Origin of the sequence: Oscillatoria sp. CS-180, from assembly GCF_028330965.1 — a bacterium.
Classification (GTDB): domain Bacteria; phylum Cyanobacteriota; class Cyanobacteriia; order Phormidesmidales; family Phormidesmidaceae; genus Halomicronema.
The window spans coordinates 57,672-115,342 of sequence record NZ_JAQMUB010000021.1; the positions used below are offsets into that span (position 1 = coordinate 57,672).

Consider the following 57,671-nt stretch of genomic DNA (forward strand, 5'->3'; position numbering starts at 1 on the left):
GGATGAATTGGCGCTTCAAGTGAAAGCCTATATAGACCAGCACATTGACGCCGCCATGAAGCTGGATTTGGTCGGCTTCAGTATGGGAGGCATTGTCAGTCGTTACTACGTGCAGAGACTAGCGGGTTGGCAGCGAGTGCGGCGTTTTGTAACCCTTTCTTCACCTCACAATGGGACTTGGTCAGGATTCTTAAGAAACAATATCGGTGCTGCTCAAATGCGTCCCAATAGTTCGTTTTTGCACGATTTGAACCAATCGCTCGATGAACTGACTCAAGTAGAATTTACGTCCCTTTGGACTCCCTACGATCTGATGATTGTGCCTGCCAGTAGTTCTCGGTTGCCACTGGGGACAATGAGACAGTTGCCAGTGCTGCTACACCCGTGGATGTTGGTGGATGAGCGATCGCTAGCAACCGTTGCAGATATTTTGGGGAATTAATTCTTCGACTTTTAATGCTCTCAATATTCTTCAGGACAAGGGGGTTACGTTAGCCGCAGTCCAGGCTATAATAGCCAGACTAGTCTCCTTGGAAGCGTGGCTGAGCGGTTGAAAGCGCCTCCCTGCTAAGGAGGTAGGGGGGGTAACCTCCCTCGAGGGTTCGAATCCCTCCGCTTCCGTTGTGATGTTCTAACTTAATACCTAACCGCCAGAACGCAGGCTATCGATCTTCCGCACGAAGAGGTCGCTAAGGATAGTAATTACACGGCGTTTCCGCAGCTTGATATTAGCCGTTACTGACATTCCTGACTGCAACGGCAGGGCCTCACCTAGCTCTTGGCTCTCTAATTCGATTTCTGCTGGGAAGCGGTAGAAAGGATTAATTTCATCTGGGGGCAGGGCGTCTGAACCGATGTGAATCACCGTCCCTTCCACATCACCAAATTCGCTAAAGGGAAAGGAGTCAATTCGAACATCGACCTTCAGTGGCTCGTCTTGCTCATAAAATTGCTGGGTGACAAAACCGATGTCGCGGTTCGTGATGAAAACGCGAGCAACTAGGGTTCCATCGGGCACAATTTCGAGAATAGGTTCAGTCGCGTTTGCCACATATCCAGGCTGATTAGCCTTGAGGTTGAACACCTGGCCTGTCAGTGGGGCCTTTAGCTCTTGGTTTTCAAGCGCGTACTCAAGCTGATTAATTTGGCCTTCAATCTCTTCTAGCTGCTTTTCGTTATCAACAACAATCTTCGTCAGCTGACTGTCAATGTTGGCGAGCTGGTTGTCGTTCGCAGCAATGCGGTCCAGCATCTCCTCATTAGAAACGACAGAGGTGCGGCGCAGTTCTTCACGAGCCTGATCGATCGCTAAAATCAGGCGCTGCTGCTCGTCTCGGAGACTATTGACTTCAGTTTGTCGATTGTTGACCTCTTGCTCCTGACGCAGGCCTTGAAGTTTAGAGATACCACCCTGTTCCACCAGCGGGCTAATACTGCCCAGGATTTCCTGCTCCACCCTGAGAGCCTCGATAGCATTAGCGAGCTGGGTTTGCACCTGCTCTAGCTGTTCATTGAGCTGCTCAATCTGGAGCTGGTTAATCGCAATTTGTGAGTTGACATCGCCTAAAGAAGTTTGTACCCGTTCCCGCTGCTGAGGCGACAGGTTAGTCGCCGTGATGTCGCCCCTCAAAATGGCACGATACAATTCGTTTTCTTCAATCAAAGCAACTCGGTTGCTGGTGAGGCGGGCAACTTCAGGTGAAACGGTAGTTGGTGCTCCCTCCACTTCAGGTGCCGCACTAAGCTGAGAGCGATAGAATTCACTCTCTTCCATGAGGCTATCACGAACATCTTCGAGGGATTCTAGTTGAGCCCGAGTCGAACTTGGATCCATCGTGACCAATATATCGCCTTGCTGAACTGTTTCCCCTTCCGTAATTCGAATGTCTTCAACCACACCACCCACTGGAGCTTGAACGGGTTGCACGACACCACTAGGTTCAAGCTTGCCCTGAGCTGGAATCGCTTCCTCAATCTTGGCTAGACAGGCCCAGGTGACAGAGGTGACCGTCACGCCGACAATACCCCAAACGACATATCGCGCCCACCGAGGTGACTGCCGAAGAATCACAGGACGCTCGAAATTAGGTCCCGTAGGCTGATGCTGAGGGGGTTGAGGTGGCGGCGGTGGCGACTGACCGTCTTGTAAAAGCCGACCATGCTGAGCCGGTCGACCGTTCTGTAAGCGGCCATTACCTAAGCGACCATTCTGGGCATGGCCATTTTGCGTGATTCGCGATCCGGGGGTCATACGAAATCCTCGATGTTAAGCAAGTAAAGAAATACGGTTATTTAAAGACTGCGATAACTCAGTAACAAGCCAACCTACTCGGGGGTATGTATTTGTTGCTGATAAAGCGTGTAGTAACGCCCTTTGATGTCCATGAGTTCTTCGTGACTTCCCTGCTCCACGGCAGCACCCTTGTCCATTACTAGAATAGTGTCCGAATCTTGGATTGTGCTGAGACGGTGAGTAATAAAGAATACGGTCCGTCCAGTTGACCACGCCTTGAGATTAGTGCAGACCTGCTTTTCTGTGTCGTAGTCGAGGGCGCTGGTAGCCTCATCAAGGATAAGCAGGCGGGGATTATGAAGAATGGTACGGGCGATCGCAATCCGCTGCCGCTGTCCCCCCGAGAGTGATGAACCGCGCTCACCCACACGAGTGTTGTAGCCTAAAGGCAAATCCATAATAAATTCGTGAGCACAAGCAATCCTGGCAGCCTCAATAATGGCCTCAGTATCGGCTTCAGGACGGGTTAGAGAGATGTTGTCCTGTACAGTGCCCTCAAACAGCAAGCTGTCCTGCGGCACAATACCGACCTGTTGTCTCAACGAGTAAAGTTCGACTTTGCTGATGTCGTATTTATCAATCAGAATGCGGCCTGATTCAATTTCGTACAGGCGTGGCAATAGCTTCATCAGGGTGCTCTTGCCAGAACCACTCTGTCCTACAATGCCCACAAACTCGCCCGCTGGGAATTCAAGGTTGATATTGACCAGCTGTAGCGGACCGGATGGAGCAAAGCGGAAGGCTACATTTTCATAGCGAACGATACCTTGAATATCAGGCATCTGGATCTGGTTACGACCCTGTTCTTCTGCCTCACAAGGATGGTCCAGAATGTCACTCAAGCGCTCCAGCGAAAGAGCTGTTTCCTGGAAGTTTTGCCAGAGCTGAGCCAAACGCAGAATGGGCGCCGTCACATAGCCAGAGATGATGCGGAAAGCGATGAGCTGACCCAAGCTCAGCTCTCCTTGCAAGACTAAATAAGCACCGACCCAAAGCACCAGCAGCGCCGAGAGCTTATTCAGAAAACTACTGGCGGCTCCGGCTGTTGTTGATGTGAGAACCGTATTGAAGCCAGCACTGACGTAACTGGCATAGCGCTCTTGCCACTGCCAGCGTGTCCGCAACTCAATGTTTTGCGCCTTCACTGTTTGAATACCGGATAAGGCTTCGACCAGGTAGGACTGGGTTGCTGCGTTGCGCTCTGCTTTCTGGCGAAGTTGACGCCGAACGACGGGTGCAACCAGCACTGTCAGGAAGACGAAGAGTGGAATCGTCGCTAGCGCAACTAAGGTCAACAGCCAGCTATAGATGAACATGACCACGATGTAGAGCACCGAGAAAACGGCATCCAACACCACGGTCAGGGCGGTACCGGTCAAAAATTTCCGGATATTCTCTAGCTCGTTGACCCGGCTAGACAGTTCTCCTACGGGACGACGGTCAAAATAGCGCAGCGGCAGTCGCAGCAGGTGATCAATAATTTCGGTACCCAGCGCCATGTCGATCCGATTAGTGGTATCGACAAATAGATACGTTCGTAACGCTGTGAGCACCGCTTCGAAGACGGCGATGACGAGCAGGAAGACCCCCAATACCTGTAGGGTATCGGTACTGTTCTGCACAATCACTTTGTCGATGATGACCTGCACCATCAACGGGTTTGCCAGTCCGAAAAGCTGAACAAAGAACGAGGCAATTAGAACCTCAACCAGCACCCAGCGATATTTTTGCAGGGAGGGAATGAACCAGCTCAGACCAAATCGTTCTTGGGGAGTCTCCCGAGTTTTCTCAATCAGGAGAATTTCGCCTTCGCCGCCCCAGGTTTCCTCAAATTCCAGGGCCGATCGCTGAATAATGCCGGTTTCTGGAATCGCTAGCACTCGTGTTTTGGAATTGGTTTCGTACAAGAGGGCATAGCCTTCCTGCCACGAGATTAGTGCTGGCGTGGGTACTCGTCCCACAGCACTGGCAGGGACCTTAGTCATCTGGGTGCGTAACCCCATGAACTCCGCGACTTTACCCGCTAACGGAAGGGAGAGCTGGCCGAGGCGATCGCGCTGATTGGTCAAAATGCGACGAATAATGTCTCGGCGGAAAGGCATCCCGAAATAGAGGCTGACCATCTCCATGCAGGCCAGCATCCCCTCTACTTCACCCCGACCTCGAACGAAGGGATAGTCGTCGGTACCAGAGGTTTCCGGTTCTGGTTCCGGTAGGTGTTCGGGTGCAAAGGGAATAGCTTCGCGTGGATCCGGTGCAGCAGTAGGAACCAAAGCCCCATCGTCAATTGTCGGAAGTTCCGCAACAGGTTGGCTCGATATTTCTGGCAAACCCACCAAACGAGCACCTTGGGGACTAATAACGTTGAGTTCGCTGCCGGCCCATTCCAAATTCAGCCGACTACCCATCGGTTGGTTAATGATCGTACCGCTGCTCACAAACCAATCGTGCTCTGAATCCAAATCAACTTGCTTTTGACCGAAAGGTAGGTAGCGCACTACCCCCGTTTCGTGGACGAGGTGGGCCAGTTGTGCCAAATTGCCGACATCTTGGGCCTGCTCGCCAATGTGACGGGCTAACAGATCGAAGACCTCTGCTAAGTAGAGGCGATCGCGGATCGCAGCGGCAAAATTGGGATGGTCGTCCAATGCTTTTTGGAACGCACTGATTGAAAGCTTTAAGCCAACCACCTCGGAGGAGGCGATCGCGGTTTCACAGGGTTTGCCGCGCAGCATACCGACAACGCCAAGCATGTCACCCTTTTCGAGCAGCTTCAAGGTGATCGGTTTCTCAGTACGAGGATCTTCCCCGAGTAGACGCGCCTGCCCCTCTGTAATCAAAACGAGTTGAGGTAATGCCTCAGGACGTACGATAGGTTGCCCGATCCGATACCGAAGCATTTGACTGCCCTGGGTGATGCCAGAAAGCGCCGATCCGGGGAGCAGATCGAACGGCGCGATGCGGGACAGTGTGTTTTGCAGGGACTGAGAAGTTGCCGTCATTACCCTTGCTATCTAGTAGTTTTTATGGATTTCAACAATACAGCTTGCCCATCCGGGGCATTTTCGTAACCAAGACAGGGGCAAGCCTCTTCGCAAGCTTGTCGAACAGACCTTACCTCAGACAAGGGTGTAACCTCTCTGTCAGGCCGTTCGCGAAGATCCGTGAGACTGCGGTTCTAGATTGACTGGAATTTAAGTTAAGGCCATACCAGTTTAGTTCAAGATATTTACCACTTAGATTAAGGAACTTGTTCTTTTGCACAGAATTCAGACAAATTTAAGACTCGGATAAGCACATCCAAGAAAAACTCAATTGGTCAGGTTTTATGCCCTGCTTTTCAGCTTGGGTAAAAATTGTTGGCAATATGGCTGCCCAATCGTAAATTCTAGAGGTATCCTTAGTCGCAACCCTTTGTACGGGGGGCTGTGTATCAGCTAGGAGTGTTCATCAGGGTGGATACTGTTAAACCTGCCAGTATTGTTCTGCAGATTGTCGATCCCGAGCTGGATGAAGCGGATAAAGACCACACGCTGCAACTCTTTTGGGATGATTTGACGCAGTTGGACTTAACTTCGCAAACCCGGATTGCGCCGTTAATTAACCAGCAAGAGATTCAGTACCGTCACGGTTTGCAGGCAACCATTCCTGATCCAGAAAGAGTTTCAACTTGGATCAAGAAGGTTAGCGATCGCCTGACTGAAACCTCTGCTGAAATTCGTTTGACCTGTACTATCGACCGGATGAGAGTCCAAACGCAAACGGATTCTGCTGAGGAACTTTTAGGCCTTCTGCCAGCGATTGAAACGTTTCTTCCGGCCAAACAGATTTTCCAAGCACGAGCCGAAACATATGCTTTCAGAGGGGGTGAAATTTCGCCCGTTGAACAGGCCAATTTAGAGCTGTTGAGACATCGCTTAAACCTTGATGCAGATTGGGCTGAGACTGTTGTTGCCCAAGCCCTGGGACCGTATGTTAATCGGTCGGCCAAGCTTGAGCGGTATCGGGAAATCTTCAATGCTGAGCTAGAGCGCCAGTCCGCTAAATCAGAAGGTCAACTTTCCCCGCTCAGCGATGAAACGTGGGCTGAACTGCGTCGCCTTTCTCAAGCGCTCGGCCTCTCTTATAAGGATGTTGAGCCGATACATGAGGATTACATTACTCGCATTCAGGCAAAAGCAACCCACTTGCAGCGTCAGGAAGAAGTGACCCGCTTGCAGGCGGAAACCCAACTTCAGGAAGAGGAGGCTCAGCAGCAAGCCGCCAAGCAGCAAAATTATGCTGAGCAATATCGGCAAGAATTTGCTGGGGCGATCGCCAATTCCATGTATCCCAGTGATTTTGATCGAGGTCGATTGGAGCAAGCCCGACGCGACTGGAATCTTGATCCTGAATGGGTTCGAGCTATCGAGCGAGAAGTCACTGATGAGAAATATGGCCCCATCGACTCTGCTATGGAGTTGGATTATTCACGTTTGCGGCAGTTGTTGTGGCTAACTCAATGGGAAGCCGCCGATCAGGAAACTGAACGACTTATTCTTAATGCGCTCAGTCGAGATATGCGGGCTTTGGAAGGCAACACGATTCTCAAGTTGAATTGTGTTGATTTGCAAACCCTGGATGCTTTATGGACTCGATATAGTCGAGGACGATTTGGTTTTAGGGCGCAGCACCAAATCTATATGCAATGTGAAGGACGAGCGGATGACTTTTTGGCGGGAGTGGGATGGAGAGAGTCTTTTGGCATTGGTACTGTCAACCTAAGGTCGTGGCGCACATCTTATCGAGATTTGCAGTTCAATTTAGAAGCGCCAGCAGGCCATTTACCAACATGGCGTTGGGGGTCAGATGCTTTGGAGGGAGACTACACCGTGAATGACGAAGTAATTCATAATTTCTTCCATGATTTGGTCGAGAAGTGCCTGTCGGGCTTGAAGATGAACGCAACTTCCTCGACGGTAGACAGAGGAAATGAACCCACATGATAGAAGCGACGCATGAACCCGCTTTACAAGAGCTGGACGAAACCTTGGATCAGGCAGATTGGCAAGCTGCTGACGAAATCACGTTCGAAATTATGTTGGCCGAAACGGATCGTCAGCGAGAGGGATGGCTTGACCAAGCAGCGATCGCCCAATTTCCTTGTGATGTCCTCCATAAAATTGACCAGCGATGGTTGTTCTACAGTGGCGGCAAGTTTGGATTTACGCCGCAACTGGCAATTTATCGAGAAGGGGCTGCGCGATCATCATTTGACTTTAGTCGAAGAGTCGGGTGGATGATGACGAGTGTCTGGAGACCCGCTGGGTTTTTTAACTTCTACAGTTGGCTCACCTTTTCGTTGGAGGAGGCTCCACGCGGGCATCTTCCGGCTCTATGGTTTTGGGAAATGCCGTGGTATTTATCTTGGCAGACGGGGGGCTTTGGTACCGGACGCGGTGCCGGATTTGGTGATGCTAGTTTATTTGATGCACTTATGCTGCGCCTAGAACGGTGCCAGCACATTTAGCTTTAACAGAGGAACGTAATATATCGTGTCTGCATGCACGATTTGATGACTAGGCATCAGTAGAGCTGAATAGCTCTGCAAGAGTCAGGTCTAGTGAAGGAAATTGGGGCGATCGCACCGCGCTGTTGCCCTCAAATATCCCTATTTCCTGATAAACGCCTTCTCGCAACGACAGTACTAGCAGCGTTTGAGCTTCAGGATCAATAATCCAGTACTCCACAATTCCAAGGTCTTCATACTGTCGCCGCTTAGCAACATAATCTCGTTCGCGCTGTAGTTCGCCCGGACTCACCACTTCTACAACGAGCACCGGCGGGGCCATTGATAAGCGGATGGTATTGCGCTGGGTCAACAGCAAAATGTGTTCTGGACGCAAGATGGTGAGATCAGGATATCGGTTCTTGGGCTCCCCTCGCACTTCGAGCTCTAAACCGTGTCCCCTAACCCTTCGATAGTCCAGCAACGCCGCGAACTTTAACAGCAAAAAAGTTGCGATTTGCACATTCAGTCCGGATTCAGGCGGCAACTCAATCAGTTCTCCGTTGAAGAGCTCATATAACCTATCGCTGCCATCGTCATAGGCAAGATACTCTGCAAAACTGCTGAATCGAGGCTTGACCTGAAGCATGATAGTTACCGAGAGAACAATCGCGCGACTATTCCTATTCTAGGAAACTAGCTTCCTCAATGATGAATGAGTGGATCATTCAAAATCAGGCTGCTCAGTAGGAGACAGCATCAGCAATCCATCCAGCTGGAAATATTCCTCGCCGAAGGAGACGGTGGTGCTAGCTGTGCGGACGGAACCGGCGAGTCTCTGAAACTCAGCCCCTTCCAAATCACCTGGAAAAACTGGAAAGAGCCTAAAGAAGAGCGATCGCACTGAAGCCAAATTGAGATAGCCGTATCCCTGATTAGCTTCTGGAAAATCTTCGGTAGACCATAGGAACCGAAGCGAGTTAGGTAGTGCTTGAGCTGGCTCTAGGTTAAAAATCTCAGAAAGCGAGCCCAGGCTAGTGGTTAAAGCAAGCGTATCGTCATTGACCCAACCGTAACCCAGAAAGCTGTCAGGTTCTGCATCGAAGTCCAAAAAGGAACTCCAGCTGGTCGCTGGTTTTTCATCGATCATCGTCGGCTCAACAATAACAAACAAGTCTTCTAGGGTGACGTCTAGTTGACTCAATGCGTACTCAGCAGCAGCGCGATCGCTCGTTTGCAATAGAAGACCTAACCCAACGTCTACATCAGGCAGGAATGAGTTGATGGGCGTTTCTTCTGTTGGGAAGAGAAAAACGCTGAATCCTTGATCCATCCAGCCAAAAAGATCATCAAAGTTCAGGCCCGTTGTGAGCATCAAAGTTTCTTCACTTTGATCTAGAAACATACTTGTCTCTTCACTGGCTTCCAGAGAAAGCTGGATACCTTCCCAAAATCCAGCAATATTGTGACCACTCAACATTCCATAACTATTGCCGGGGACGTTGCTCAAAATAGCTTCGGGTGCAGGTTGAACAACCGAGGTCAAAAGCTGTAGCGCCGTGTTGTCATCGTAATATCCCCGCCCCTGTAGTCGCAGTCCTCTGTCAGTGGGATATAGCAGAACTTCAACACTGCTATCTAACTGAGTAGCTGCCAATTGAGCAATTTCACTCGGTGCTAGATCAGCTGGTCTGGGAATATCGATAGGTAGATTGGGTAACGGAAAATCTGCAAGAGAAAATTTCACTATCTCTGCAACACTGCCATAGAAAGCAGCAAACGATTCGTCGTAATGAGGGTGGGAGAGCGTTCGCAAAAAGCGATCGTTAGTCGCCAGCGAGTCTGCTACGGTTTCAGGACTTTGGTCTGCCCAAGAACGGATAGCGGCGGGATGTTCGGCAGCAACTATAAAGTCAGGGAAAACGGCGATCGCTAACCCGGGTACGTCTGGCTCCCGCACTACTGGAGGCTCAATTTCAGGTTCCTCTTCTGGCACTGCTTTGATCGCCCCCTTTGAAGACTCCAATTCAGTACTTGAGGGTGATAGCAGCTGCATCGGCTCTGGCAGAGGTGTCTCAACAGGTTCTGCTGGTTCAAGGGTTGGATCGGTAATAGGAGGAGGCGTCTCAATAATAGGCGGCGCTTCAAACCTATCACCGGGCTCTGGCAGTGGCGGTGGCGGTTCGATGACCGGAGGATCAAAGACAGGTGGTGGAAGGGGGGTAACGGGAGGTGGAGCTTCCAAAGGAGGTAGCGGTTCTATAGGCGGTAAAGGATTGTCCAAAACCTCAAAGAACTGTGGCTCCCAATAAAAGATAGAAAAGGTTTGATAGTTTTGAATATCAGGATAAGCGTCTCGGACATCGGCAATTCTGCGAAGGAACGGATCAAAGTTATCTGGCTGAGCGATGGGTGCAATCAAAATCTCGTGTTCTTCGATCGCGGTAACCTGAGGCAATTCAAGCGGCATCAGTGCCGTTGCTGCGGTATCGCCAACCCAAGAGCCGATGTCTTCCTGGTAATCGAGATCAACCGGCAAAAACGGCAGTCCACCAGCATTGAGAAAGTCAACACCCTGATCTTGAAGTTGCTGGAAGAGAGCATATTGGCCAAGTTGTTCCCAGGTTTCGTTTCGCATATCGAGCAGAACAACGTAGGCCGTGTTGTCGGGTAGATACTGAGTAATTTCAGGAATCTCTCCGGCTGGCTCGGCGGCAGCCAAAGCCGGTATGGCTAGTGTTAGGACTGGGGCGATCGCTACACAAATGTTATGGGCTGCTCTTGACACAATAGTCTCCTACTAAAACGGGCTTTGGAAGATGACCAGATAGACAATTCAATAGTCACAATCGTGCTGGTTCAGAAGGCTGGAACATCTCATTTTGTTGTTTCGCAGATGAAGTGTAGTTTCTTTAAATGGGCTTTCTCTTCAGAAAGATGGAGCTTTCATAGCGTGAACTTATGTCTTTTTCTCATCAATTTACATTTATATTTGTCTTAATCTACTAATAACGAAAAACTAAACTTACATCCCTACTGTCTCTAGTTATGTGCATTGCTCGGTAGAGCAGATCTCTATTTCAAGAAGACTCCGTACGCCTATTTACTTAACAGTAAAGCTCGCTATGAGCATCCGAGCTTAAAGTTTTCTGACGTAGGCATCTGTCTAGTCATTAGTAGCGACATTAGTTGTGCTTGTGATAGTTCTTGCTGTCACGCTTCTGACCGATGGACTAATTCTGCTCAATGTCCTCAGCGATGCGATGGGCGATTAATAAAACTACGTACATCGGAGCATTCAGGTATGAGCCAAGCTGTAGACCCAGGCCGTCGTCAAAAGAGTCCCGTCCTACAGTGGATCGGTGTTCTTGTTCTCATCTATTTGCTGGTCGTCGCGGTTGGTATGATTGGCGCTGGTTTCAAATCTGCCACGGGTGAGCGAGCCGAAGAACTATTTGCTTTCGCAACCAACCCTTTTATGGGCTTGATCGTAGGAACCGTTGCGACCGCTCTAATTCAGTCTTCCAGCACTGTAACTTCCATCATTGTTGGCTTAGTGGCAGGCGGATTACCTGTGGCAACAGCCGTGCCTATGGTTATGGGAGCCAACATCGGGACCACAATTACGAATACGTTGGTTAGTTTGGGCCATGTGCGTGACAACGACGAATTTAAGAAGGCGTTTGCGGCTGCCACCGTTCACGACTTTTTTAACTTACTCAGCGTCATTATCTTTCTGCCAGTTGAGATTCTATTTCACCCACTTGAAAGAATGGGACTTGCCCTAGCCAACGCATTGGTCGGTGGTGGCTCAATGAGCGTGAAAGATTTCAACGTTGTGAAGATGGTCACCAGTCCTCTTGTCAACGTCTTTAAAGCTGGAACTCACGTTTTGCCAGCGCCCTTCGACGGGATTCTGTTGATTTTGTTGGGTATTGCTCTCATTTTTTTGACCATTGCTTTCATTGGAAGACTGCTCAAGCAGCTAATGGTCGGTCGCGCTAAGGATATCTTGCATATGGCGATCGGACGTGGCCCGATCGCAGGCATCCTAGCAGGCATGCTCATCACCATTCTGGTGCAGTCATCTTCCACGACAACTAGCTTGATGGTGCCATTGGCGGGTGCTGGCGTCTTTGGATTGGCCCAGGTCTATCCCTTTACCTTGGGTGCCAATATCGGTACCTGTATCACAGCGCTTCTGGCAGCAACGGCTGTATCCGGTGCTGATGCGGTTCCCGCCTTAGAAATTGCGATGGTTCACCTGCTCTATAACACCCTTGGCGTAGTTATCATCTATGGCATTCCTTTCCTGTGCCGATTGCCCATTATTGGTGCAGAAAACCTAGCCGTAGTCGCGGCTGAACGTAAATACTTGGCGTTTGCCTACATCATCGCGGTGTTCTTTTTAATTCCAGGTATTTTGTTGGGTATCACCGCATTAGCTTAACTAGGTCTTCAGGTTGAAAGTGTAGGTTGTAGGTTGATGTTAAACGGAATGTAGGCTTTGCCTTCTTGCTGAACAACGGACATTTTCGGGTGTTTTGCTGAGGTTCCTTAGCATCCATCTAACCTGCATTTTTAGCCATGTCGTACCGCTACGTTTTCACCCAATGGACTAACTAAAGGTACAAAAACGTTTATTCAGGGAGGGTAATTATGAGCGAGAGACTTGATTACGTAAAGCAACTTGAAGCTCAAATCACAACGACAAAGACGACATTAGGCAAGCTGAAGGCTGAGCGAAAAGCTCATCTCCTAGCAGCACAGCATGAGGAGATTGAGAACCTAGAGAAGTATCTTGATGAGGCCAATATCAGCGTTAAGGGACTATCTGAAGCTGCCGATGATGCTTGGACCGATCTTAGAGAGGCTCTAGATCGCCTCATGGGCGATATCAGTAGTGGCCTCAAGAAATTGATGGGCGACTCTGAGAATTCTTAGGCTTAAAAGTCTTAGGTTCAAGAGTTTGCTGTTGAAAGGGAAACTCCTAAACGGCGCAAAAACTGTTCTTCATTGAGGATCCACTGAAGACAGGATCGACATCTTGCATTTAGCACAATACCTGAATTTACTCCCTTGAATTCCTCAACCCTTGGGGACCAAGGGGGCAAAGTTGTCAGATAAGCTCAACCGCAAGATCTACGTAGGAGAGGTTTTTGCGCCCAATGCACAATGGATTTTCAGCAAATTGTTGTTGCGCTCATCATTCAGCCTATTAATAGAAGATGCTGAATCTAAATGTTTCTGAAGCCAGTGGATTCGCCTGTATCGCTCTCTTCATTCTGTTGCTGCTCAACTTCAACTCCGGTCCAGAATGCCCTGCAAAGCCGAGCAAGGCAGCAATTCGTCTTAAATATTGTCCAGTATCCGTTCAAGAAAAGCGATCGCCCTTTTTGTTTGTCGAAATCTGTAGTCTTTCCTGACACCGCTGTAAAAGCATGAGTTTAGAAGAGGAAAGATTGCTTTTATAAGACATTAATGTGAAGAAGCTTCAAGCTCACACTATGGAAAAATTAAGTCTTTTTAGGTGCTTCAATAAGTCTGGTAGGATTCTGGCATTGTTCGTATCAGGGTTTCTTCAGAGGAGTTATACCAATTCTTGTTTCTGGTATGTTTAATTGTGGATTCGAAAATACTCGAATGGCAATGCTTCAGTCTTAAGAACTGTGGCCCCAGCAAAGAGAAACGGTATTTATCTAGCTCAACACCGATTAAGGGCAATTGCTCTTTATTTCTGTAGTATTGCTCTATTGAGTGCGATCGCTCCCAATAATCTACCAAGTGCTGATTTGAGGGCTGCATGAGAACCAGTTGTTTTAGGGATTTCAGAGAGATTGTGTGTTTTTGAGGAATAATTAAAATCTCCTTCTGAGGGAGGTTTCAGTACTTTTTGAAAATTCCTACGCCAATCAGCTCTAAAACTGTTTTGAACAAAGCGAGTTACTACAGGCTGTTCAAGATTTGGGCATATCTCTAACATGGCAACTCTGCAATATTCAAAAACGGTTTTGGTAGGTCTCGGTGGTTGCAGTTTGCTGGTAGCGACAGATTTAACTCAGGCAATGCCTGTTGTTCCAGAAGCCGGTAGCCAAACACAAGTTATTCAAGCGGGAGACGAATTCAGCATCACCGGTGGCGTGACTTCTGCTGATGGTCAGTCGCTTTTCTACATGTTCGAGCAGTTTGGACTATCGCAGGGACAGACTGCTGATTTTACGTCACAACCCACTACCCAGGCCGTTTTGGGTAGCGTTACAGGCGGCAATGCGTCTTATATTGATGGACTGCTGAGAGTGTCCGGTAGTTCAGCAGATCTATACTTGATTAATCCGGCTGGAGTGTTCTTTGGGCCAAACATCCAGCTTGACCTCCCAGCTTCTTTTGCAGCAGCAACCGCCAGTGGAGTTCTCTTTGGTGAGGACCTTTTTGAGACTATCAATAGCCGAAGGCAAGATCAGCTGGTGGGGACGCCGACAGGTTTTGTGTTTGCTGCTGATGCGTCAGGGCAGGTTGTCAATACAGGAAACATGACCGTCTTGCCTGGTGAGGCGATCGCCCTCATCGGGGGACAAGTTATTTCGACTGGAACACTCGCGACGCCTAGTGGTGAAATTGTCATCGCCGCTGTTCCCAACAGCAATCTGGTGCGCATCAGCCACACTGACATGGTGCTCAACCTTGAGATAGAAACGCTGCCCCATGCTGATGCTTCGCTACCGTTTGTGCCATCAACACTTGCAGAATTGCTGACCGGCGGTGAGACTGCCGCTGCCACTGGTTTAGCCGTAACACCTGAAGGTCTCATTACCTTAGCTAACGTCGAGATTGCCGATGTTGTCGGTAGCGCTCTTGTCTCCAACACCCTAGATGCATCAGGAGTGTCGGGAGGCGATGTGATGGTGGTGGGCGATCGCGTCAGCTTAGTCGAAGCTAAGGTTGATGCATCAGGAACGTTGGACGGCGGTAATATTCGCATTGGCGGCGACCCAACAGGACAGGGAACGTTACCCGGATCAACGCTGACTTATGTGGATGGAGACAGCGTGATCGCGGCTAACGGTCGTCAAACCGGAGATGGGGGCAGCGTCACAATTTGGTCAGACGGCGTCGCTGGTGTTTGGGGCGATATTTCAGCGCAGGGAGGCGCGTTATCGGGCGATGGCGGATGGGTCGAGGTTTCGGGGCGACAGTCCCTCATCTTTCGAGGAACCGTGACTACATCGGCACCTGGGGGCTTAGGGGGCGAACTCCTGCTGGATCCCGTCAATATTGCAATTCTCAACGGTACTGCTGATGGTGACGATAGCGATGACCTGGCCAATCTGCTGAGTGCCCCGACCTTGGATCTGGCTGAGGCATTGCCAACAGAAATTTATGAATCTGAACTAGAAGGACTGTCTGGCAATACTGCGATCACCCTGCAAGCCAGCGGTGATATTGCGATCGCAGATCTCGACGACAATCAGCTCACGTTTCAGACAGGAACGGCCCCCATTCGTTTTGAAGCGGGGGGGACTTTCACCATGCATCCTGACGATGTATTGGTGGCACCTGGCAGAGACCTGTCAATTACCACGGGGGGCAGTATTGCCGTAGGTGATATCTTCACGTACGAAGTCCCTGATAATACCGACGGCAGCATCACGCTTATGGGCGCAGACATTGATGCAGGGGTGCTGAATGCTTTGCAGGTTACCCCCATTACAACTTTGGGGAATGACGGCAATACCAGCCAAGTTTCTTTGGAATCGACCCGGGGTGACATCATCGTTGAGAGCATTTTGTCTGGTTCGGGTGGCGTTGTTGTGAATTCGGCAGGTCGCTTCCGGGCTGAGGGTGTCGTCGATGTCGCAGCCAGACCCGAGAAGGCAGATCCTGCTCTTGTGGATGACTTTACTTTGAGTATTTTGGCAGCGGTGCCGCTTAATGATGAAGAGGACGTCAGCACAGCCGCTTTACCTCAATCAGACACTGAATTGTTTCTTCTAGATAGAAGCTTCACGGTTCGTAGGGGAGAACGAGTGAGTGCCGATACAGTCCGGGGAATTGCGATCGCCTTCGATATTGAAAACCTCTTACCGCCGCTGCCCATTGAATTTTGGGTGGGTCCTGATTCGGGGGGTGGCAGCGCAGTTCCTTTAGCAGACAGCGGGGCTGCGGGTGGCATTTTTCGAACTCGCCCAGACCGCACTATCGTCACATCATTCGAAAATCAGATCTTTCTGATCGATAGCAACGTGCTGATAGACACAACAGCTCTGGATACTTTATCAGATCTTGATGCGGATACTGAGAACGAACGTGCCACTCAAGATACAAGTGGCACCTCGGCAGAAACTGTTCTAGCGGTCTGTGACAAAGATGCCGAAATCTCAGATCCGGCTTGTGAAGAATAGAAGGCAGTACCCAAACGCACAGAGAATCCTTCCGGGTTTATAGGGAGTCATGCCGGAAAATAGGTCACATTCGATACGTGGTTAAAGCGCTACTGTTGAATCATATCCGGGAAAGATTGTCCTTCTCTGTAATCAGGAGAGTAGCCATCGGCAGAACAGGCGATGCCACTCAAACATCTACCTAACACCTTGTACAACTCATGATGCTGTCACTGTTGGCTGTTATGGTCCCTACATTACTAACGTCATTCGACGGCAAGGCCCCTACGCCTTCCGCAATTCAGGTTACCCAGAGTTCTGAAACTACAACGACTGCTAGTGGAACTTTTCGGGCTGGCATGAGGGCATTTGAAGCAAATGATTACGAGTTGGCGATCGCGTCCTGGCAAACAGCTTTGGAAAAATTTCGGGCAGAGGGCGATCAGGACAATATAGCCGTGACCCTTAACGCCCTTGCGGCTGCTAATCTGTCGCTGGGCCGCTATGGCGAGGCGATCGCTTACAGTCGCGACAGTGCCGACCTAGCGCGCTCTCTCAACCATTTAAGCTTGGAGGCGCAGGCCCTGGGCAACTTGGGCATTGCTTATCAAGCCTCGGGTCGCTATGCCAATGCAGTCGAAACGTATGAGCAAGCCTTAACTCTTCTCGAATCAACCGAAGACTCTGCCGCGATCGCCCAGCTTCATGGGCTATTAGGCAATGCGTATCAGGCTTTGGGAGACTATTTCTCAGCGATTACTGCTCAAGAGACTAGCCTGGAAATTGCTGCCACTGTTGATTCTCCGTCTTTGGAAGCGACGGCCCAGATGAATTTGGGGGGACTTTACAGCGAGCAAGGTGATTACAGCGCTGCGATCGCTTGGTATGAACAAGGAATTGCCCTCGCCCAAGATTTTGGTTTTCTAGGGTCTGCGGCTTATGGATTGAATAACTTGGGGGGGACCTATCAGCAGTTAGGGCAGTCTGAAGCCGCGATTGTGCACTTTCAAGAAAGTTTTGCTCTAGCGCAACAGACGGGCAATCGCGCGTTACAGGCAACTGTTCTGACTAATTTGGGCGTTGCTTACGAAGATACTGAAGCCTTTGAGCAGGCGATGGAGAGTCATCAAGCCAGTGTGGCGATCGCCCGTACCGTTGAAGATCCGCGACTGTTGGCGGATGCTCTCAATAACTTGGCCCATACTCAATTATTGGTAGGAGAACTAACTGACGCTGAAATTGCGCTCAAAGAATCGATTCAGCTTTTGTCATCCTTGCGGGAAGGGCTGACGGATGAGGACAAAGTCACCGTATTCGATACTCAAATCTACACTTACAACCTATTGATGCAGGTCCAGGTTGCTCAGGGCAACTATGAGGCTGCTCTCGAAACCTCTGAGCAGGGGCGTGCCCGCGCTTTTGTAGAAGTTGTGGCTGAAGAGGATGTGGCGCTGTCGCCGCCCAGTATCGATCAAATTAAGCAAACGGCCCGTGAATTAGACGCCACCATTATTGAATATGCGATCGTTCCCAAGGACGATTTCACCGTGCAGGGACGACAACGAGGTGAAACTGGAGAAATATTTGTTTGGGTAGTCGCACCGTCAGGTCAAACGACCTTTAAGCGCCTTTCCCTTGACCAAGCTAACTTTACTCTAGAAGAACAGGTTCAGCAAAGCCGAACGGCGATTGGTGCTTTGGGACGTGCTCGTGGATTGGGTGTGGTGCTTGGGGATAATGCGGACACAGCCTTCTCAACCGCGGAACAGTTTCAAGCTATCTATGCCCAACTGATCGCGCCTATCGAAGATGCTTTGCCGAGTGATCCTGACGATTTAGTCGTGTTGATTCCCCATGAGTCCTTGTTTTATCTACCGTTCGCAGCGCTGCAAGATGCTGATGGTCGCTATCTGATTGAACGGCATACGTTATTGACAGCCCCAGCCATTCAGCTACTGGATTTAACGCTGGAGGACAAGGATTTGCCTTCCACGGCAAGTTCACTGGTGGTAGGGAATCCTGAAATGCCGCTAATTTCCAACCTGCCAACACTTCAACCACTGCCAGGAGCTGAGTCTGAAGCTCAGGAGATTGCTCGACTATTCCAGACAGAGGCGATTATCGGCAGTGCTGCTACTGAGTCGGCTGTTGCCGACAAGATGGAGACTGCGGGAGTCATCCATCTGGCGACGCATGGCTTGCTGGACTACATCGATACCCAGCAGCGCATTCCCATTCCAGGCGCGATCGCCCTCACCCCCTCCGGAACGGATGATGGTCTGTTAACCGCCAGCGAGATTGCTGATCTGTCTTTGATTGCCCAACTCGTTGTCCTGAGTGCCTGTGATACGGGCTTGGGTGAAGTAACGGGTGATGGCGTAGTGGGCCTGTCGCGATCGCTCATCGCGGCAGGGGCTAAAAGCACAGTCGTCTCGCTTTGGTCCGTGCCCGATGAACCCACCTCCATCCTTATGCAGACCTTCTATAAAGAGCTACAGGAGGGACACAACAAAGCCGAAGCGCTGCGACAGGCCATGCTGCAAACCAAAGAAATCTACCCTAATCCACTAGCCTGGGCAGCCTTCGTCCTCGTCGGCAACCCAGCACCGCTGCAGGACACACCATTGAGCCTGTAGCTGAAGCTGCCAGTACCCAGACCAGAGGTTAATAGTGTTCTGCTTTTTGCTATGGCTCCCGGGGAACCATTTCCTCTCGTTTGACAGCCCAAAGGATGCCAGGACTACCTGGTGCTCTCAGCTTGCAAGCTGGACACTCGCAAGTCGCTCCCTCTGGAACAATATTGAGATATTTAATCTCAGCTTGAATGGAAAATTCACTAACAGGCAGCCCCAGCATTTTTTTGATATGCGATTCTAATGGTCGACAGGCTCGACGCGCATAACTCTGTCCATTACGTTCAGAGTAAATGATGTAGTCTGAAAACCAACTTTTATTCATAAGAGATACAAACAAACTCTATGCATCTATCCAAAGTATTAGAAAAAGAATACACCTTTGGATGGATGCACAACATAATGCCCTAAAACTGCCTTAATCATTCAGCTTCGAACAGGCAGCAGGGCTATTCGTAGCAACAGACAGTAGCAACAATGTTTACGCTTCACCGGGTTCACGGGTTCCAGCAGCCATTTGCAGGATCATTGGGTGACCACCGTCTTGGTGATACTTGTCAGCCCATTCTTTCAGAAGCGTATCTAATTCCTCTAGCGCTTCCTCTCGCTTATCAAGAGGCACATCAAAAACTTCGAGACCTCGAATTACGTCAGGGCGCTCAATCACCCACCCCTGCATTAACTTCGAAAATCGCGCTAAGTCTTTCATCATCGTGAAGACTCGTTCCCGTTCTCCCTTTGGGGCATAGTGAGTGCGCGTCAGTGCAAAGATAGGAATTGATAAGAACGGAATATCAACCTGGGTCACCGTGCCAGAGTGCAATAGTCGAAACTTGATGTGTTCTGTCAAGGCTTCGCTTAATGGCATTTGCCGATTGAGCGGATATTCTGCCTGTGATTTTGTGTGTAATAACTTAATCAGATCTAGAAACTCGAATAAATCCAGAAAACGAGCATCCGGTAGATTGTCTGAAAACTGAGCATGAAGTTCTTCATGCTCCTTAGCAGTGAGGTGATGGCCATTAAGACGAGATAGCCCTGGCTCCCAAGGATATTTTTCTTGCCACAGATAGGGCAGTCCAATTAGATAGTAAGGTTCTTGGTCGCTAAGGGTTGTGAGCGATCGCCCTTCCGCAATTAATCCTTCCACCTCTTTGATAATGGCTCTGACACGTTTAGGCTCAACGTGATGCAAAAAGCTAGTTTTCCGGACATTTTTGCTCTGCTCTAAATAAGAGGAGTAAATTGCGAGTTTTGCAGCAGTGTTAGCTGCTTCTAGAAAGGCACCATAACGATGCCCCCCCAGCTTCATGACGCTAATCGCTAGATAAATCAGAATGCGATCTGCTGAGCTGACCTTGAGATCAGCAATGACTTGGTCACAATCAGTCGTGAGGGGAAAAGAATCCTGTGAAGACGTCGCGAATTTTGTCACGCTCCTACTCGCATTTGAATTTTTGCTAAGCCAGAAATTAGCGTAGATGCAGACAAACAGGTATGACCCTTATAGCTTGGAACTGATGCGATTGCGATCGGTCCGGTGTCTATCTTGCTCTATTCGCTAGCTGAGAAAACCCCATTCAGATTTTCTCAACAGTGAACAGTTTAGAGAGACTAATGGCTACAGTTCCCACAGACTAGAACCACGGGTAGCAGCTGCCAAGTCCATCAATGACAGCGCTTAGGACATTTTGATGCCATGCTGGAATCGGAGTGATACCCAGTGTTTCAATCAAAATGGTCGGCGCTACATAGCAAAGTTTACTAGCCAGGGTTACCTATGATAGGCATTGTAATCTGCAATGCTTGCATCGTTGCATGCTTTCCGTATTTGCCCATTAGATAATTTGAAGAGGCTGTTCTCATTCAGAGGTAGGGCCTGTTGTCCTCTTCAGATATTGCTCTAGCCAGCGATCCATTTCCCAGAGGACATGACCGACTGCCTCGCGGGACTCGTAACCATGCCCTTCAAGGGGCAGTTCTACCCAGCGCACTGTTCCTCCTAACCCTTTCATAGCACCATATAGTCGCTCGCTTTGCAGAGGATAAGTGCCCGTGTTGGCGTCATCACCCCCATGAATTAACAGCAAAGGTTCGTTAATCTTGGCTGCATGGGTAAACGGCGACATTTGGATATAAGCCTCGATCGCATCCCAATACATTCGCTGTTCTCCCTGAAACCCAAACGGAGTCAGGCTGCGGTTGTAGGCTCCACTATTAGCAATACCAGCACTGAATAAATCCGTATGAGCTAGCAGATTGGCCGTTGTAAACGCGCCATAAGAGTGTCCCCCAATCGCAATCTGACCGTTCTGACTAATCCCTCGTTCGGTTAGGTAATTCACAATGGCCTCAGCACTCTGAGTCAACTGCTGAATATAGGTATCGTTGGGTTCCACATCACCCTCACCAATGATAGGCATCGTGGGCCCCATCACAATGGCGTATCCCTGCGTCAGCAGAAACCGGGGATCATAAGCATAGGGACGCCGGAATGCATTTTCAGCAGCCGTAACTTGGGACGCCGCATCACGACTTTTGAATTCTTGAGGATAGGCCCACAATAGGGTTGGTAGGGGGCCATCCGTCTGGGGATCATAACCGGGTGGCAAATAGAGGGTTGCGGACAAAGCAATACCATCGACTCGTTCATAGCGAAGAATTTCCGGCTCCACATCTCGATACCAGGAACGAGGATCGGCAAATTCGGTGAGCTGTGTTTCTTGTCCAGTCGCTAAATCCTGCAACCAGTAATTAGGGGTATCTTGGGTCGTTTCGCGCCGAGTGATGATTTGGCTACCCTGATTGTCCAGCAGGACCGTCACCGACTCATAGAAAGGATCCGCAGCCTGCCAAAGGCGCTCTTTTTCCTGTGTTTCTAAGTTCCAGCGGTCTAAAAACGGATACACTCCTTCTGGAGAAGCACCGCGCCCTCTGAGATAAAGGCTGCTGCCGTCGGGAGAAAACATGAGAACCTGGCGTCCATAGGGGCCTGGCATTGTGACGGGCTGACCTGGATTGCGATAGCTGTCTTGATAGTCTCGCTCGTCTAGAAGAACAGGCGCAGTATTAGTGTCAGCAGGATTGAGCTGCCAAACCCTGATTTGACGGGTGTCGTACCAAGTCTCAACGCCCAAGGCCAAATTATCATGGCCCCAGAGAATGCGGTTATACCGCAAGTTGGTCGTCCATAGGGAAGTTGGGTCTGTCTCGAAAGGAGCCTCTAGTTGAAACACGGCATCTCGACGGTCGGTCTCTTTGCTGGCATCCCCCTCATCCAACGCTTCTACCCAATAGAGGCTAGCAGGGCGATCGCTGCGCCAGCCCACAATACGACGTCCTTTTCTCACTGAATCGAAGGTGACAGGAATATCATCTGCCAGCGGAAGTTCATCAACCCGATACACCTCTTGTCCAGCTTGATCAAGAACAGCGGTTCGTCTAGGAAACAGTCGAGCGGGCACCTGATAGGAAAAAGGACGCTGGAGAGTAGTCAGCAATATCCAGTTGCCGTCTGGGGATGGCGTGGCGGCGACAATCATTTGGGCATCCGTGAGCTGAGTGCGATCGCCGTCCAGACCGATCCGGGCTAACACTGAAGTGACGTAATACTCGAACAGAACTTCATCATCTGGCGTTTCCAAGAGATTGGTATAGGTGCGAACTGGAGCTGTTCGTCCTAGATTTTGCTCAATCCGAGGTCCCTCTGGCACCGATGCGGGCACTGGTGGAATGCCCTCGTTTGGCGGAACCAGTTTACAGAGGAGTCCGGCTGTTTCTGAGATCCAGCGGCAGGGCATACCATAGGTGTTGTTCAGAATTGGAGCAGTCAAACGACGGGCTGATCCCTGCACCATATCAGCAACCCACAGCTCGATGCCGTCGGCATGGTCGAGAGTGAACGCCAATAGATTTCCTTGGGGCGACCAGCGCAAATTACGAATACCATCACTGTCTGGAAGTGTAATGGGCTGACGTTTACCTGTCGTGATGTTCTGAATCTCTAAGCCGCGATAGGCATAGGCACGGGCAGGTCCGCGAGTCGCCGGATTCATTTGCAGTCCTGCTAGTCGTAACCTAGGGCGGGCTAACTCTACAAGCGGAGTCAAGGGTGGACGTTCTAACCGAACTAGCCATTCATGGTTAGGTGAAATACTGACTCCGGGGTACCACGGAGTATCTAGTAGCGAAGCGATCGGCTCAGGAGGTTGTTGCCACGTTGCTTGGGCCATAGTGATTGTTGGAGCAAAGCTAACAATGCTGACAGCAATGCCAAAGAGAGGAGCAAAAACAGCTTTCATGACATCTCAGTGTTCAGTCAGCAACTAAATGACCATCGTGGCACGTTTGGGCAAAAAAAGACGTGCAGAGAGGAAATTTTGTGAAGGGCAACAACCAATTCGCGTTTTAATGTTCGACCTTGCTTCGGTCTAGGATTGAGGTTGCGATCGCGGCACCACATATAAAATCCCAGAAATCCACGTCATCAGCACTGACAGCCAAAATAAGATTAGGCCGACAGGTTGCCAAGTGATCGGGAGGGGAGCCATGAGAAAGGCGATCGCGGTAATCTGCAGCACAGTCTTGGCCTTACCCCAGATATTGGCACCAGGAACGGATTGGGATTGAAAGGCAGGATTAACGCGCCAGCCTGAGATCGCCAGTTCTCTTGCCAGAATTAAAAAAACACCCCAAGCAGGAACTCGATCTAATTCAATAAGCGCCAAGAGCGGGGCTAGCACCAGCAGTTTATCAACCAACGGGTCGAGAAATTTACCCAAATCAGTCACCTGATCTAAACGCCGAGCCAGATAGCCGTCCACCCAGTCAGTGCTAGCCGCAACCAGGAAAACACCCACAGCAATCCAGGCTCGATAGGGCGTAGGGTTGAGCAATAAGATCAGAACTGCGGGAACGCCCAACAGACGTGAAACGGTAATCCAAGTCGGTAAATTCATGTCAATAGCTAATCTGAGAAGACTGACGATCTAAAGGTTCAAGGTGAATGGTGGTGCGGACAGGACCATACTTTTCGGATAAAACCGCTTCAACATGGTCTGTAATTTCATGGGCTGCCGTAATATCACACGGTTCCACGATGAGATGCATGTCGATGAAAACTTGTCTTCCCAGAAGGCCACGAGAAGCAATGCTATGGCAATTCAAAACTCCTGGCACCGGCATCACTGTGGAATGAATTGATTCGGGTGCGATCGCCATTTCATCCACTAACCAGGGCAGATTGTCTCGTAGCACGTCCCAACCGCTTTTAAAGACCAGGATAGCTACGGGGAAGGCCATGACCACATCTAACCATTGCCAACCTAGCCAAACGCCGATGAGTCCACCCAGGACAGCGATTGTAATCCAAACGTCACTCATTGTGTGGTGGGCATCAGCTACCAGAATATTGCTACGCAAGCGTAGACCCACTTGTCGCTCATAGAAAGCAACACCAATGTTGACAAGCAACACCCCAAGCATGATCCATAGCGCAGTCTCTGACATTGAGACAGATTCTCCGCCGGCCCAGAAGCGTTCTATAGCTGTCTGCGAAATTTCAAAGCAGGCGATTCCCAAGAAAGCCGTAACACCTAATGCTCCAATGGCCTCATATTTTTGATGTCCATAGGGATAATAGCGATCAGGATAGGGAGAAGCGAGTTGGTTTGTTATCAAGCCTAAAACGTTGTTCGCGCTGTCTGTAACGCTATGTATTGCATCTGCTAGTAAGCTCAAAGACCCTGTCCACAAGCCAACAGCAGTTTTAAGGACGACCACCAGCAAATTGAGAACCAGCGTTGCTAGCAAAACTTGACGAACTTGACTACGGCTGTCTTTCAGCCGATTCATCGACTGATGAGTCACAGTCTCAGAAGAATGATTAGGCAGGTCTGGTGTCACACAAATACACTCAGATTGGCTAAGGTATAACGCTCGCCAGTCTTGTTAAAAGGAGCCTATTGCAAAACATTTTGACCCTATGCTAGCTACCAGAGCGATGACAAGCACTTCAATCAAAATGGCTACGCTATAGAGAACGGTAGACTATTTGAATCTACTAGTGTTCAGGTATCTTCAATTTATCGCGAAGCTTATACAACGACATTCAAAGACTTGTATTTTTCAATATTTAAGATGGCTAGTCTCTATACCTATGGGGAATAAACCTATCATGCTGACAAAACTAGGTCTCTGACGCTAGACGTAGATTCTTCTCTCAGCGAATCCATTCGGCTGAGATCTTGCACTAGTACATCGGCATCCTGCATTTGCCCCCGAATCCCTTAATGCTGGGGGACTTCGACCTCAGAACCCCCCAAATTTTGGGGGCAAGGGGGGCCAAGTCAGGCAATGTCGGGACAACTGTAAGATCTGAGTTCGAAAGATAAGACTATGTGTAGTGTCCCTTGAAAATCTCCCTCATTGTGCTGAAATTGTGCTGAAACTGCTGTTTATTCGTCATGGAGAATCTTTTGACAATCGCGAAGGACGGATGAGTAGTCGTGATGACGGCGGACTTACCGCTGAGGGACAGCAGCAGTGTCGATCGCTGGCGACTGAACTCCACCGCTGCCAATGGCAGCCTAGTCATATCTACACCAGTCCGCTACAACGTGCCTTGGCGACCGCTCAACTATTAATGACTCCCTGGCATTGGCAGCTGGTGCAGACTCCTGCCACAGCGGAGATTGCCCATCCTGTGCCCATCCCACTGCCTCTCGTGCATCAAGAGGCGCAACAGACGACTGATCCTCTGCCGATCTTTTCGATTAGCCACCAGTTGGAAGAGTTCAACGCAGGAATTTTGGCAGGGCTCACTTGGACAGACGCCCAGCGCCAGTATCCAGAATTGTGTCAAGCGTTAGAAACCTCCCAGGAATGGATCCCAATTCCAAAGGCTGAAACACCTCTGGAAGGACGATCGCGGGCAAATCAATTTATCACCCATCTACTCAATAGTCACAGCAACCAAGATGCTGTCTGGATCATCTCTCACCACTGGATCATGGAACATCTTATTGCCTGTTTAATGGGGTGCGATCGCACCTGGAAAATTGACATGCCTAATACAGCACTGTTTGAATTTTGGGTGGATTGCGATCGCTGTGCAGAAGAACAAACGTTACGAGGGATCAGCGATTTTTGGCAGATAAAGCAATTCAACAATTGTCAACATTGGGCAAATGCCTCAACTATTAGAAGTACTGCTGATAGTGCCCAGTAGTATGCTCTGTCAGTACTTTCAAAATAATTGGCAAACCTTTTTCAGTCTTCATCAGCTTGATTGCTATCAAAGCATGGCCCAACACTTAATGCTCATAGAGGCTTTTAACTGTAAAAAGATCAGCTGACTTAACTAATATCTATTGGTTGAGAGACGTTGTATTAAGTAAATAAAGAACTACTGAGGAAACACATCGAAGATTAAAGTTAAACTGGGGTTTACTTTGTTGAATGTGTTCGTTCACTATGCAAACGGCTCAGACCTCTTCCGAAGTTAACGACATTCTTGGGCAGGCTCGCCAGGGAAGTGTTGCTGCAATCATTCAAATCCTGAATGAACGACTTGCTGATTCGCATATTCGGACACGAGCCATTCTTGTCGATGGTGTACTGCAACTCCTTTGTGAAGCCCCAACGGCGGAGCAGCTAGACAAGGCCGAAGTGATTGAGCGTGTCAAAACGATTCTTGAAGAACTGTCGCCTCGGCATATTCGCAAGGTCAACATCAACAGTCGGATCGTCAGAGAGCAACAGCTATTGTGGTTTGAAGAAATTACTCGCGATCCTGAAAACCAACTGCTCTGGTCGGAGCTCATTAAGCTACAACAGCCCAATCCTGTTGCTCGTTTTTGGCAAGATCTCAGGCAGCCAAAAGCCCGCAAAGAAATCGTCGTGACGAATTCAAAACAGAGCCGACTCAGTCAACGCTACTTTGTTCGAGGTTTAGTCGGTGGGGCGAGTCTCTGTCTTTTGCTGCTGTTGGTGGGATGGGTGCTTAAACATCGACTGGGAATTGTTTCTACAGCAGGGACTCCCTCCGAAGAAAATGTCGTTTCAGAGGGGATGGAGACTGACGCTCCTACACCCCGAGATACCTTTGCTCAAGCCGTTCGGTTGGCCCAGCAGGCTGCCGCAGACGGTCAGCAGGCGACTACTCCTGCCGAGTGGTTAGACTTGGCAGCTCGTTGGCAACGGGCTTCTGAACTAATGGCACAGGTTCCTACCGATAGTGAGAACTATGCGATCGCTCAAGATCGCGTCTTGGCTTACCAGCAAAACAGTGATCAGGCGTTGTTGCAAGCTGAACAGCTGCAGCAGATTGAAGAAACTGCCCCAGCAACCGATAGTGTGGAATAGAAAGGACTGAATTCATCCTTTTGCCTCCTCGATAAGCTGCTATGGTGTCTCGTGGCCGGTGCCCTGCTCAACACTGTCAGCTATCCAGTCTAAATAAGCTTTCGATCCAGCCTGAATCGGAAGCGCCAGAATTTCAGGCACGTCATAGGGATGTAGCGTTTGCAGAGCTTGTTCAATTGCGCCAAACTGCCCCAAATTCGTCTTAATCACCAGCTGCCATTCTGCCGATTGCTGAACTTCTCCCTCCCACCGATACACCGAATGAATCGGGAAAAGGTTGACGCAGGCAGCTAGCTGCTCAGTGACTAAAGCAGTTGCAATTTCTTGGGCTACCTCTTGCGTATCGACAGTCACTAAAACCACACCGTATTGTGTCAAAGTAGCGCTCCGTATATCGCACAAAGCAGAATAAGCCCTTGATACAGGAGAACTTTGGTGTCCTCAACTGTCTTAAGTTATAACTTTAGGCCCTCTAGGCCAACGCACTCAGCGGCATCCAGGTACTCAGTGCAATAAGTCAGATGTCTCGCTGTCTGGCCCTAACAAAACTGGCAATGGCCATAGAGAGTTGCCGTAATTATCGTGCTATCAAGTTATCCCGCCTTGAGTCGTTTCTCAAAGGGACGTTGGATCAACAAACTGGCACGCTTCTAAGGTTTCTAGTGTAGAGCGGTTGCTCCAGCGAGTGACGCCAGTCGCACGTTCATACAATTCTGGCTGGGCGCTTCTGGGTAAAATAGCGTCGGTAAATTCAGTTCCTTCAATAGAGACGACGTCTAGAAACGCTCCTGCCAAATTTGCTCGTGATAAATCTGCCCGAGTGAGGTCAACTTGCTGCATCTTGGCATGCCATAGGATTGCTCCAGTCATGTTGGCACCCGTGAGATTGGTTCGTTTTAAGCTGGCTTCTCTTAACGTCGCAAAACTCAAGTTACTTGAGGTTAAGTTGACGTTATCTAAGCGGGCACCATTAAGTTTAGCCTCTTTGAGATTTGTGCCACTGAGGTCCATCCCTTGCAGATTGACCCCATTGAGATACGCTCCTTCTAGGTCTACATCATCTAGAAGTGTTCGCCCTAAAGCGGCCCCACTTAGACGAGCACCGCTCAAATTAGCCCAAGATGCATTGGCATGTCTGAGATCCGCCCCTCGCAAATTCGCACCACAAAGATTGGTTCCGCATAAATTAGCCCCTCTCAACGTGGCTCCGCGCAAATTGGCGTAACTCAAATTTGCACCACTCAGTTGAGCTTCTGAGAGGTCAGATTTAACCATGAACGCACCGCGTAAATTTGCTTTGCTGAGCTGTGCGCGTTGCAAATTCGCTTCGCTGAGCTTGGCAAAACTACCGTCAATCCGATGAAGATTAGCATCGATTAGATTTGCTTTGGTTAAGAACGCTCGACCCAAGTTGGCACCCAATAGGTTCGCATGGTGCAGACTGACGTCAACTAAAATCCGCTGACTCAGGTTGACTCCGCAGAGATGAATACCTGCGAAGTCACGATAGCCAGATTCATAAAGTTCGAGAAGATAGTTGGCATTCATCGCGAAGTGCCCTAGTGCCAAACGTTGAGTGCGGTGATGAAAATCAGTTACTAACACATCCAGTGCTCTCATGGGATGGCAGTGATTTTGATGGAGTAAGATCAAAAAACTAAACGCTACTTAATGGAGTTGAAAGAGCTGCTTTGAAGGTGTGTTTTCGAAATCCCTAGCTGCCTTTTGGAAAATTTTGTTTAATGCTCTAAAAGGATTGAGCTGCAAGGCTTGGGATGGTTTGTTATGGTCAGCATCTGCGATCAAGCAAGAATAGCTGGCAAGAGCGATCGCACACGCTTCGGAGCGAGTACTTGCTCTCTGTTATCAAATTAGGATGCGCTGACTGAAATAGGAAGATTTTGTTAAGTTGATTGATAATTTAGATTGAAACTTAGTACTCGTCGGATTCTTCAAAATGCTGCGTCGCGCTTTCTTTGCCATAGTCTGGCTTGCCTTTACTGGCTATGCTTTTGTGCTGGCACCCCCTGACCAACCCAACACAGCCACGTTAATTCAGAAGCTTGCTACTGGTGACTGGGCTGACATCAACCCAGCGATCGTGGCTTTGTTCAACTTAATGGGCGTTTGGCCCATAGCGTATGCTTGTTTGGCGCTCATTGATGGAGATGGTCAGAAGACACCTGCCTGGCCCTTCGTTTTAGGCTCGTTCGGCTTTGGTGCCTTTCTATTGCTGCCTTACCTCATTTTAAGGCAGCCGAATTCAACCTTTTCTCCTCCCAAAAGTAGACTTCTAGCATTGGTCGATTCGCGTTGGCTAGGTCTCAGTTTGCTAATTGGGGCCTCCGGGCTTTTGGGTTACGGATTTTATGCGGGGGACTGGTCTGACTTTGTAGCGCAGTGGCAAAATAGCCGTTTTATCCACGTTATGAGTCTAGATTTCTGCCTACTGTGGCTGTTGGTTCCAAGTCTTTTAGGCGATGATATGGCGCGACGAGGCTTAAAGAACACTCAATTATTTAGCTTGGTCAGTGCTGTACCGCTCATCGGGTTGACGGCGTACTTAGCCTTTCGTCCTCCACTTCCTGAGAATGCCTAGACCTGAGATCTTGCACTAGTACATCGGCATCCTGCATTTGCCTCCAAATCCCCCAATTCTGGGGGACTTCGACCTCAGAACCCTCCAAATTTGGGGGGCAGGGGGGCCAAGTCAGGCAATGTCGGGACAACCGCAAGATCTGAGTAGAACCAATCATGACTGTCACAACAGAACAGTTTCGTCTCGTAAACTATCCTGAATCAAATGGCTCTCCCTGAAGTTTACTGTTGCTTCTAGAGGAATGATCAAGACATGCGGGATTGCTGACTCAATCTACGGGATTAGTGTCTTAGAGATGTAGATCGGATTGACATTAAGGATCCAACAAAGCTCTTACTAATTTTGGGATTACTTTAGTTGATACCAACCTATACCCGCTGTGATTTTAGCTAGGTCATCATAGACGACCGCACGAAGGAACTTCCCTCATCTGGAATTGCCATCTGCAAATGCGAGTCATACATAAGCAGGAATGGGACTCATATCAGTGAGTCTCTATGCCATAAGCCGGCTTTGTTAAAGCGGCCTATGGATGTCAGCAATTCTTTACGAGATTACGAGATCTATGCCCCCATCTCCTTCTGTTAAGACCGTAGCTGGGAAAACCCCACTCTCATCTGCTTACCTAGTTCGACGAGTTCATTGGGCCACGTTTATATTGATTGCGATCGTTTGTCTGGCGGCAGCCATTGTTGCTGCCTGGTTCGCAGGGCAGTCACAGATAGCCACTATTTTCGAACAGCTTGCCAGGATTCAGGCTAATCCTCCTTTTTGGGCAGAGGTACCAATGTTGACGGGACAGTACCTTTTAGCACCCACCGTCATCCTTTTTTTAATTGCTTGGGGAATCACTCGTGCTTCGCCTCAACCACGTACCCGATCTCGGATTGCCGTCATTGCCATTTTGTTAGCGTCTCTGATCCGCTATCTTTCCTGGCGAATTTTTTCGACCCTGAATTTATCTGATCCACTAAACGGGTCGTTTAGCCTGTTGTTGCTCAGCATGGAAATTTTAGGGATTACAGGTAGTGTCATTCAGTTGCTCCTTTTACTGCGTGTGCGCGATCGCCACGCCCAAGCCGATCAGCTTCAGACGGACGTTATTTCAGGTCGATATCTACCTCAGGTCGATGTTTTTATTCCGACCTACGATGAACCTGCGTTTATCCTGCGGCGCACTATCATCGGCTGCCAGGCAATGGACTATCCCAACAAAACGATTTATTTACTAGACGATACCCGTCGTCCTGTCATCAAAGCTCTTGCAGAAGATTTGGGGTGCAAATACCTCACCCGCCCTGACAATACTCACGCTAAGGCCGGGAACTTAAATCACGCGATCGCTCACACCTCAGGAGACCTCATTGCCTCTTTTGATGCCGACTTTGTGCCGACCCGAAATTTTCTTTGGCGCACGGTAGGTTTTTTTCAAGATCCCAATGTGGCGTTAGTGCAGACACCTCAAAGCTTTTATAATCCCGATCCCATTGCACGCAATCTAGGACTTGAAGGCATTCTGACACCGGATGAAGAGGTTTTCTATCGCCAAATTCAACCGATGCGCGATGGGGTTGGCGGTGTTGTTTGCTCAGGTACGTCCTTTGTTGTGCGGCGGACTGCCCTGGAAAAAACGGGGGGCTTTGTCACCGAATCCCTAAGTGAGGATTACTTTACGGCTATCCGTCTGGCAGCACAGGGCAATAAAGTTATTTACCTCAATGAAAAACTGAGTGCTGGTTTAGCCGCTGAAACCATCTCGGCCCATGCCACCCAGCGGATTCGATGGGCACAGGGTACTTTACAAGCTTTCTTCATTGAGACCAATCCCCTGACGATTCGGGGGCTGACGCTGATTCAGCGATTGGCTCACTTGGAAGGACTGCTGCATTGGTTTGGCAGTATTCCTCGCATCGTATTTTTATTGATGCCTCTCGCCTACACGTTTTTTCAAGTGATTCCCATACAGGCTTCTCCGGCAGAAGCGCTCTATTTCTTTTTGCCGTACTACGCTGTGCAACTGACAGTGTTTGGCTGGCTGAACCATCGATCGCGCTCAGCGCTATTATCAGACGTTTACAGTCTGGTGCTGGTTTTTCCATTGGCCGCGACGGTGATTCAAGCTCTACTCAAGCCTTTTTCCAAGGGATTTAAAGTGACACCGAAGGGCGTTAATAGCGATCGCTTTGTCTTCAACTGGAAACTGGCATGGCCGCTCATTATTGTCTTTGTATTGACGGCCATCAGTCTATGGCGCAATCTTGGCTGGTGTCTATCTATGGGTTGGGGGGGAGCACATCTTAAAGGAATGGCGCTCGGCTGGATATGGAGTACTTACAACCTCATCATGGTTGGTATCGCGCTGCTAATTTTGTGTGATGTCCCTAACCCTGAAGGGGGGGTTTGGCTCAGTTTACGTCGGGTTGTGCGGTTGATTGTGCGCCAGCCCGGCACGGGTGAAAGCATGACGGTGACGTCCTGGTGGGGGGTTACTGAATCTATCTCAGAAACAGGGGCGATCGTTTCGTTAACCCAGCGAGGATTGCCCTCATTGGCTCAGGGAGAAGTGTTTCCGGTAACGCTTGTGATTGCAGAAGTCTCTCTGTCAATACCCGGACGGCTGATAGAAAGCCATAACCAAAGCGAGTTTCCGGTGGCTATCGTAGAGTTCGATCCCCTGCCGACAGAGCAACAGCGTCAACTCATCGAAATGCTCTTCTGTCGCCCTGGACAGTGGAAACGATGGAATTCTCCAGGAGAATTGCGTTCAATCTGGCTCGTTTTTAAGGTTCTCTTTCGACCCCGCTTCCTGACGGGTAACGTTCATGTAAAACCCCTGCCAACGTCTCAAGGGTAGGTGTTCTCTGCCTTTAGCCGGTATTCTTTTGCTTCCTAATTTCATAGACTTCGGGTATACCGCCGAAGTTATTATCATTCCACTCTAAGCTCAAGGGGATGTCAGTGCTAGTTGGGTCACAGGGTTGGGCAAAACAGATCAGGTAGTCGGCTTCGATTAACTGTTCTTGAACGGTTGCCAGCGAAAGGGCACCCTCAACATTCGCTTCGGTAGCCTGCAAGACGAAGTTGATGCCTGGATTGTGAAACAGCAACGAAAAGTAATGGTCGTATCCGGTAATGAGAACTGTATCGGCAGAGTCAATAACCTGACCAATCCGTTGAGACCGCTCTCCGCGATACAGGTGGTCGTATACCAGGCGATCGCGGGTCCAGTCGCTGCGAAGCCAGATATTTTCCCGTCCGAGATAGAAGGACGAAGGAATCATAGGCTTAGAGAAGTTATAAAGGCAGGCATACACCAGAATCACCAGACTGAGCCAGCGAATGCCTTTCATCACCCATGATTTGGGCTGAAGCTGTGCTAAAAAAGCTGCAACGCACAGGCCAGTGCAGACATATACCAGCGTGAAGAAACGGGCTTTCCAAGGAGACCAACCAATCTTGTAGCTGATGGCTAAAAATAATCCCACCGCTACGAGTGCCATAATTTGAGGTAACTTACGGTCTTTAACTAGACACCAAGCTACGGCTGGACCAACGAGAAAAAGACTTATTGGTCCAAACCAGGAGGTATCTTCTTGCGGCTGCCACTGAATTTCGAAAGGTTGATTGCGGACAAACTCAGCGACCCCTGCTTGTCCAAATAAGGGAGCAAAAGAACTGTCGTAAATCGACTGTAATCCTGATGGGATGGATGCTCCGGTCAATCCTTTCAACGCTTCATCTACGGGTTGCAGCAGATGAATACTGTGAAAGCCATAGCGCACAACGTTGGCAATTCCCCCTAGAACACCGTCATTATTTTGATTTTGATAGGCAAACTCAGCAGGACCTAACCAGTCGCCAAATTGCTGATAGTTATCCCAAAAGAGCCATCCCTGCGACAGTATCAGTCCTGGAATGATGGCAAGCAGGACCACTTGTCGCTGTCTGACTATCATCTGCACCAGCAGGAAGAATTGTCGACGCTGAATGACTAAACCGAACCACAGCGGCAAAAAAAAGGCAGCAAACAAAACGAATGATGTTTTAACTGCGACGCCGAAGCATAGCGTTAAGCCCAAGCCGAAAAGCGCTTCAGGTGAGGGTATGCGTAGCCAGCGTTCAGCCCAGAGGACACAGACCAAGGCGACTGCGGCCAGCATGATGTCATTCTTAGTGCCTGTGGACTGGTAGACGATCTCTGGAAGACAGGCGATCGCAACCGCTGTCGTCAACGCAATGGATCGACTGACAGCAGGACGAGTTAGGGCGTAAGTCCCCAGCAAAATCACGACATACGAGAGCCAGCTGAACAGTCCTAAACCATAATCAGTCTGAAACCGTAGAAAGGCGTGAAACAGGATATCTGAGCCAACGGGAAAAGTGGCTAGGGGAGAAATTGTGAAATTGCGTAGGAACAGTGTTCGGTTTTGTTCCCAAAGTAGGACGCGCGGTAAATGGTAGGTTAACGCATCCCAACTGCTGGGCGGCAGCAGCATTGCTTGAGTAAAGAGGTAAGTTAGAGCGATCGCAAAAACACCTGTTGTAACGGGTGTCGCTTTCCAGATTGCGATCGCCGCCTGACGGATGTCGTCAACGGTAGCCCGCTGTTGCCAAATGAGCCTAATCATTCCAGCCAATATGACAACTTCTAAAAACGGAGCGGCTTCGGGCAACTCAGCCAAAAAGCAGAGCTGGAAGAGAAACGATAAGAGGCACAGTCCAGACATGATGCCCAGAGAGAGCGCCGTAGCAACCCTATAGGGTTTGGGATGGCATCTTAGCAGAACAAAGATACCTAAACTGAAAATGACAATTTCAATTAGAGGCAACAACGCAGCGATCGCGCTCATAGAAACCATCCTTCTACTGTGCAAGCCTTGCTAGGTTTCGGATCGGACGGCGTGTGGATGAGCCCTTACAAAGAATGGCGATCGCTTATTCCAAGCAACCACCGTTGATGTTTTCTAAAGTTAGAGCTAAGTAAAAGAATAACCAAACTTACCAAAATTGGTTAGCAACGCTACGTTGGTGTGCTCTAGAGTGTCCATTAGCCAAGGAACTTCTTTGCAAGCACAGCGCTCGTGATAATTAAATAGGACGGTCAAGCGATTCTCCAGCCAGGGTTTGACCGTAGAACAGAAGAGGACAACTCTAAGAAGAAGCCCCACTGTCAGCGTGTGACCAACCTCATTCAACAGCTGCCAAAAGCGACGAAAAACGGGCTGTGGGCGACCTTGGACAACCAGAAAGTTCAGTAACTTCTGACAGGTAGTGATAACAATGAAATCGGTGAGCCGTTGACCATCAAAATCATGGAGAGTTTCGCGCAAATACTGACGCAGTGCTTTACCAAAGTGATTGTTGACGTAGCGAGGATCAGCATCAGCCAGAGGAGACAGCAAATACTCTAAAAACTCCTCCTTAAAATCTCTGAAAGAGCGTACCGTCTTGCTGTAAGCACGGAACATTTGGGCCAGGTCACGGTGGCTACGATTTCCCTCAACCTTACCGGTATAGTACGCCAGAGCTTGGTCTAACTCCGTAGAAGAAAGACGAGTTGGATTCGTAATCTTCCGACTAGCACCATGCTTTTGCTGATTGCAGTATCGGGCCAGCTTTACACCTAGATCAGCTTCAGCACCACGACGCAGCTTCCCAACTTGCATCTTCTGATCCTGATCGCTATCCTTGGTCAGCAGACTACTGTCATACAAGAAGGGATACCGCTTAAGCTGTTTGGCAACAGGTTGGTCGTCGATTGACTTCTCAACCTCGCCTTCTTCGTCAATTAGGTTGGCAAACCGACGTAAAGCTGCGTATTGATCGGTTTTAGTAAAACGACGACTCAACTCTCGAATTCGCTGCGTCTCGGAATGCCGAGCCGGACTGTCGGGAATGCTTTCAAACAGCTGAACTAGAGCAGGTATGGCCCAATGATCCCGAGGTTGCGTGGACCAGGGGTTGATTAAAGTGTAGCTACAGCGGTTTAGCGTATATTTGAACTCACGCTCTGAATAAGGGCGATAAGCTAGCTCTACCAAAACATCCCATACAAATGAGTCGGGATATGTGACATCCGCTTCGACAAACAGATCGCTAAACCTTTGCAACACAGTATCAGCATCCTCCCGCTGACGACACTGCTGCAAATGAGTGTAAAGGTGATCCTCAAGTTCAGCGGCGGAGGCTGTCTGGTGATTAGACCAAGACTCGTAAGAATCCATGGGGCTCATGCTGGCAGATTACCCAACTCGGCAAGATTAACAACGCTGGCAAGCTTTTCTTATTTCTTTGACCGCTATATCGGTAGGCTGAGGCCAACATAGCCTCAAAGCAAATAGTAAAAAGCCGGAGAGGGACACTTTTCCATCTGTCCTTGTCCGCATAATACCTGTAAATATCCTGAGCATCACCCTGTTTTGCTAAAGACTGTAGTTCTCTTCACTGGGCGTTGAAGAAACGCACAAAAAAGGGGGCGTACTGCCCCCTTAAAACGAGTTCCCTTGAAGCAAAGACAGTGGTTTCTACGAAGCAACCTTGCGATAGGGGACCTTGGTCGCAATGTTGATATCCGCAGTCGTTACACGAGCAGGTGCAGCCGACATAGGACTGATCTTCCGAGCCATATCCAAGAACCGCTGAGGATTGCCCTCGGTCGGCTTTTTGTCCTGAGGAACAAAGCGACGCACCTGAGTCTGCCAAATGGACTGAGGAAAGCCCAGGATGGACCGGTGGTACTCCTCGTATCGAGGTAGCCGTATATTAGTTGGCATTTCACCTTCTTCACGCCCTGCCAGCACTCGACGACGCTGATAGGGAACGGTGTTAAAGCCAAAGTTGCTGACGTACTCTTCGCTATCTAAAAGTTCGTCTACAAAGCCCTGAATTCCTTTCGTGGCAATAACAATAGACCAAGCAATCTTTTCGCGCTCGTTGTAGACTTGGCGTCCTAAGACCCGCTCTACACATTGTTCAACGAAGCGATAGTTGTTGTTCTTCTCGTAGAAGCTGTTGTAATAGGTCTTTGAAAGCAATAGTCCACGGATAAAGTCACGTACATTGATTTGTCCGTTCTTTAGCTGAGACTCCAGGAAAGGCTCACGATCCCACTTGAAGGCATAAAAGAAAATTTGGCGATAGGCTGCATCAATCAAGGCATCCATATCGGTGGAATCCAATAAATCGTCAGTGCTGAAAACGCGAGGCTTTTCATCACCACCGACGTCATATCCATCAACGCGCTGGTTTTGGCTGGATGGGGAATAATTCAACAATGGAAGCGCCACGTCTGAATCTCCGGTATCTGAGAATTTTTCACAATCGGTAATGTCAATCATAGGGGAAGACGGAGAGCGACCCTGAAGATTCTGAACAAATCATCACAGACCTTAACAATCCCTCTGTGTCAGTCAGAGAGTCGCTTTGACGGTCCCATGTCTAAGAAAAACGGTCCCCCAAAAGGCCGTGTTGTCAAAAATGAAGGTCTAGACTCTAAAATCCGACAACCTTTCTTTACCAACCTAAGACTGAATAGTGGGCAGTCGAAAGGGTCGCAGGAGGCGAGGAAGCGGGTTGCCCTCCAGCCTCGGTATCTCTATCCATTCGGGTCTCGACACAGAAGGATGCCGTATTCGATAAGCCAATGACTGTGCTGGTTCGTATGCGGGTGAACTCGTTGGGAAACCAGAAACGCTCGACAGAACTCATAGTTGAGTAATCGGTTGTCAGAATGAGACCGTCCTGTTCATCCACCTGATAACGCCCAATCACAGGGGATGTTTCAGCATATCCTTTTTCCCTCAAAAGCTGGCCTGATGTGGAATCTTCGGTGTCTGGAATCAGCACTAGGACGGTTGCGCCTTCTTGCTTCTGTCCCTCTTCGTCCCACTGCATAGAGCCTTGCCAACTGACGGCTGCTCCGCCGATCGCCCGCTCGGGAGAAACATCATGCATCTCACAAATTTCGGCTACCTTAGGAGACGCTGCCTCTAAAACAGAGGCATTGATTTCGAGCTGTCCTAATTCGGTGCGGCGCATTGCCAAGTGATGAGTCGTTCGCTGAGAAACCCAGTGTCCTTCGCTCATCCGAAAGAAATCCATTGCTTCCATAGGGATTCTATGTAGGTCAAACCCGTCTTACTACTTATCTGTATCGATATTGTAAGGGTGAGCGCGTGCGGAGGTGAAACGTTTTGATGAAACTCACTTTAGGAATTCGATGGCAACGCCTTTCCAGACGCTATTGTGGCTACTGCGCCTGTGGATTTGCGATCGCCCTTTTATGCTTCACGATTTACAACGGCTATGCTTTCGCGCAAGATGAGCCGACAGCTACAGAAGAGGGTACACCTGTGCAAGAGGACGTGCAGGACGACGGCAACACATTTGAGAATCCTGTCACGCGCCCCTTTCAAAATCTTGCTCCCCCTGAGATCAGAGCCATTTTCGAAGAGACTAACTCAGAGGTTGATCTGGCCTCCCTCTTTCTAGACGGTCGCTTCTTATTTCAAATTGCTGCCCCCGCTGAGAATGGAAGTCAATCAGCATCTGCACGTGCCAGAGAAATTGAGCGAAATCTGGAAAGCGTGGCTCGATCATTGACCCGCTCCGGCAGTCTTGAGTTAGAAATTTCATCCACAACTGATGATGAGAGCAATCAGCCAGTCATTGAAGTCAACGATGAAATGGTCATGACGGTGACTTACTTAGACGCCAGGCTGACGGGTGCGAACACCCTCACGCTGAGAGCGGCTCAAATTACTGATGTCATAGAGACTGCTTTGAGGCGCTATTACCAGGAAAGACAGCCGGACTTTTTGTGGAGACAGGTGCAGTGGACAATGGCAATTCTTTTGCTGACGCTGCTGGGAAGTTTTGCGATCGAACACTTTCATCAAAATGTCAACAAGCGTCGTCAGCAACTGCGAGAGTCTCGGAATCATCCTGTACTAGGTCCCATCGGTCTAGCTGAACGAGCGGTCATGAACACTTTTCGAGCAACATTGCTGACCCGGCAGCGCATCAACAGCTTGGGCGTGATCAAACAGAGCCTGAAATTGCTTCAAATTATCCTTTGGATAGTAAGTGCATTAGTGATTGTCGGACTTTTTCCCTATACCCGGTGGTTACAGCTGGTTTTCATCAGCTACATGAGAGTGCCGTTTCGTTTCGTGGTGATTGCTCTCGTGACTTACAGCTTGATTCGCTTGAGCAGCATTTGGATCGATCGCCTATTCTTAACTGTTCAGAGTCAAACAGCAGCAGCAGAGCGATCGCAGCGCTTGGTGTTGCGACTATCAACATTTTCTCAAGTTGTTGAGGGCGTTGTCGCTTTTGTCATCATTGTCATTGCCTGCCTTGTGATGTTAAGTCTTTCCGGCATTGAAGTTGCGCCTCTAATTGCGGGTGCGGGACTTTTGGGCTTTGCCATCTCTTTTGCGTCTCAAAGTTTGATCAAAGACATCATTAACGGCTTTTTAGTGCTGATAGAAGATCAATATGGTGTAGGGGATGTGGTAACGGTTCGCGACATGACTGGATTTGTCGAAGCGATGAATTTGAGGATTACTCAGCTACGGGCCACAGATGGCAAGCTCATCACTATTCCCAACGGGCAAATCGACATTGTTCAAAACCTTTCAAAAGAATGGTCTCAGGTGGATTTAGCCGTTCCTGTGGGTTTAGAGGCCGATATTGACCAAGCGCTGCAGCTGGTTGAAAAAACGGCGAATGACCTGCGTAAGGATGAGATCTGGGGAACGCTCATCCTCGAACCTCCAGTTCTGTTGGGGGTGGATGAGCTGAGTCATACTGGAGCTACTATTCGCATCTGGATTAAAACGCAGCCGTTGAAACAGTGGGATGTGGCACGAGAGTATCGCCGCCGCCTGAAGACAACCTTCGAGCGGGCTCAAATTCCATTAGGGGTGCCCCAGCAAGTCATCCATGTTTCGGGATTGTCCGAACAGATTGCTAAACCGCCTGAGTCATCTGTCAACGGACTGTCGTCTGAAAGTTCAGACACGACGGTTGAAGCCTGACCGGGTACATTTTTGAAGACAGCCTTCGATAGTCTATGGTTTCCACTCAATTACCTCAATCGCCTGAAGTTCTTCCGCCAAGGCTGAACCAAGGACTGATCGCCAAGAATCGGTACTGGTACTGGCGCGGCTGGAGAATCCGCTATCAAGTCTTTCCAGCAACGGCGGAGGCGGCTACAGGTCTGCCGTTGCTGTTGCTGCATGGTTTTGGGGCAAGCCTGGAACAGTGGCGCGACAATATTGCTGCTCTTTCCCAGCAGCACACGGTGTATGCAGTGGATCTTCTAGGTTTTGGTGATTCTCAAAAGGCGGTCACCGTATTCAACACCGACCTTTGGAGTGCTCAAGTCTATGACTTTTGGAAAGCTTGGATTGGTCAGCCTACTATATTAATGGGTCATTCCTTGGGGGCGTTAGTGGCATTGAACAATGCTGTGAACTACCCAGAGATGGCTCATCGGCTAATAATGCTGACTTTGCCTGCGGCGCGTGAGGAGTTACTGTCTGGCTGGGTGGAATCCTCGTCTCGAATGGCCGAGCAGTTTTTCTCGACGCCACTATTAATTCGACCCATCTTTGAAATCTTTCGTAGACCAGGAATAATCCGTCGGGTGCTGACGAGCATTTATCAGCGGAAAGAGCGCGTTGACGATATTCTCATTCGTCAGTTTGTTCAGCCTACTGAAGAGCGTGGAGCGGCGAGAACGCTCTGTTATTTGGTGCGATCGCGCACTGATCTACAGTTCACCCCCCGGACGAAGCAGCTGATTCCTCAACTCACCGTACCGACCTTATTGCTGTGGGGAGAAGCTGACAAGGTCATTCCCCTCTCTTGGGGTGAACAGGTTGCACCGCTTAGTCCCTTGGTGACATTCAACATTATTCCTAATGTGGGGCACTGCCTCTATGACGACGAACCTGAGCTGATCAATCAGCGAATATTGGACTGGCTAGAGGAACAGTTCAGTGTCTAGTAGAGGCATCTACGTCAATGCGACTCAGCAGCCATGAACCCAGCATTCACATGACTCATCATGCCTCTGCGATCACAACAGCCCGTTAGTCTTACCTCATCCACTAAACCGTTCGACTTCAGCAAGGGCTGCCTGTAAAACGTCAGCGCCCGCACCGGGACGGCAGGACTTTTCGGTGATGAGACGTCGCCAGTGGCGGCTACCAGGCTGACCGTGAAAGAGCATCAGCATGTGGCGAGTAATGCTGTTGAGTTTGAGTCCTCGCTGTGTCCAGGCTTCGACGTAGGGCAGCATAGCGTGAACGACTTGCGATCTCGTTCTCTCCTCTGCTATTTCCCCAAAAAATTGTTGGTCTACCCCAGCGAACAGATACGGCGTGTCATAAGCGGCGCGGCCAATCATGACTGCATCGACTGACTGGAGGTGCGTTTGCGATTGCTCCAGCGTTTTAATGCCACCATTAATTTCAATCCACAGCTGGGGAAACGCTTGCTTAAGACGATATACGTCCTCGTAGCGTAACGGAGGAACGTCGCGATTTTCTTTGGGGCTAAGGCCCTTTAGCCAAGCTTTGCGAGCATGCACGGTGAATCGCTGACAGCCCGTCGTAGCCACTGTTTGAACAAAGTCAGCCATATGGTCATAACTATCGACATCGTCGACACCGATGCGATGTTTGACGCTGACTGGAATGCTCGTCGCGCCCGTCATAGCTGCAATGCACTCGGCCACTAGTGCTGGCTGAGTCATTAGGCAGGCTCCAAAATTACCGCTCTGCACGCGATCGCTAGGACACCCCACGTTCAAATTGACTTCATCGTAGCCGTAGTCTTCAGCAATGCGAGCACACATCGCTAGTCGTTTGGGATCGTCACCACCGACTTGCAGCACCAGCGGTTTTTCTTCAGGGGAGAAGCCCAAGAGGTGGTCGCGATCGCCATGCAAGATGGCCTGTGAGGTGACCATTTCGGTGTAGAGCAGTGTTCGCGTTGTCATCTGCCGCATGAAATAGCGATAGTGACGATCAGTGCGATCCATCATCGGGGCAATGCTGATGGGATAGCCCGTGATAGGAGTCTTTTTGACAGACTGTGGATAGACAGCGGAAACGGTCATAGCGCCAGCAAAAACGGTCTTCTAACCCTAGCTTAAAGCGCAAACCCTATTGTGCAGTGCTTTCAATCTCGCCCGCTCGTTTGAACGGCTGCTTCATTACAGCCAAAACGTCAGCGCAACGAGACTAAACACCAATAAAATGATGCCGGAAAGTCGATTGAGCCAACGCATGTGGGTGGGTTTGATGCGATCGCGAAATAGGCTAACCGCACCACTCAGAAATAGCCACCACAGGGCGGACCCCAGAAACACGCCTAGCACCAACACCCCTGAGGTCCAATAGTCTTGTCCTGATTCAATGATGCCGATTCCGGCAAAAATGGCGGCAAAGGACAAAATAGTCGCGGGATTGGTCAAGGTCAGTGCCAGGGTAGAACCGTAGGCCGTCAGGAGCGATCGCGGCACCGCCGACTTTTCGCCGACAACGGCAAGCTCGGCCCCCTGTCCGTCAACTGCTGTAGAGGAGATCTCTAAGGAGGGCTTGGTCAGAAACGTTTTGATGCCTAAATAGCCCAGAAAAAGCCCCCCCACGATTCGCAGCCCCATGGACTGGTTAGTGAGAAAATCTGCGATCGCGGTCAGTCCAAATCCGGCAATACAGCCATAGAAGCCGTCTGCGGTTGCTGCGCCCAGGCCAGATACCAGCCCGATCCAGCGTCCCAGTGCTAGCGTGCGCCGGACGCAGAGAATGCCGATGGGGCCGACGGGGGCTGCGATCGAGAGGCCGAGGATGAGTCCTTCGAGGAGGGTGGAAAGCATGGGAGGGAGTGGGGATTTCTGTTAGCGATCGCTGTCTTGGATGGGCAGAGCGATCGTTTCTTTCACGGTTGAGAGGACGATGATGGTTCGGGTTTTCAGAACTCCAGAAACCTGTTTCAGGCCATTTGTGATTAAGTGCTCTAGCCCTTGAGTGCCTCGACAGCGAACTTTCAGAAGATAATCATCATCTCCTGTGACGTGGTGGCATTCCTGAATTTCTGGCAGAGCGTGAATTTGGGTCAGAAAACCGTCGCGATCGCGGGGATGCTCCAACGTCACTGCGACAAAGGCCGTCAGGTCATATCCCAGGCTTTGAGGATTAACTCGGGTCCAATAGCCTTGGATGACGCCGCGCTCCTCAAGCTTGCGAACACGATCAGCGGCAGCGGGGGCAGAGAGGCCAAGTTGGGCGGCTAGCTCAGCCCAAGTCATCCGGGCTTGTTGCATGAGATGCTTCACTACTTTTGAATCCAAAGCATCTAAGCTCATAGTCTTTGCTTTATAAGGTGAAAACTTGTAGAAACAAAGATAACATAAACAACTCGGATTAGCCTCGTTTAATTAGGTGCAAGCTGATATGTGCCTTTTTTTAGTAAGATTTGAGCGTAATAACCTTTGAAACAAAAGAGGCGACCTCGACTGGTGGCACGTGGGCGTCAAAGAGCGGCGAGATTTTCTCGAAACATTAAGATAGAACGGGTCTCTCTTTTGAATGGCGATCGCTTATTCCACAATAGATTTCAAGCTTTTACACTTTGCAAACTTCTTTTGCATTGGTTGAAACTATCAGCAATTTTCTTATCCATACCTATGGCTTATTACTGGTTCAAAGCGTTTCATATTATTGGCGTTGTCGTTTGGTTCGCAGGATTGTTCTACCTGGTGCGCCTTTTCATCTACCATGTTGAGGCTGAGGCTGAGCCTGAACCTGCTGCCAGCATTCTTAAGAGCCAATACGAGATCATGGAAAAGCGGCTCTATCGCATCATCACAACTCCGGGAATGATTGTGACGGTGGCGATGGCAATTGGCTTGTTGGTGACTAATCCTGATTGGCTGAAGCAGGGATGGATGCACGCTAAGCTCGGTTTTGTTGCCCTGTTGCTGGGCTATCACCACTATTGCGGTCGCCTAATGAAACAGCTGTGGCGAGGGGACTGTAAATGGAATAGCAAGCAGCTGCGGGCTTTGAACGAAGCACCAACGCTTTTGCTCGTCGTTATCGTAATGCTTGTTATTTTCAAGAACAACTTGCCGACCGATGCGACGACCTGGCTGATTGCCGGTTTAACCCTAGTCATGGCAGTAACCATTCAGCTGTATGCCCGCAAGCGACGTCTGGACAAGGAGCGTCAACAGCTTGAAGCCGGGACTGAACAATCCGCTGAAATACCTGAACCTGCTCAGGGTTAAGGCCGTGTTGAGCAAGGACTAACTAGTACACTACGGCAGAAATAAGCTCAACCTGTAAAACGCTCGGAAAGCTTATCTGCCCTAGTTTTGTAGAGCTTTGCTCTTCTCGCAGAGTATTTTGAATTTCGCGTAGCGGTACTAGCCGGAGTTGACTATAAAGCGGTTGACTCCGGCTGATTATGTTCCTTGGTAAATCGGCAGCTTGACTCGAAAATGAGTTCCCACATCAGGCTGGCTCTCTACGCTGATATCGCCACCGCAATACAGCAGTAGCTGCTGAACGATCGATAGTCCCAACCCTGCTCCCTCTTCGTCTGGGTTGGTCTGCCGGCCTCGATAAAAATGTTCGAAGATATGCGACAGTTCATTTTGGGGAATGCCCATGCCCGTATCCCTAACATTGACGACCAGAGCATCTTCCTCTTCATCTTGAGCGGTGACCCAAACTTCACCACCAGAGTCGGTGTAACGAATACTATTGCTTAGCAAGTGGATGACGATTTGTCGTACCCAGTTTTCTGGACAGCCGACGGCTGGCAATGTGTTAGGGACAGTGTAGGCGAGGCGGATTCCCTTTTCCTGAGCGATCGGCTGATAGATACTGACGATGCCCGGCAGGATGTCGAAGAGTTTGACGGGTTCTGGTTTGGCCGTCATGAGACTTCTTTCGATTTGCAACAGTTCCAAAACACCGTTGATGAGATTAATTTGACGTTCGCATTCTCGCCCGATCATATCCAAGTAACGCTGTCGCTGAGGAGGTTTGAGGTTAGGTGAGGAAAGCAGGGGCAAGGCTGTTTTAATCGTCGATAATGGTGTGCGCAACTCTTGTCCGACTGTGTTCAGAAAGTCGTCTTTTAGGCGCAGGGTGTTGAGTAGGGCTTCGTTTTGGGAGGACAAGCTAGAAGCTGTCATGGCCTGCCGACGGTAGGCTCTAGCCTTTTGCTGAAGCTGATCTTGAAAGCTGCCCTCCTGCAGAAATATGGCATCTAGTAAGGCCGGAGAACAGTAATCTGGGATTTGCATATCGGTTTCCCAATTGGCGATCGCCGCTTCGACGTCGGGCTGCTCGGCATGTTCTTCTAGACTCGCCTGAAACAGCTGCTGGATCTCATTAACCTTTCGTTGCAGCAAAGGCTTTTGCACAGAAATGCTGTAGTTCACCTTGGGTAGACTTTCCGGACTTTCCGTCTCTGAATCCTCGGATGAAGACGCTGGCTGCTCGATAGACACAACATCTTCCCGTTGCCCCAGCACCATCAGCCCTACTGTTTCTGCAATGACTACCAAAAAATATTCGCCCTGCATAGCGTGGGTATTGGGAATGATGACTGACTTAAACTCAGCCTGAGTTGCTGATGATGGCCGCTTGAAAAGATAAATCTCAGGACAAGGGTTAACAGCTTGACTATAGTTCTTCAAATCATTCAGCCAGCTATTACCTTGTGGAAGCTTTGCAAAAATAGTTGCTCGAATCCGTAATTGCACTAGGGCATTTAAGACGGTTTCGAGCTGTCTTTTGAAACTTCTAGGGGATATCTGAATGGGCTTTAAGAGCGTAGTCGAGTGCTGTTCAATTCTATGCGTCATAACAGCAACAGCCTGTGACAAGTGTGCTTGGTAAAATTTGAAACCCAGCGTCTGCGGAAGAACGAATGGGCTATTTGCAAACTTTGAGAGTGTTCTCAGATTATATTGCTTACACTCTATCGAATACCATAATCCCCTAACCATCCGTCTGTTTCGCCTTAACTACTGTTTATCTAGTTCAACTACAACTGCGGAGTATACTTTTCCAGAAATCCGAATGGATATGTGATCGAATAACTTTCTTTTCAACAGCAAAGCTCTCGTTAATTGTTCGATATTGCGCTGAAAATCTGATCAAGCACACATTTCGGCATCGAGATATCCGGATAAGAGTAACAATTTTTCTCTAACTTAGAGATCTTCCAATTCAGGGATTGACCGAGATTTTTTCTGCAAAAGTTTATTGCGGCTTTTAGCGTCAACTTTAGAGTTGGTAGAACAAAAAGTCTAGATTGATGTATTCTCTAAGCCTTGACATCTAAATATTACCTTTTGAGAGCAAAGCAAGCATTTTATGTCGCTTATTACTAATTTAGTCGAGGTCCATCGGTTTGACGAGGCTGTTTGGTTTTATCAATGCTGTGGGACGAATCATTGAAACTGTGAAAGATAATCCGTAGAAGACACAGATAACCGATGACAACAGCTAAGGTGCGCACAATAATTGACGCTAACTTTTGTAAAAAGGTTTTCTTAGTAGCACTTTTTTCTCTCTTGATACCGTGTTGTGTTTTTTTGATTTCGCATCAGGCTTGGCTAAAGTATTGGGTGGCGCGCTCCCCTGATCATTTTCAGTATTGGGATACCAGTATTTATGCTCAGCTCTCGCTGATACCTTCTTGTACCGCTTTTTATCCCCTCTGGCCTCAGTTAATTCAAACTGCGGGAATGGCTCAGAATTTGACGCAGGCTATTCGGCTTGCCAATCTCTTCTCTGAGGTGATTTTTCTTGTCACCTTGCCAATTATCCTCTTTGTTTTTGAACAAATTTTGCGAAATAAGAGAATAGCTTTTCTATGTTTTTTTCTATATGCTCTAGGCCCGAATTCAATTTTTTACAGCATTGGTTATACAGAAAGCGTGTTTAGCTTGTTCAGCATTTTGTTTCTAAGTGTGGTTTGTCAGTTAGATGCTGCACACTCAAAATCAAATGCTAAAGCCTTTTTGGGCTACAGTATCTTGTTTGTCTTAACGGTGCTGCTGAACTTGACACGGCCTAGTTTAATTCAATCTCTGTTTGCGATCGCCTTCACCTTAGTAACCTTATTCTGTCTTCAATATCTGACCGTTAATTCCTCCAGTGGCTATGGGATTAAAGTTAATAAGTTGCCCAAAAGAGCACTGGCTCTGGCTGTCACTATCGGCGCTGGTAGCATCACAGGCTATAGCATTTATGGCTTCTATTGCTGGCGGACGACGGACTCTTTTTTTAGACCTTTTCAAGCCCAAATTGACTGGGGCAGGACATTAGCCTTTCGTCCCTGGCTCCTATTGTTTCCGCGATCGCTCCTGATAGATTTACATGGCCTCTATTTGCCCGCCTTATTGTGTCTAGGATTGGTCTATTTGCTCTATGCCTCAACGCAAAAGGCCAGCGCGCTCAAACTAGGGTTGCCTAAACAGCCTTGGCTATATCTCCTACTTGCTCATCCTTTGGTTTTTATAGGTATTTTGTTGGGCCTCAAGCGTTTTGCCAGGAATTGGGTGAAAACAGTTGCAACTGTGCCCAAACAACAATGGATAGACTATTTAGGACAGTTTCCCATTCTCTATGCGATCGCTTTTTCTAGCGTGCATTCTCTCATCAATTTTCTGGCGAATTCTGGGCACCTCTACAGCACGTCCCGACACTTTTTTGCAGCACCCTATGCCTTTATCGGTTTGGGGGCGATTTTGAGTATTGTGTCCATACCGCAACTGAATCGCCTAATGGGGATGGTGAGGATAGTCGGGATGGGTCTCCTCGTTCAACAATGGTTCAGTTATGCAGCTGATGGTTGGCTAGGATAAAGAGCGTTTTGGCCATCTCCAGCTAGTACACTGCGGCAGAAATAGGCTCACCATTCAAAACACTGAGAAAGCTTATCTGCCTTAGTTTTGAATTTTGTAGGGCTTTGCCCTTCCCGGAGGGTATTTTGAATTCCGCGTAGCGGTACTAGCAATCTATCAAGTTTGAATTTGTAGGTGAGAATAATGCTGTGGGGACAGCCCTGCTTATCGGGCTTCGCTTACCCGCTGTAGGGAAAGAACATCAGTCATCTTGCGGAGCTGAGTGAAGGTCTGGTCTAGATGAGCATGGTTACGGACATCCAAACCTAGCTCGATTTCGGCAGTTTGTCCGGGAAAGGTTTTCACTTGAGCTTTGTGAACATTGATATCCAGATCGGAGAGGTGGCTCAGAATGTCTTTGAGCACACCAACCCGATCAATAACCTGAATCCGAACCTGGACAGGATAGGTGGGTGAGCGCTTAGCTGTTGTTTCGCCGGAGTTCCAACTGACTGGAATCAGGCGATCGCCCGGTACTCGCTCGACGTTTTGACAGCCGTGACGATGAATAGCGATTCCTCGCGATCCCATGGAAACAACCCCGATAATGGCTTCTCCGGGCAAGGGATTGCAGCACCCCGCCATGTAATGTAGTAGACCCTCGATGCCCAGAATTGGAGAGTCAGATTGCCGATTAACGGGACGAGGTGGCTGAGTAATGGCCTCAGCGATCAAAGTTTCCGAATCTTCGTCAGTGGCGGTGGCTTCGATCGGTTGCTGAGCCTTCACAGCTTCCCGCAGGCGGTTGACGACTAAGTTAAGAGTCACTTCGCCGTATCCTAATCCGGCCAGCAAATCTTCGGCACTAGGATAGTTGCATCGTTCTGCAACCGCTTGGGCTGGTTCGGACTTCAGCATGGCATCCAAACCACTCTTGCCCATTTCTTTCTCTAGCATTTCGCGACCGCGAGCGACGTTTTCTTCCCGGTGCGATCGCTTATACCACTGTCGAATACGGTTTCTTGCCCCAGCCGTGACGACATAGTTCAGCCAGTCCAAACTGGGATGGCTACTTTTTTGAGTCAGAATTTCAACGATGTCGCCATTTTCGAGGGGCGTGTCTAGCGGAACGATGCGCCCGTTGACTCGTGCTCCAGAACAATGGTTGCCAACTTCTGTGTGAATGCGATAAGCAAAATCAATGGGAGTGGCCCCCCGAGTTAGAGAAATGACATCTCCGCTGGGAGTGAATACATAAACATCTTCGTCAAAAAGATTGCCCTTGACGTTGTCCATAAACTCTTGGGCATCTTTCAGATCACTCTGCCATTCCAGCAGTTGCCGCAGCCAAGTGAACCGCTCTTCATCGGCCTTCAGCGATGTTATGTTTGAACCTCCCGTTTCCTTATACTTCCAATGGGCAGCAATACCATATTCTGCCACCTGATGCATTTCTAATGTCCGGATTTGGACCTCGATAGGACGACCATAGCTGCCAATAACAACGGTGTGTAATGACTGATAGCGGTTGGGTTTAGGCAGTCCGATGTAGTCCTTAAAGCGACCTGGAATGGGACGGAAAGCGTCGTGCACGATCGCCAATGCTCGATAGCATTCCTCATTAGACTCAACGATCAACCGAATTGCAGCAACGTCATAAATTTCGCTAAAGTCCTTTTGCTGACGCTCCATTTTGCGGTAGATGCCATAGAGATGTTTCGGACGACTGCTCACGTCAAAAACATTAATTCCAGCCTGCTCCATTCGATCTTGCAACACGGCTGCTGCCTGCTTGAGACGAGCCTCTCGATCAGTTCGCTTGCCAGCCACATATTTTTGCATCATCTGATAGGCATCGGGTTCTAGATATTTGAAGGACAAATCCTCCAATTCCCACTTAAAGCGCCCAATGCCCAAACGGTTTGCCAAAGGGGCAAAAATGTCTAGGGTTTCAGCCGCAATACGCCGCTGTTTTTCACTCTTCAAATGCTCCAGCGTTCGCATATTATGGAGGCGATCAGCTAGCTTGACGACGATGACTCGAACATCCTGAGCCATTGCCAAAAACATGCGGCGAAAATTCTCAGCCTGACGTTCTGTTTTGCTATGGAAATTGAACTTGGAAAGCTTCGTTACCCCCTCGACTAAACGACGGACTTCCTCACCAAAATGATTTTCAATTTCTTCTGAAGTAACTTCGGTGTCTTCAACAACGTCGTGCAGAAAGCCTGCCGCTACCATAGCGCTGTCACCACCTAAGTCGCGTAAAAGCCCAGCTACCTCAATGGGATGACAGATGTAGGGTTCTCCCGAGGCCCGTTTTTGTCCCTTATGCAATGCATAAGCAAATTCGAAGGCTCGACACAAAAGCATGCGGCTATCGGGATCAAAACAATTGAAATCTGTGAAGTTGGTCGTGTCGTAGCTATCACCATTGAGATGCCCGTTACTCCCATTTCCATTGTCATTGAGTTCTTTAGGAGCTGCTAAAAGGCACTCTGCTAACCAGTCGGGAACTTGACAATCTGTTGGAAGGGAAACCGTTGAGTTGGGCATGGTCGAAAACCGAAAATGAACGACGCTGTTGCTAGCCATGAGCTAGCTTCGAGAGTCCCTCTATGAAACCGTATTCTGTGATACGAAATAGAGGGCGTTACTTACCAATCCAAACAAGTTCCTAATTGTCGGCGGAACAGGAATTCAGAATGCGGATAAAACCTGCGAAGCACGAAAGCCAGTACCTATCTGGTAGCCTGTTGAGCTACAAAATCAAGTCGAATCTTGGGTACCTATCGGAACACATATCGTAGGAAAATATTCGTAAGCGTTACGGGTTTATCTAATAACTATAAACAAAGTTGGGAACTCTGTTACAAGGTCTTAAGACGATAACATTAGAAAATCTATCAATGGTTCATACATTCAAAGAGATGGTTACGGTTGTGTCTCTGTCCCGCGATTGAAACGTAGCGGCAAGGCAAGAGGTTGAATAGGCTTAACAACTGAGCGATCGCTCCACTAAACCATCGCTCTATCAAACTCAAGAGATAATCATCATATGTCTGATCCCCAGTCTCCAGCAGGGCAAGCAGAAGACCTTCTGGCAGCGTTTATCGCGGCCCTGACCAATCTACAAACAGAAGTTTCCAAGTCAACGCTCGATGGGCGATCGCTACAGCAGCAATTTCTTGCCACGCAGCAGCTCTACCAACAGCAACTTCTGCCGACTTTAGCCCTGTCGCCCTCAGCGGCTGCGCTGGTCGGCTACCAAACTGAGATCAGTCGTGCTCTGCGGCTGCTGGGTATGGACGTGGCGTTTCTCCAATCTGCCAAAAATGCCCTCACGCAACAAAAGCGACAGGTGCAGATGCAAGAGCGTTTGAAGACACTGCTCGATTTTGGGCGAGGTCTGCAAGACGCTTTTATCAGTTCTGAATCCGACTCTAACGGTTCTGACAGTTAAGAGGAGTGGGCTGTCAGAACCGTTAGAATCCAGACTGCGACAAGGATTGGTTTATCCTGCTGTGTTCTGCCTCCTGCCTCTTCCGCGATAGGATAAAAACAGCAAAGCGAATGGTTCTCTTCGAGGCCTAACGCATGGCCCCTTTGCATCCCTTAACTTTGGGGAACGCTGAATCTGGCTGCCTCATATTTGAGGATTAAGGGGCTAAAGCCGGATTTAACTGCGTAAGTCCTGTTTTCTTCTGCAAAATTGCCAATTATGGTTGCTCAACTGAATACATCTTCCACTCAGCTTTCTTGGGATCCTGTGATTCGTGCCCTGGAAGAGGCGATCGGAAAAGATTCGGTCGTGCGTCGGAAGGAAGAATTGCTGGTGTATGAATGTGATGGACTGACTAGTTATCGCCAGCGACCGCCCGTTGTTGTATTGCCTCGAACGACGGAACAGGTATCAGCAGCAATTAAGGTCTGCAACCAGTTCAACGTGCCCTTTGTGCCTAGGGGAGCTGGGACCGGGCTGTCGGGAGGTGCTCTGCCTGTAGAAGACGCGGTCCTGATTGTGACGGCTACTATGCGGCAAATTTTAGACGTGGATTTGGACAATCAGCGGGTCGTTGTTCAGCCTGGGGTGATCAACAACTGGGTCACTCAGGCTGTGAGCGGTGCGGGTTTTTACTATGCCCCCGATCCCTCCAGTCAGAGCGTTTGCTCTGTGGGCGGCAACGTAGCGGAGAATTCCGGCGGCGTCCACTGTTTGAAATATGGCGTTACCACAAATCATGTCCTGGGCGTGACGCTGGTACTCCCCGATGGTGAAATCGTAGAAATCGGCAGTCCAGTAGCGGAGCAACCAGGCTATGACCTGATGGGATTGGTGGTTGGCTCTGAGGGGACGTTGGGCATTGCCACTGAAATCACCCTACGGATTCTCAAATCTCCTGAGTCCATCAATGTTCTTTTGGCTGACTTCACTAGCGTTGAGGCTGCCGGGGCAACCGTATCAGACGTTATTAGTGCGGGCATCATTCCAGCCGGAATGGAGATGATGGACAACTTCAGCCTGAATGCCGTGGAGGATGTAGTTCAAACGGAATGCTATCCCCGTGATGCTGAGGCCATTCTGCTGATCGAAATTGACGGGTTACCTGCGGAGGTGGAGGCGAGTCGAGATCGCATCACTGCGCTTTGCCAAAAGAACGGTGCTCGTAATGTCACCGTTGCGTCGGACGCTACGGAACGACTGAGACTTTGGAAAGGTCGTAAGGCTGCTTTCGCGGCAATGGGCAAGCTGAGTCCCGATTATTATGTGCAGGATGGGGTGATTCCTCGCACTCAGCTGCCTTACGTTCTGCAAGAGATTGAAGCGTTGGGTGAAAAACATGGCTATCGAGTCGCGAATGTTTTCCATGCTGGAGACGGTAATCTACATCCGCTCATCCTCTACAACAATGCCGTTCCGGGGCAGCTGGAAGAAGTGGAAGAACTAGGCGGCGATATCCTCAAGCTCTGTGTCAAGGTGGGCGGCAGCATCTCGGGTGAGCACGGCATCGGCGCTGACAAACGCTGCTACATGCCCGACATGTTTACGGCAACTGATCTGGAAACCATGCAGTGGGTGCGTGCTAGCTGGAATCCCAAAGGTCTCGCTAACCCCACCAAGATTTTTCCCACTCCCCGCACCTGTGGCGAGGCTGCTCGACAGTCTGTTCCCCCCGAAATGAGCAACGTAGAGCGATTTTAAGTGCAGGGTTTTAAGTGCAAGGTTTACGGTCTCGTGACGGTCGCGATCGCCCTCCGACTCCAGACGCAAACATTCTCCGCTGTTCAGTGAACTCTGAAATACGTAGCGGCATGCATTTTAGTCAAGCACACCCCATCACTGCACCTGATATTGAAAATTCAGTTTTGGGCATACAAAAATTTGAAACGGAGTTGATGACATACAACCAGAGATGACCGTATGCGAATATCGCTTTTGAGACAAAACGCCTCTCAGATCTATCGAAGAACTACAAGTTCCTTGAGAAGATTACCTGATTTCCTCGTGATTGGTGTTGTCAAAGGCGGCACAACCTCATTGTATAAATACCTGATTCAACATCCTCAAATTATCAGTTCGCTTAAGAAAGAAGTTCACTACTTCAATCATGAAAACTACAAAAGTCGAAATGTAGGGTGGTATCGCACACACTTTCCATTGAAGAATTTCATTGCGCCTAGCCGTATATTGACGGGTGAGGCCAGTCCGTCCTATTTTCACAATCCAGAAGGACCTGATCGTGTCCATGCCCTTTTACCTGACACCAAGCTTGTCCTCCTGCTCAGAAATCCCATTGATCGTGCCTATTCTCACTACTCGATGAACCGGAAAAATCGGAGAAAGCGAGGACTGGAGGAACCGCCCAGCTTTGCTGAGATAGTTAGACGAGAGATGGCGATTTTAAGAGAAAAGCGGCCTCCTACGCCGACGGTTGATCATCTCAACCCGTTAGGCTGCTGCTACGTTTCATCTGGCATATATGTATACTCTTTACAGAATTGGCTGCAGCAATTTGACTTGGAGAATGTGTTGATATTGCACAGCCAAGACTTATTTGATACTCCCGAAAAAGTGACCAATCAGGTGTATCGCTTTCTCAATCTCCCTCAATATTCAGGCACCTATGATGTCTTCAATGCCGGGAGCTATGCCAAGATTGATCTGACATTACAAGAAGAGCTATTTGAGTTCTTTAAACCTTACAACGAACGGCTATTTGAGTATTGCGGACGAGATTTTGGCTGGAACAAGCAATCATCATAACGACGTGCAAGTGAAACGAGTGCACTCTGTTCCCTGTCACCTGCTCCCTATTCCCTTTGGAATGTCCTTAAATATATGGGCAAGGCTATAAGTCCGTCCCGCTGAGCGACTGACAAAAGGTCCTCTTGGTCAGGGAGTATATCACAGCGGAAGTGAGATACTGAGGCATCGACCCGGAACAAGCCAGCATCCCCATGACAGATATCCGCTCCAATATCCCATCCTGCGCATGGCAGCACCCCATCGGTCAAGATTGGGATGAGTACTATGTTGTCCGCTATGCCAGCAATCTGGATGACGGTCCGGCTCATGGTGCGCCGCTAGGTGGCTTTGGTGCAGGCTGTCTGGGCCGATCGCCCCACGGCAACTTCAACCTCTGGCACATCGACGGCGGCGAGCACATTTTTCAACCATTTCCTGGCTGCCAGTTCAGCATTTTTGAGGACAACGGCGATCGCATCCAAACCTACGCCCTAAGCACCCAAGTCCCCCCCGACAATACCCTAGACCGCTGGAACTGGTATCCCCAAAATTCAAACTCCACTTACCACGCCCTCTATCCTCGCAGCTGGTACGTCTATGAAAACGTCTTTAGCGCTAACCTAGTCTGCGAGCAACTTTCACCTATCTGGTCACACAACTATCAAGAGGCCAGCTATCCTGTCGCAGTCTTTTTGTGGACAGCCCATAACCCTACGGACCAGCCGATTACGCTAAGCATTTTATTGAGTTGGCAAAACATGGTGGGTTGGTTTACCAATACGGAAAAGTCGCCTGAAGTGCTTCAGCGGGATGATGGTAGCCCTTACTATGACTACGTTCCGGCCATTGGACAGAGCGAGGGCAACCGCAATCACTTTGTCCAAACAGGGCGGGCTGTTGGCTGCGTGATGGACGGGACATGGTCTCAGGCCGGTCGATCGCCCCAGGAAGGTGACGGCACTTGGGCGATCGCCACCCTATCTCAACCCAACACAGAACTTTTCTTCCATACCTGTTGGAATCCAGTAGGCGACGGCGACGATCTGTGGAAGACCTTCGCCACTGATGGTTCTCTGGCCAATATGTCATCGGGTCGGCCTGCTGCAAGGGGAGAGCAGGTAGGCTGTGCGATCGCGCTCCGCTTTACGCTTCAACCTAGGGAAACTCGACAGCTGCCGATGACCCTGGCCTGGGATTTGCCCGTCACCGAGTATGCCGCAGGCATTGCCGAATATCGTCGATATACGGACTTTTTTGGACGGGAGGGCTGTCATGCTTGGGCGATCGCCAAAATTGCGCTGGAAAACTATGACCAGTGGCGACAGCAGGTTATTGACTGGCAACAGCCGATTCTAGATAAGTCCAACCTGCCGGACTGGTTCAAGATGGCGTTGTTCAACGAACTGTATGATTTGACCAGCGGCGGCACCCTGTGGACAGCGGCAACGGATGCCGATCCGGTGGGGCAGTTTGCCGTGCTGGAGTGTGTTGACTATCGCTGGTACGAAAGCCTAGATGTGCGGCTCTATGGTGGATTTGCCACGCTGCTGCTGTGGCCGGAGCTAGAAAAGGCCGTTATTCGAGCGTTTGCCAGAGCCATTCCGACGGCGGACGATCGCACCCGCATCATTGGCTATTACTACACCGTGGGGCAAGAGAATCACTATGCCCCACGCAAGCTGAAGGGTGCCACGCCCCATGATTTAGGTGCCCCTAACGAGCAGCCTTTTGGGCAAACCAACTACACCAGCTATCAGGACTGCAATCAGTGGAAAGACCTGCCCAGCGATTTTGTGATTCAGGTCTATCGGGCGTACAAGCTGACAGGGGAGCGAGATGTTGACTTTTTGGCCGACTGCTGGCCTGCGGTGACGGAGACGCTGAAGTATCTCAAGCGCTTTGATACCGACGGGGACGGCATTCCTGAGAATAGTGGTGCTCCAGACCAAACGTTTGATGACTGGCAGCTCAAGGGCGTCAGTGCGTATTGTGGTGGCTTGTGGATGGCAGCGCTAGAGAGTGCGATCGCGATCGCGAACGTCCTTATCAAGACAGACTGTGCTCCTGGCAATACGCCCATCCTGCTGCCCCAATATCAGCGCTGGCTGGAGCAGAGCCGCAACCGCTATCACAAAAAACTGTGGAACGGTCGCTACTATCGGCTGGAGACGGGCCGTGATTCTGATGTGGTGATGGCAGATCAGCTGTGTGGGCAGTTCTGTGCGCGACTCATGGGTCTACCAGATTTAGTGGAAGAGGAGTCTGTGCGATCGGCGCTGGATGCGATCTATGATGCCTGCTTTGTGAAGTTCAACGAATACGCTGCCACCCAGGCCAAACCCCAGGAGCAGAAGTTTATCGGTTCCCAGACAGGACAGTTCCGGTCGGCGCAACCAGGAATTGCGATCGGGGCGGCCAACGGCGTTCTCCCCGATGGCTCACCGGAAGACCCTGACGGCACTCACCAGCTTGAAGTTTGGACGGGCATTAATTTTGGCCTAGCTGCCTTCTTCGCTCAAATGGGCAAAACCGATGAAGCCTTCACCATCACCGAAGCTGTCGTCCGTCAAATCTACACTTATGGTCTTCAGTTCCGCACCCCCGAAGCCATCACCGCCCTGGGCACCTTCCGTGCCTGCCACTACCTCCGCCCCCTCGCCATTTGGGGACTCTATGGCGTTCTGTTCGAGTGGCAATAGGCTTATGGCCCTGTGCAGCTTAGTTAAATACATTTCAGTAGACCTATCGCAAGACGGTTCTCGTGAAAAGTTATAATCGTTTCACATTGCCTAAGATGCTAAATACCGATGAGTCAGCAGCTAACTTTAGAGATCAGTGATGAAGTCTATGCGGACCTGCAACGCCAGGCCAATGCAGTCGGAATATCTATAGCAGAGTGGATCGTGACTGTTCTTAGCGGAAAGGATGTAATTCTTGAGAGCACAACACTATCTTCAGGGCAACAAGAAGAAGCACGGCAAAAATTCAAAAGCTACGCAGGTGCAATTAGCCTAGGACAGGCAACGGGTTCTGATAATCAAAAGATTGATGCTGATCTCGCAAAAGCTTATGCCGATGAATATTGAGAGTGAAGTGGATTTGTGCTTCTAGATACATCAGGCTTGTTGTGCTATATCCATCGAGACGAGCCACAGCATCAGAAGGCAGTGCAATTGATGAGTGGTGACGGTAATAGACTCTTGACACATAGCCATGTATTGTCTGAACTGATTGCTCTGGCGCTGGTCCGCCGATTTCCCAGGACTAAAGTCTTAGAATTTGTGGTTGATTTGGTTGATAATCCAGACATTGAAACAGTCTGGGTTGATGAATCACTCCACCGAAAAGCGATGCAGCTTTTGACTGCCCGACAGGACAAGACCTATTCATTGTGTGATGCAGTCAGCTTTATTCTGATGCACCAGCGCGGCATGAACAATGCACTAACCACAGATCGTCACTTTGAGCAGGAGGGTTTCATCAGGTTGTTGCCGCCAACCCGCTAAAATCCGAGAATCAATATTTCAATGGGCCAGCCCAACTACTTCGCAGCAACTCGTCAATTTCTAACAGCTCAAACGGTTAGCTGGTTAGACCCGCGACTTATTTTCTGGTACAGCCTGAGCCTGTTGCTGACAGGCTATTACGCATGGCTAGTGCTGCAAAGTGCATTTAGTGCTTCCTACATTGTGCAGGATGATGCTCGCCAGCATGTGTTTTGGATGCTGCGCTTTGTTGATCCAGCCCTCTTTCCCAACGACTTCATGGCGGACTATTTTCAGTCGGTG

Annotated in this window: 43 protein-coding genes and 1 tRNA gene (2 of these 44 cut by a window edge); 24 read left to right on the plus strand and 20 right to left on the minus strand. The window is 49.5% G+C overall.

The features are described from left to right. Both PN498_RS03475 and PN498_RS03480 read left to right on the plus strand, forming a co-directional pair. Positions 1-442 carry the 3' portion of an esterase/lipase family protein gene (locus PN498_RS03475; protein WP_272061286.1) on the plus strand. 149 nt of this gene lie to the left of the window's left edge, so only the last 442 of its 591 coding nucleotides appear in the window; its start codon lies beyond the left edge, outside the window; its stop codon occupies positions 440-442. Positions 443-532: 90 nt separating this feature from the next. Then, a tRNA-Ser gene (locus PN498_RS03480) sits at positions 533-621 on the plus strand. 22 nt (positions 622-643) lie between these two features. Here the strand turns inward: PN498_RS03480 and PN498_RS03485 are convergent. Both PN498_RS03485 and PN498_RS03490 read right to left on the minus strand, forming a co-directional pair. Next, positions 644-2,251, minus strand: coding sequence for an HlyD family efflux transporter periplasmic adaptor subunit (locus PN498_RS03485; RefSeq protein WP_272061287.1), 1,608 nt, complete (start codon positions 2,249-2,251; stop codon positions 644-646). Positions 2,252-2,325: 74 nt separating this feature from the next. Then, positions 2,326-5,295, minus strand: coding sequence for a peptidase domain-containing ABC transporter (locus PN498_RS03490; RefSeq protein WP_272061288.1), 2,970 nt, complete (start codon positions 5,293-5,295; stop codon positions 2,326-2,328). A gap of 453 nt (positions 5,296-5,748) precedes the next feature. Here PN498_RS03490 and PN498_RS03495 point away from each other — a divergent pair, with 453 nt between their 5' ends. Together PN498_RS03495 and PN498_RS03500 are read left to right on the plus strand one after the other, a co-directional pair. Then, positions 5,749-7,278 carry a GUN4 domain-containing protein gene (locus tag PN498_RS03495; RefSeq protein ID WP_272061289.1) on the plus strand — a complete coding sequence of 510 codons (1,530 nt, stop codon included), beginning with the start codon at positions 5,749-5,751 and terminating at the stop codon, positions 7,276-7,278. Continuing rightward, positions 7,275-7,802, plus strand: coding sequence for a GUN4 domain-containing protein (locus tag PN498_RS03500; RefSeq protein WP_272061290.1), 528 nt, complete (start codon positions 7,275-7,277; stop codon positions 7,800-7,802). Before PN498_RS03495 ends, PN498_RS03500 begins: the two co-directional genes overlap by 4 nt. A gap of 49 nt (positions 7,803-7,851) precedes the next feature. On the opposite strand, the gene PN498_RS03505 is transcribed toward PN498_RS03500, so the two are convergent. Continuing rightward, positions 7,852-8,430 carry a Uma2 family endonuclease gene (locus tag PN498_RS03505; protein ID WP_272061291.1) on the minus strand — a complete coding sequence of 193 codons (579 nt, stop codon included), beginning with the start codon at positions 8,428-8,430 and terminating at the stop codon, positions 7,852-7,854. A gap of 75 nt (positions 8,431-8,505) precedes the next feature. Then, on the minus strand, positions 8,506-10,569 hold the full coding sequence (locus PN498_RS03510) for a DUF3352 domain-containing protein (protein WP_272061292.1): 2,064 nt from the start codon (positions 10,567-10,569) through the stop codon (positions 8,506-8,508). A gap of 516 nt (positions 10,570-11,085) precedes the next feature. Here PN498_RS03510 and PN498_RS03515 point away from each other — a divergent pair. From PN498_RS03515 to PN498_RS03535, 5 genes are all read left to right on the plus strand, one after another. Then, positions 11,086-12,231, plus strand: coding sequence for a Na/Pi symporter (locus tag PN498_RS03515; RefSeq protein WP_272061293.1), 1,146 nt, complete (start codon positions 11,086-11,088; stop codon positions 12,229-12,231). Between the two features lie 209 nt (positions 12,232-12,440). Further along, entirely contained in the window at positions 12,441-12,725 is a 285-nt protein-coding gene (locus PN498_RS03520; RefSeq protein WP_272061294.1) for a hypothetical protein, read from the plus strand. A 284-nt stretch (positions 12,726-13,009) separates the two neighbouring features. After that, positions 13,010-13,207 (plus strand): hypothetical protein, encoded by a 198-nt coding sequence (locus PN498_RS03525; RefSeq protein ID WP_272061295.1) that lies wholly within the window; start codon positions 13,010-13,012, stop codon positions 13,205-13,207. 555 nt (positions 13,208-13,762) lie between these two features. Then, the gene (locus PN498_RS03530; protein ID WP_272061296.1) at positions 13,763-16,180 is read left to right on the plus strand and encodes a two-partner secretion domain-containing protein; all 2,418 of its coding nucleotides are present in this window, start codon (positions 13,763-13,765) and stop codon (positions 16,178-16,180) included. Positions 16,181-16,380: 200 nt separating this feature from the next. Beyond that, entirely contained in the window at positions 16,381-18,795 is a 2,415-nt protein-coding gene (locus PN498_RS03535) for a CHAT domain-containing protein (RefSeq protein ID WP_272061297.1), read from the plus strand. 49 nt (positions 18,796-18,844) lie between these two features. Here PN498_RS03535 and PN498_RS03540 read toward each other — a convergent pair whose 3' ends face one another. The 5 genes from PN498_RS03540 to PN498_RS03560 all read right to left on the minus strand — a co-directional run bounded on the left by PN498_RS03540 (position 18,845) and on the right by PN498_RS03560 (position 24,645). After that, positions 18,845-19,117: a hypothetical protein gene (locus PN498_RS03540; protein WP_272061298.1), complete on the minus strand. Its 273-nt coding sequence runs from the start codon at positions 19,115-19,117 to the stop codon at positions 18,845-18,847. A gap of 156 nt (positions 19,118-19,273) precedes the next feature. Beyond that, positions 19,274-20,227, minus strand: coding sequence for a heterocyst differentiation control protein (gene hetR, locus PN498_RS03545; protein ID WP_272061299.1), 954 nt, complete (start codon positions 20,225-20,227; stop codon positions 19,274-19,276). Between the two features lie 427 nt (positions 20,228-20,654). Beyond that, positions 20,655-23,093, minus strand: coding sequence for a S9 family peptidase (locus PN498_RS03550; protein WP_272061300.1), 2,439 nt, complete (start codon positions 23,091-23,093; stop codon positions 20,655-20,657). Positions 23,094-23,222: 129 nt separating this feature from the next. Beyond that, positions 23,223-23,750: a CDP-diacylglycerol--glycerol-3-phosphate 3-phosphatidyltransferase gene (pgsA, locus tag PN498_RS03555; RefSeq protein WP_272061301.1), complete on the minus strand. Its 528-nt coding sequence runs from the start codon at positions 23,748-23,750 to the stop codon at positions 23,223-23,225. Position 23,751: 1 nt separating this feature from the next. Further along, positions 23,752-24,645: a cation diffusion facilitator family transporter gene (locus PN498_RS03560; protein WP_272061331.1), complete on the minus strand. Its 894-nt coding sequence runs from the start codon at positions 24,643-24,645 to the stop codon at positions 23,752-23,754. A gap of 550 nt (positions 24,646-25,195) precedes the next feature. On the opposite strand from PN498_RS03560, the gene PN498_RS03565 reads away from it, so the two are divergent. Further along, positions 25,196-26,020, plus strand: a complete 825-nt coding sequence (locus PN498_RS03565) for a histidine phosphatase family protein (RefSeq protein WP_272061302.1) — start codon at positions 25,196-25,198, stop codon at positions 26,018-26,020. Positions 26,021-26,265: 245 nt separating this feature from the next. Next, positions 26,266-27,156 (plus strand): hypothetical protein, encoded by an 891-nt coding sequence (locus PN498_RS03570; protein ID WP_272061303.1) that lies wholly within the window; start codon positions 26,266-26,268, stop codon positions 27,154-27,156. Positions 27,157-27,195: 39 nt separating this feature from the next. Here the strand turns inward: PN498_RS03570 and cutA are convergent, their stop codons facing one another. Then, the gene (cutA, locus tag PN498_RS03575) at positions 27,196-27,534 is read right to left on the minus strand and encodes a divalent-cation tolerance protein CutA (RefSeq protein WP_272061304.1); all 339 of its coding nucleotides are present in this window, start codon (positions 27,532-27,534) and stop codon (positions 27,196-27,198) included. 237 nt (positions 27,535-27,771) lie between these two features. Then, positions 27,772-28,776 carry a pentapeptide repeat-containing protein gene (locus PN498_RS03580; RefSeq protein ID WP_272061305.1) on the minus strand — a complete coding sequence of 335 codons (1,005 nt, stop codon included), beginning with the start codon at positions 28,774-28,776 and terminating at the stop codon, positions 27,772-27,774. A gap of 337 nt (positions 28,777-29,113) precedes the next feature. Between PN498_RS03580 and PN498_RS03585 the strand changes: the two genes are divergently transcribed. After that, on the plus strand, positions 29,114-29,755 hold the full coding sequence (locus PN498_RS03585; protein WP_272061306.1) for a DUF2834 domain-containing protein: 642 nt from the start codon (positions 29,114-29,116) through the stop codon (positions 29,753-29,755). Between the two features lie 565 nt (positions 29,756-30,320). Further along, a complete protein-coding gene (locus PN498_RS03590) occupies positions 30,321-32,609 on the plus strand; it encodes a glycosyltransferase (protein WP_272061307.1) in 2,289 nt (762 codons plus the stop codon). Positions 32,610-32,622: 13 nt separating this feature from the next. Here the strand turns inward: PN498_RS03590 and PN498_RS03595 are convergent, their stop codons facing one another. The 4 genes from PN498_RS03595 to PN498_RS03610 form a co-directional block, all read right to left on the minus strand. After that, on the minus strand, positions 32,623-34,605 hold the full coding sequence (locus PN498_RS03595) for a hypothetical protein (protein WP_272061308.1): 1,983 nt from the start codon (positions 34,603-34,605) through the stop codon (positions 32,623-32,625). Between the two features lie 126 nt (positions 34,606-34,731). After that, on the minus strand, positions 34,732-35,988 hold the full coding sequence (locus PN498_RS03600) for a hypothetical protein (RefSeq protein ID WP_272061309.1): 1,257 nt from the start codon (positions 35,986-35,988) through the stop codon (positions 34,732-34,734). A 291-nt stretch (positions 35,989-36,279) separates the two neighbouring features. Next, positions 36,280-37,092, minus strand: coding sequence for a phycobilisome rod-core linker polypeptide (locus PN498_RS03605; RefSeq protein WP_442951397.1), 813 nt, complete (start codon positions 37,090-37,092; stop codon positions 36,280-36,282). Between the two features lie 175 nt (positions 37,093-37,267). Next, positions 37,268-37,864, minus strand: a complete 597-nt coding sequence (locus PN498_RS03610; protein ID WP_272061310.1) for a phycobiliprotein lyase — start codon at positions 37,862-37,864, stop codon at positions 37,268-37,270. A gap of 86 nt (positions 37,865-37,950) precedes the next feature. Here PN498_RS03610 and PN498_RS03615 point away from each other — a divergent pair, with 86 nt between their 5' ends. Both PN498_RS03615 and PN498_RS03620 read left to right on the plus strand, forming a co-directional pair. Then, on the plus strand, positions 37,951-39,795 hold the full coding sequence (locus PN498_RS03615; RefSeq protein WP_272061311.1) for a mechanosensitive ion channel family protein: 1,845 nt from the start codon (positions 37,951-37,953) through the stop codon (positions 39,793-39,795). Positions 39,796-39,830: 35 nt separating this feature from the next. After that, on the plus strand, positions 39,831-40,769 hold the full coding sequence (locus PN498_RS03620) for an alpha/beta fold hydrolase (RefSeq protein WP_272061312.1): 939 nt from the start codon (positions 39,831-39,833) through the stop codon (positions 40,767-40,769). 96 nt (positions 40,770-40,865) lie between these two features. On the opposite strand, the gene dusA is transcribed toward PN498_RS03620, so the two are convergent. The 3 genes from dusA to PN498_RS03635 form a co-directional block, all read right to left on the minus strand. Next, positions 40,866-41,885 carry a tRNA dihydrouridine(20/20a) synthase DusA gene (gene dusA, locus PN498_RS03625; protein ID WP_272061313.1) on the minus strand — a complete coding sequence of 340 codons (1,020 nt, stop codon included), beginning with the start codon at positions 41,883-41,885 and terminating at the stop codon, positions 40,866-40,868. A 96-nt stretch (positions 41,886-41,981) separates the two neighbouring features. Then, positions 41,982-42,644: a LysE/ArgO family amino acid transporter gene (locus PN498_RS03630; RefSeq protein WP_272061314.1), complete on the minus strand. Its 663-nt coding sequence runs from the start codon at positions 42,642-42,644 to the stop codon at positions 41,982-41,984. Between the two features lie 21 nt (positions 42,645-42,665). Further along, on the minus strand, positions 42,666-43,133 hold the full coding sequence (locus tag PN498_RS03635; protein ID WP_272061315.1) for an Lrp/AsnC family transcriptional regulator: 468 nt from the start codon (positions 43,131-43,133) through the stop codon (positions 42,666-42,668). 321 nt (positions 43,134-43,454) lie between these two features. Between PN498_RS03635 and hemJ the strand changes: the two genes are divergently transcribed. After that, a complete protein-coding gene (gene hemJ, locus PN498_RS03640) occupies positions 43,455-44,057 on the plus strand; it encodes a protoporphyrinogen oxidase HemJ (RefSeq protein WP_272061316.1) in 603 nt (200 codons plus the stop codon). A gap of 177 nt (positions 44,058-44,234) precedes the next feature. Here the strand turns inward: hemJ and PN498_RS03645 are convergent, their stop codons facing one another. Continuing rightward, the gene (locus PN498_RS03645; RefSeq protein WP_272061317.1) at positions 44,235-45,647 is read right to left on the minus strand and encodes an ATP-binding protein; all 1,413 of its coding nucleotides are present in this window, start codon (positions 45,645-45,647) and stop codon (positions 44,235-44,237) included. A 1,113-nt stretch (positions 45,648-46,760) separates the two neighbouring features. On the opposite strand from PN498_RS03645, the gene PN498_RS03650 reads away from it, so the two are divergent. Next, a complete protein-coding gene (locus PN498_RS03650) occupies positions 46,761-47,657 on the plus strand; it encodes a hypothetical protein (protein ID WP_272061318.1) in 897 nt (298 codons plus the stop codon). 204 nt (positions 47,658-47,861) lie between these two features. Here PN498_RS03650 and PN498_RS03655 read toward each other — a convergent pair whose 3' ends face one another. After that, on the minus strand, positions 47,862-50,192 hold the full coding sequence (locus PN498_RS03655; RefSeq protein WP_272061319.1) for a RelA/SpoT family protein: 2,331 nt from the start codon (positions 50,190-50,192) through the stop codon (positions 47,862-47,864). A gap of 502 nt (positions 50,193-50,694) precedes the next feature. On the opposite strand from PN498_RS03655, the gene patD reads away from it, so the two are divergent. From patD to PN498_RS03690, 7 genes are all read left to right on the plus strand, one after another. After that, on the plus strand, positions 50,695-51,099 hold the full coding sequence (patD, locus tag PN498_RS03660; RefSeq protein WP_272061320.1) for a heterocyst frequency control protein PatD: 405 nt from the start codon (positions 50,695-50,697) through the stop codon (positions 51,097-51,099). Between the two features lie 258 nt (positions 51,100-51,357). Continuing rightward, positions 51,358-52,839 carry a glycolate oxidase subunit GlcD gene (glcD, locus tag PN498_RS03665; protein ID WP_272061321.1) on the plus strand — a complete coding sequence of 494 codons (1,482 nt, stop codon included), beginning with the start codon at positions 51,358-51,360 and terminating at the stop codon, positions 52,837-52,839. A gap of 279 nt (positions 52,840-53,118) precedes the next feature. After that, a complete protein-coding gene (locus tag PN498_RS03670) occupies positions 53,119-53,901 on the plus strand; it encodes a sulfotransferase domain-containing protein (protein WP_272061322.1) in 783 nt (260 codons plus the stop codon). 194 nt (positions 53,902-54,095) lie between these two features. Next, positions 54,096-56,582, plus strand: a complete 2,487-nt coding sequence (locus tag PN498_RS03675; RefSeq protein ID WP_272061323.1) for a GH116 family glycosyl hydrolase — start codon at positions 54,096-54,098, stop codon at positions 56,580-56,582. 108 nt (positions 56,583-56,690) lie between these two features. Further along, complete coding sequence (locus tag PN498_RS03680) at positions 56,691-56,969, plus strand: hypothetical protein (protein WP_272061324.1); 279 nt, start codon at positions 56,691-56,693, stop codon at positions 56,967-56,969. A 15-nt stretch (positions 56,970-56,984) separates the two neighbouring features. Continuing rightward, positions 56,985-57,389, plus strand: a complete 405-nt coding sequence (locus PN498_RS03685; RefSeq protein ID WP_272061325.1) for a type II toxin-antitoxin system VapC family toxin — start codon at positions 56,985-56,987, stop codon at positions 57,387-57,389. 21 nt (positions 57,390-57,410) lie between these two features. Further along, positions 57,411-57,671, plus strand: partial view of a hypothetical protein gene (locus PN498_RS03690; RefSeq protein WP_272061326.1) — the 5' end (the start) only. 1,551 nt of this gene lie beyond the right edge of the window; only the first 261 of its 1,812 coding nucleotides appear in the window; the start codon lies at positions 57,411-57,413; its stop codon lies beyond the right edge, outside the window.

Coding starts and splice junctions, on each gene's coding strand:
- PN498_RS03485 (WP_272061287.1), bottom strand. CDS start 2,251: ATGACCCCCGGATCGCGAATCACGCAAAATGGCCATGCCCAGAATGGT.
- PN498_RS03490 (WP_272061288.1), bottom strand. CDS start 5,295: ATGACGGCAACTTCTCAGTCCCTGCAAAACACACTGTCCCGCATCGCG.
- PN498_RS03500 (WP_272061290.1), top strand. CDS start 7,275: ATGATAGAAGCGACGCATGAACCCGCTTTACAAGAGCTGGACGAAACC.
- PN498_RS03505 (WP_272061291.1), bottom strand. CDS start 8,430: ATGCTTCAGGTCAAGCCTCGATTCAGCAGTTTTGCAGAGTATCTTGCC.
- PN498_RS03515 (WP_272061293.1), top strand. CDS start 11,086: ATGAGCCAAGCTGTAGACCCAGGCCGTCGTCAAAAGAGTCCCGTCCTA.
- PN498_RS03520 (WP_272061294.1), top strand. CDS start 12,441: ATGAGCGAGAGACTTGATTACGTAAAGCAACTTGAAGCTCAAATCACA.
- PN498_RS03525 (WP_272061295.1), top strand. CDS start 13,010: ATGCTGAATCTAAATGTTTCTGAAGCCAGTGGATTCGCCTGTATCGCT.
- PN498_RS03530 (WP_272061296.1), top strand. CDS start 13,763: ATGGCAACTCTGCAATATTCAAAAACGGTTTTGGTAGGTCTCGGTGGT.
- PN498_RS03535 (WP_272061297.1), top strand. CDS start 16,381: ATGATGCTGTCACTGTTGGCTGTTATGGTCCCTACATTACTAACGTCA.
- PN498_RS03540 (WP_272061298.1), bottom strand. CDS start 19,117: ATGAATAAAAGTTGGTTTTCAGACTACATCATTTACTCTGAACGTAAT.
- PN498_RS03550 (WP_272061300.1), bottom strand. CDS start 23,093: ATGAAAGCTGTTTTTGCTCCTCTCTTTGGCATTGCTGTCAGCATTGTT.
- pgsA (WP_272061301.1), bottom strand. CDS start 23,750: ATGAATTTACCGACTTGGATTACCGTTTCACGTCTGTTGGGCGTTCCC.
- PN498_RS03560 (WP_272061331.1), bottom strand. CDS start 24,645: ATGAATCGGCTGAAAGACAGCCGTAGTCAAGTTCGTCAAGTTTTGCTA.
- PN498_RS03570 (WP_272061303.1), top strand. CDS start 26,266: ATGCAAACGGCTCAGACCTCTTCCGAAGTTAACGACATTCTTGGGCAG.
- PN498_RS03580 (WP_272061305.1), bottom strand. CDS start 28,776: ATGAGAGCACTGGATGTGTTAGTAACTGATTTTCATCACCGCACTCAA.
- PN498_RS03585 (WP_272061306.1), top strand. CDS start 29,114: ATGCTGCGTCGCGCTTTCTTTGCCATAGTCTGGCTTGCCTTTACTGGC.
- PN498_RS03590 (WP_272061307.1), top strand. CDS start 30,321: ATGCCCCCATCTCCTTCTGTTAAGACCGTAGCTGGGAAAACCCCACTC.
- PN498_RS03595 (WP_272061308.1), bottom strand. CDS start 34,605: ATGAGCGCGATCGCTGCGTTGTTGCCTCTAATTGAAATTGTCATTTTC.
- PN498_RS03600 (WP_272061309.1), bottom strand. CDS start 35,988: ATGAGCCCCATGGATTCTTACGAGTCTTGGTCTAATCACCAGACAGCC.
- PN498_RS03605 (WP_442951397.1), bottom strand. CDS start 37,092: ATGATTGACATTACCGATTGTGAAAAATTCTCAGATACCGGAGATTCA.
- PN498_RS03610 (WP_272061310.1), bottom strand. CDS start 37,864: ATGGAAGCAATGGATTTCTTTCGGATGAGCGAAGGACACTGGGTTTCT.
- PN498_RS03615 (WP_272061311.1), top strand. CDS start 37,951: ATGAAACTCACTTTAGGAATTCGATGGCAACGCCTTTCCAGACGCTAT.
- PN498_RS03620 (WP_272061312.1), top strand. CDS start 39,831: ATGGTTTCCACTCAATTACCTCAATCGCCTGAAGTTCTTCCGCCAAGG.
- dusA (WP_272061313.1), bottom strand. CDS start 41,885: ATGACCGTTTCCGCTGTCTATCCACAGTCTGTCAAAAAGACTCCTATC.
- PN498_RS03630 (WP_272061314.1), bottom strand. CDS start 42,644: ATGCTTTCCACCCTCCTCGAAGGACTCATCCTCGGCCTCTCGATCGCA.
- PN498_RS03635 (WP_272061315.1), bottom strand. CDS start 43,133: ATGAGCTTAGATGCTTTGGATTCAAAAGTAGTGAAGCATCTCATGCAA.
- hemJ (WP_272061316.1), top strand. CDS start 43,455: ATGGCTTATTACTGGTTCAAAGCGTTTCATATTATTGGCGTTGTCGTT.
- PN498_RS03645 (WP_272061317.1), bottom strand. CDS start 45,647: ATGACGCATAGAATTGAACAGCACTCGACTACGCTCTTAAAGCCCATT.
- PN498_RS03655 (WP_272061319.1), bottom strand. CDS start 50,192: ATGCCCAACTCAACGGTTTCCCTTCCAACAGATTGTCAAGTTCCCGAC.
- patD (WP_272061320.1), top strand. CDS start 50,695: ATGTCTGATCCCCAGTCTCCAGCAGGGCAAGCAGAAGACCTTCTGGCA.
- glcD (WP_272061321.1), top strand. CDS start 51,358: ATGGTTGCTCAACTGAATACATCTTCCACTCAGCTTTCTTGGGATCCT.
- PN498_RS03675 (WP_272061323.1), top strand. CDS start 54,096: ATGACAGATATCCGCTCCAATATCCCATCCTGCGCATGGCAGCACCCC.
- PN498_RS03680 (WP_272061324.1), top strand. CDS start 56,691: ATGAGTCAGCAGCTAACTTTAGAGATCAGTGATGAAGTCTATGCGGAC.